Source organism: Achromobacter sp. JCM 18799, from assembly GCF_055395645.1.
Window position 1 is genome coordinate 4,095,286 of record NZ_AP043866.1, and the last position, 56,962, is coordinate 4,152,247.

Here is a 56,962-nt window from a genome sequence, read left to right on the forward strand (position 1 = left end):
CAGCTGGAAGCCGCAGGCCAGGAAACCCAGGTTCAGCAACCAGAAGCCAGGTTGGGCAAAGGCTTCGCGTATGGCTGCGGACATGGACAGCCCCGCCTCGCCCGCGGACGCGCCCTGCTCCCGGCCGGGAGACTCCCGCAACGGCCAAGCCAAGGGCAGCAGCACGGCCAGCGCCAGCGCGAACGACAGCAAGGCCGCGACCCAGCCCCAGCCGCTGATCAGCCAATGCGCGGCCGGCACCATGGTGAACTGGCCCAGGCCGCCCACGGCGCCCGCCACGCCCAGCGCCCAGCTGCGGCGTTCGGGCGCCACCAGCCGGCTGAGCGCGCCATAGATCGCGGCGAACGCGGTGCCGGACAGCGCGATGCCTATGCATACTCCTGCAGTCCACAGAAACCCTGCGGGCGTAGCGGCATGCGCCATGCCCACCAGCCCCAGCGCATAGAACACCAGCCCGCCCGCGATCACCTTGGCCGAACCGTAGCGGTCGGCAATCATGCCGGTAAAGGGCTGGGCCACGCCCCAGGTCAGGTTCTGCACCGCCAGCGCCATGGCGAAGGTCTCGCGGCTCCAGCCCCGGTCCATCGTGACGGGCAGCAGGAACAGGCCCTGCACGTGGCGCACGCCCAGCGCCAGGCCCATGATGACGCCGCCAGCCAGGACCAGCAGCAACAGCTGAGAAGCATCCAGTGAAGACTTGCGCAGGACGGGCATGGCGGACCTCGGCAGTGGAACGTCGCCTGCGTGCAAGCAGGCACCGGCGTCCATTACAGGGCCGCCGGGCGCACGCATCAACCGATTATTTTTTGTCCGCTGCATGCATGGCGGGAATGCCATCGCAGTCCTGAAACCCGCGCTTTCCGGGCAGCGGCAGCGGTGTTGTTAACGGTTTGTTTTCTACAGTTACATTTGCCGTGCAATTGCAGGCTGACGCTGGTTACAGTGCTGCCTTTCCCATCATTCTTGGCAGGCATACGACCATGTGGCACGCCCAGCCCGGCCTTTACGCTTGCGCGGTTGCAGCCCGCGCCGCTGCACGATGAAGACCCCGCTCGCCCTCAAACCGCTGGCGCTGGCCGTGGCGCTGGCCGCCCTGCCCGCCGTCCCCGGCGCGGCGCAAGCCAGGTCCAATTGGATCGACCAGTGTGCCCCTGGCTACAACGAATACAACGGCGCCAACCTGGAATGCCAGCAGGCCTTCCATGAAGGCCTGGCCGCGGTGCTGACCGGGTCGGCCGATGACGACGCCGGACGCTGGGGCTATCTCGACAAGCGAGGCCGCATGGCCATCGCGCCGTCCTTCCGGGAGGCCAAGTCCTTTCAGAACGGCCTGGCCGCCGTGAACCAGGATGGGCTATGGGGCTATATCGATACGCAAGGGCAATGGGCGATCAAGCCGCGCTTTTCCGAGGCGACGGGCTTTAACGCCGAGGGCACCGCGCTGGCCGAGGAAGACGGGCACGACGTGCTGATCGACCGCAAGGGCAACATCGTCAAGACCTTCGAGCTGGGCACGCGTTCCTGGGGCTTCCAACGGGGGCAGAAGCTGGCATCGATGGAGATGCCCATGCCGCCGCGCCTGTTCAACACTGTAACCGGCAAGGCGACGGCGCTGCCCGCCGGCGTCATGGCGCTGGCTGCGCCCAGCGGCGGCTACCTGCCTGCCCAGTTGCGCGATTCGCGCTACAGCGGCTGGTGGGGCCTGCTGGACGAGCAGGCCCGCTGGGCGATCGCACCGGACGTGTTGCGCGCCCGCGAACCCGCGCTGCGCGACGGCGACGTGCTGGCGGTGAACCGCGACGCGGGCTGGACGTTCGTCGATCCGCGCGGCAAGACCATCCACAAGCAGCGCTACGAGCACGTGCAGCTGGCGGGGCCGGGGCTGTGGCTGGTCAAGCAGAAAGGCGCGGGCAAAGCGCTGCTGTTGAACGGCAAGCTCGGCGTCCAGCATGCATTCAAGGGCAATTACATCGGCCTGGATGAACGCGAGGGCTGGCGCGTCATGATCGATGACGACGCCGTACTGCTGATCGACCCCGCCGGCAACTTCCGCAAGATAGACGCGCGCAATGGCCGCGTGCAGCTGAGCAACGGGCAGGCCTGGGTGACGGCATCCCTGCCTCCGCGCGCCGTGGATATGGCGGTCGATGCTGCCGCGGCAGCCGATGCCGCAGCAGCCGGCGCCGCCGCGGTCGCTGATGATGGCCCCGGCGAGGCGGTAGAGGCCTCGGCCGACGCCGCAGTTGCCGCGCAGGAAGCGGTCGCCGCAGCAGCCGCCGCCTCGGAAGCCGAGACCGTGGCCGTCGACGTCGCCACGCCTGCCGCAATGGACGTAGCAGCCGCTGCAGTGGACGCCTCCGCAGCCGCCATGCAAGCGACGAGCGCGGATGCCGCTCCCGACACCGGCGGCGGCCTGCTGCAGATCTATACGCGCGAAGGCAAGCCGCTGCTGGACGCAGACACCCTCGCTCGCCTGCAGGATTACGACATCAGGCCTTTTTCCGCCCGCGAGTCCGCCCACGGCCGGGCCAGCGCGGACAGCCTGCCGCTGGCCCTGTTGCGGCCGCTGGACTATACGCAGCCTCTCGGCATCCTGACGGCCAAGGGCAAGATCGTGACCAACCCGGACTGGGAGGACATGTCCAGCTACGACGTGTCCATGCCCTTGCCCGTGCGCGCCGCCAACGGCAAATATGGCGCTATCGATGCCGACGGCAACTGGTCGGTGCCGCCCCGCTACAGCGTCATCCATCCGTTCCGCGGCGGCTACGCGCAGGCGGCCTCGGGACGCAGCCGCAGTGACGGCGACCAGCTGATCGACGCCCGCGGCAAGGCCGTCGCGGTCCCGGCCGAGGTGCTGGACGGCGCCAGGTACTTCGACGGCGAACTGATCCAGTACCGCGCGCCGGACGAAAACCGCGAGAACCGCTGGGGCATCTGGAACGTCGCCAAGGGCGCGCCCGCCGTCAAGCCCGTGTACGAAAGCATGGAGAAGTTCGAAGACGACTGGGCCAAGGTCCAGCAGCAGGATCGCTGGGGCGTCATGAACCGCGAAGGAAAATGGGTCGTGCCCGCCACGCAGGAGAGCTCGTACAAGCTCGAGTATCTGGGCAACGGCCTCATGCTGGTCGAGGACAACGCTTCCGGACAGCGCGCCCGCAGCTCTTTCGATACCACCTACCGCTTGGTGAACCTGCGTACCGGCAAGTCCAGCGAGCCCGTGACCGGCAAGCCGGAGCGCCTGAAGGACGGACGCTACCTGGGCGCGCTGGCGAGCGGAGGAACCATGGTGTTCGACGCACAGGGCGGCGCCACGCGCGTCTCCGACGGCCGGGCCAAGCGCACGGAGCTGTACCAGCACTGGCTCTACATCGAACATGACGACCGCGAGGGCGCCATCGACGCGCGCGGCAACATGAAGGTCCCGGCCATCTATGGCGAGTTCAATCCCTTCTTCGCGCAGCCCGAGGGACTGGCGCGCGCCTACACCGGCTCCAGCTACCGCGTGATCGACCAGGACGGCAAGACCGTGCTGGGTAAGCTGGGCGACGGCTCGCCGCTGGCAACCATGCAGCGCATCGTGTTCCACGACTCGGAAAATTCCGTCAGCATCATGACGGACCTGCAAGGCCGCGAGATCACGCGCATCGACGGCACCTACAGCGTGGAAGACCGCAGCGCCAACGAAGGCGTGGCGCCCTATCGCAGCCGCTCGGGCAATGGCAGGCATGGCTTCATCGATGCCAGCGGCAAGCGCATCGTGGGACCGCACTTCGACACGCTGGGCCCGCTGAACAACGGCCTGGCGGTGGCGCGCCGCCTGCAGTATTCCGGCACGCTATATGGCTACATCGACCTGACGGGACGCTATGCGATTCCGCCCGTCTTTACCTGGGCCGGCAACTTCAGCGAGGAACGCGCGCTGGTCCGCAGCAACCATCAGGGCCGGAACACGCAGTACATCGACACCAAGGGCGTGCCCATCGCCACGTTCACCGAGGTATGCGACACGGTAACCATCCTGGACGACCAGGGCAGGATTACCTGGCCGCAGCAGAAAATGGATTGCCCCGTGGCCGACAAGTTCGAACTCGCCCCCGACAACGCCAAAGCGAAACAACCATGAAGTCACGCGCGATACGCACCACCCGCCTTGCCTGCGCCCTGGCCGCGCTGGGCGCGTCCCTGTCGGCGCATGCGCAATACTCGTACTGCATCGATGAGAAGCCGTATAGCGTCGCGGCCGACGACGATATCAGTCCCTACGCCAACGGCTGCATCCGCACGCTGGCGGACCAGCGCGCCGCAGTGCTGCTGCCGTCCGCGCTGGTGAACATCGACCGCGTGCCGCGCGATCATTCGCTGCGCCGCCATGCCTGGGGCTTCCTGGACCAGAACGGCCGGCTGGCGATTTCGCCCATCTTCGAGGCGGTGGGCGATTTCCGTCACGGCCTGGCCGCGGTGAAATGGAAAGGCAAGTGGGGCTTCATCGACGCCAAAGGCCGGATGGCGGTGCCGCCGCGCTACGACGCCGTGCAGGACTATGCCGAGATCGGCCTGACCGTGGCCGTGCTGGACGGCCGCTATCTCTTGATCGACCGCAAGGGCCAGCCGGTGGGCGAACCGATGGACGAAGGGGTGCAGTCCTTGCACGTGGGCGCGGGCGTGCCGGCGCTGGCGACGGTGGAGTACAAGCCGGAATACCGCTCCAGCACCGGCGAACGCCGCTACAGCGACGCCGATGTCAGCATCTTCAAGTCCTATGGCAACGGCCTGTATATCGCCATCAACAAGGAAGGCCGGTACGGCCTGGTGGACCGGGACTGGAAATGGGTGATCGAGCCCAACTATCAGGACATCTCGGTGCCGGGCGAAGACGGCTCGATGGCCGTCGCCTATGGCGACGGCGATGCGCTGCTGCTGGACCGCGACGGCAAGCCCGTGGGCGCGGACCAGGGCTACCGCAGCCTGAGGCCCGTGACCAAGGCATTCTGGAGCGCCGAGCTCGGCCGCAATTCCTATGTCGTGCTGGACAGCGGCGGCAAGCCCGTCGTCACGCTCAAGTCCGCCGAGGCGCAGGAATCACAGCGCCACGGCGATGCCATCGTCTACCCCTCGGGCGGCAAGCAGATGGCGCTGGTTCCGGGGCGCGCGGAGCCGCTGACGCTGGGCGCGGGCCTGTTCGTGGCCGAGGACCAGAACGGCTACGTGCTGTTCTCGAACGAGGAACGCGTGCCGGTTGGCCTGTTGACGCCGACGGGCAACTGGCTGCACGGCGAAACGGCTCCCGCCTGGCTCAAGGACACCGGCAGGATGGTGGTCAGCCAGGGCAAGCTGTGGCTGTTCAAGCAGGAAGGCGAACTGCTCAACGTGCTGAACGATGAAGGCCGCCTGCTGCTCAAGCCCGAAACCGTGGAAGCCGCCAAGAGCCGCTCGCTCAAGGAGCTGCCGCTGGACATACCCGGCAGCGCACTGGGCCTGCTGGCCCAGGACCACTGCCAATGCACCGAGGACGGCGCCGGCCTGCTGTTGGCCGACGGCGGCATTGCCTCCGACTCGGCCTGGCGCAGCATCATCCCGCTGGACGGATCCGACGAGGATTACGACACGCAGGCGGATGCGGAAGCCGCAGGACTCAAGGCGGAGCAGTTGCGCTACGCCGCCCAGACCGCCGCGGGCCTGCTGCTGCTCGATGCCATGGGCAAGCCCATGGATCTGCCCGCGCAGCAGCACATCGGGCCGTTCCGCCATGGCTATGCGCCGGCCTACGCCGATGGCGTGAGCCGCATGCTGGACCGCAACGGCAAGACCTACGACCTGCCCCGCGATTTCTTCGAGGCGCAGATCGTCGCCCCCGGCGTGGTCCGCTACCTCAAGACCGCGGCCGAGGGCTCGCCCTGGGGCCTGTACGACTTCGTCGCCGGCAAGGAAATCGCCGCGCCCGCGTTCCAGGACATCGGCCTTTTCCTGGACGGCCAGGCGGTCGCCTCGCTGGGCCAGGACCGCGTCGGGGTGATCGACCTGCAAGGCAAGTGGATCGTGCCGCCCAGCCATCACAGCGCCGAACGCATCGCCGCCAAGATCTGGAAGCTGCGCCAGGCCGGCCCGCAGCAGGAAGAGTACGAACGTCCCGCCGCCGTCTTCAACGCCAAAGGCCGCGCACTGACCGCCTTCCGGCCCAAGCTCTCGGTCGGCGTGGACAGCGACGGCGCCATTGCGGCCAGCGACGACAAGCACCGCTGGACCATTGCGCCTGACGGCTCGGAAGCGGTCGACATGGAAGACGCGGACTACGTGCGCATGGGCGACTGGACGGTGCTGCGCCGCCAGCCGCGCCAGGGCTATCTGGACAGTCAAGGACAATGGCAGATCGCACCGCTGTCCGCCACTGCCGGCACCTTCCGCGGCGAGCCCGCCCGCGCCCTGCTGACGGGCGAAGACGGTCCGCGCCTGATCGACGACCAAGGCAAGACCGTGACCGCGCTGCCCGCCGGCGAATGGCGCTGGCCGCAGGGCTCCGACATGCTGCTGCGGCATTACTACGCGGGCAACCGGGAGATGACCGACTACACCGGCCTGGACGGCAAGAAGCGGCTCTCCGTCGAGGGGCTTGCGTCAGCCTATTCCGAAGGCCGCGCGGTAACACGCGTGTCCAACCGCGGCATGCGCGCGCTGGACGGCAAGGGCGCCCTGGCCGGTCCCGCGTTCGACGCGCTGGGCCCGCTGCGCGAGGGCCTGGCGCCGGTCGGCATCGATAGCGGCTACGGTTACGTGGACGCGCAGGGCAAGCTCGCGATCGCCGCGGATTACCGGGCGGTCGCGCCGTTCAGCAACGGCCGCGCGGTGGTGTCCACGGTGGAGCAGTCGATGATCATCGACGCCTCCGGCAAGCAGGTGGCGCGGGTGGAAATGGTATGCGGCATGCGCACGCTGTATGGTTCGCACAACCAGCGGCTGTGGCCGCTGAGCCTGCCCAGCCGCTGCACCCGCTAGCGCCGCGCGCCTACTGCGCGTCCAGCGCCAGGTAGCGGCGCGTCTGCACGATCTCTTCCCGCTCCTTGAAGCTGGTGAGTTGATCGGCCAGCGCGCTGCTGTCGCCCGTCTGCTTGATCGCCGCCAGCGTGGCCTGCATGGCGTGGATGGCGGCGCGCTGCAGGTCCGACGGAATGATCGCCAGGCGGTAGCCCATGGCCGCCAGGTCGGCCAGCGGCGTGAGCGGCGTCTTGCCGCCGTAGAACATGTTGATGAGCTTTAGGCCCGGCAGGCGTTCGGCGATGGCGCGGATCTGCTCCAGCGTCTCGGGCGCTTCCACGAAGATCATGTCCGCGCCCGCCTTCAGGTAGCGTTCGGCGCGCGACAGCGCGGCCTCGAAGCCTTCGACGGCGATGGCGTCGGTGCGGGCGATCACCAGCGCATCGGGGTCGCTCAGGGTCTGCCGCGCGATGTGCACCTTGCGGCACATTTCCTCGGCGGGAACCAGGCTCTTGTCGTCCAGGTGGCCGCAGCGCTTGGGAAAGGACTGGTCTTCGATATGGAAGGCCGCCACGCCGGCGCGCTCCATGATGCGCACCGTGCGCTCCACGTTGGCCGAGCCGCCGAAGCCGGTATCGGCATCGGCCACCACCGGCAAGCCGCTGGCGTCCACGATCTTTTCCACGCGGTCCATGACCTCGGTAAAGCTGAGCAGGCCGATGTCCGGATAGCCGGCCGCGCGGGCGATGGCGCCGCCGCTGGCGTAGACAGCGGAAAAACCCGCGGCGGCCACCAGACGCGCGGACATGCCGTCATAAGCGCCGGGCGCCACGACGATGTCGCGGGCCAGGTGCTGGCGCAACAGGGTGCTGGGTTTGATGGGGGCATTCATGCGGATTCCTTTGCGGGTGTCGTCGATGTATGCATGATCGGCGCGTCGCAATAGAATGTCCAATATATGGAAAATTGATAATCAATACTTTAAAAGTACAGATATGGAACTGCGCCATCTGCGTTACTTCGTCGCCACCGCCGAGGCCCAGCACTTCACCCGCGCCGCGGAACAGCTGGGCATGGCGCAGCCGCCGCTGTCGCAGCAGATCCGCCAGCTGGAGCAGGAAGTCGGCACGCCGCTGTTCGATCGCACCGGCCGCGGCGTCGCGCTGAACGATGCCGGACGCGCCTTCCTGGTCTGCGCGCAGGATATCCTGCAACGCGCCGAGGCCGCCGTGCGTACGGCGCAGCGGGCCGCGCGCGGCGAAGTCGGCGAACTGACATTGGGATTCACGGAGTCCGCGTCCTTCAGCGGCGTGGTGACGGAACTGATACGGCAGTACCGGCAGCGCTATCCGGACGTGGAAATGACGCTGTCGCAGGGCGATAGCGAAACGCTGGTGGCGCGGCTGCGCAGCGGCGCGATCGACGCGGCCTTCGTGCGGCCGCCCTTCGCGCTGGACGGCGGCCTGGCGTTCACGCAACTGGCGCAGGAACCGCTGGTGGTGGCGCTGCCGCTGGGCCATGCATTGGCGCGGCGCAAGCGGCTGGCGCCCGCCGATCTGGAGCAGGAACGCTTCATCCTGTATTCGCGCAAATCCGGCTATGGACTCAGCGCCGACATCATGGCGGCCTGCCGCCAACATGGGCTGAATCCGCAGATCGGCCAGCGCGCGCCGCAACTGTCGTCAGCGGTGAACCTGGTGGCGGCGGGCATGGGCGTGGCCATCGTGCCGGAATCGCTGCGCCATCTGCGTCCCGACGGCGTGGTGTACCGCCCCTTCGCGCTGGACTGGCCGCGCGCGGTGCTGGGCCTGGCGGTGCGCGAACAGGGCGCGGGCGGGCGCGTGCGCAATCTGCTGGCGTTGGCTGGCGGCTGAAGGTCTTTATCCCCTTGCCAGCCTACGCATCGATTCAGCCTTCGTGCGATTCGTGCACGGCCACGGCGCCGCGTTTCCAGTAGCTGGCGGCGCGGATGCGGCTCTTGTCGACGCCGTGCTGCGCCACCATGATTTCCCGCACCGCCTTGGCCGCGGCCGATTCCGCGGCCACCCAGGCATAGCCCTCACCCGGCGGCAGCGTCAGCTCGCGCGCGGCTTCCAGCAACAGGGTGCTGTAGCCCGGCGCGGTGCCGTTGCGATGCAGCCAGCGCACCGAAGCCTGCGCCGCGGTGGCCAGCGGGATTTCATTGGAGGCATCCGGCACTTCGATCAGCACCAGCGCCTGCGCGCTGGCCGGCAGCTCTTCCAGGCGGCGGGCGATGGCGGGCAAGGCGGTTTCATCGCCGATCAGCACATGCCAGTCGAAGCCCGTCGGCACGACGAAGGAGCCGCGCGGCCCGCCTATGCCCAGTTGCTGGCCGGGTTCGGCCTGTTCAGCCCAGGTGGACGCGGGGCCGTCGCCGTGCAGCACGAAATCGATGACGAGTTCCTTGCGCGCCGCGTCGAAAAAGCGCGGCGTGTAGTCGCGGGCGGCGGGCTTGGGCGCGCCTTCGGGGAACTTGATGCCGTCCGGAGTCACGGCCGGCAGCGCCGGCGGCAAGGACGGATCGGCGGGAAAGAACAGCTTCACGTGGTCGTCGAACGAGGCGGACACGAAGTCCTGCAGCTCGTCGCCGGTGAAGGTGACGCGGGCCATCAGGCCGGCGACGCGTTCGACGCTGGCCACGGTCAGCGTGCGCATCTTCAGGTTGTGGCGGACGCGTTCGACATTCAGGTCGTTGCGGGTCATGGATACTCCAGGAATAAGGTCTTCAGGAACAGGCCTGGCCATTGATGTCCTCAGTGGCGCGGGCCAGGATGGCCGCGATGCGCCGCTGCTCCGCGGGCGAGGCGTCGGTGCGGTCCAGCAGCGCGCGCTTGAGCGCCTGGCGCGCGGCCACGAATTCGGGCAGCCAGCCGGTGGCGGTGTCTTCGCCTTCGGGGCCCACGTTGCGCGGCTGGCCGCTCCAGGCCTGGCGCATCCAGTCCATCTTGCGCGCCACGTGCTTGAGCTTGTTGAACATCAGCGCCAGGCGTTCGCGGTTGCCGTCCAGATGCGCGCGGCCCGGCTCCGCCAGGTGATAGCGCTTCTTCGCGCCCTCTTGCTCGACGGTGGCGTAGCCCAGCTCTTCCAGATAGGTCAGCGCGGGATACACCATGCCGGGGCTCGGCGTGTAGAAGCCGTTGCTGAGCGCGCCCAGCGCCTTGATCAGCTCGTAGCCGTGGCTGGGGTTCTTTTCCAGCAGGCCCAGCAGCATCAGTTGCAGGTCGTCGGCGCTGACTTTGCGGCTGCGGGTCCAGCCGCGGCCGTCATCGCCGAAACCGCCGCCGAAGCCGCCGCCTTCGCCGCGCTCGTCGGCCGGACCGGAGAACCAGTCGCCGCCCGCGCCGGCATGGCGCTGATGGTGGCCATGGCCCTCGCCGTGATGGCGGTGGTGCGCATGAGGATGATGGGAATGGGAATGACCGTGGCGGCCCTGCGGCTTCTGGCGGGCTCGGCGCACGAATGCGGTAAGGAATTGGGCATCACGCATGGTTTACCTCCGGTGTCTATCGTACGAGTTATATCTTACGACATATATCTTACGATATACCTGCGATAGTCCAGCCGTCAAGCGCGACGTTCGATCACCCCAGCCGCGATCCCTCCCACAATGAGCGCCATGCCCGCCAGCAGCGAGGCGCTGACCGGCTCATCCAGGAACACGGCCGCGCATAGCAGACCGAACACGGGCACGCCCAACAGTCCGATGGCAGTCACGCCCGCGGGCAATGCACGATTTACATTCACGGCAGCCCAGTGCGCCACCGCGATGCCGAACACGCCGGCATACCCCAGCAACCACGCCAGGTCCGCGCTCCACTCCACTCGCGGCGGGCCTTCGGCGGCATAGGCCACGGCCGACAGCACAACCGAAGCCAACAGGGCTTGCCATAGCGCGAGTTCGAACGGCGGCGTGACCCAGCGGTGCGCACGCACGTAGACGATGTTGGCCGCCCAGCACAGCGCCGCCAGCAGGATCAGGCCATTGCCCAGCAAGGCATCGCGATTGGTCCAGTCGAAGGCCAGCGGATTGAAGATGACGGCCAGGCCCAAGAGGCCCAGCGCCAATCCGGCTTGCCGCGCGCGGCCCACGGATTCACCCAGAAAGAGCCAGGCTCCGGGGATCACCCACAGCGGCGTGGTGTAGGCCAGCACGGCCGAGCGGCCCGCCGGCACGTACAGCATGCCCAGGCTGACCAGCGCGGCGAAGGCGCCCATATGCAGCAGCCCCACGCTGAAGATTACGGGAAGGTCGGCCTTGACCGGCCGCGCCACGCGGCGCAGCGCGAGTCCCAGCGCCAGCAATGCGGCCGTGCCAGCGATGCTGCGCGCGGCCGCCGCCCAGATGGGCGTCATGTGCTGCAACAGCAGTTTGTTGACGATCCAGGTAAAGCCCCAGGCCAGCACCACCACGCCCAACAGCAGCAAGGCGTGACGGCGGGAAAGCGTGGCGGTGGACATGGACGGAGGATGCGTCCGCCAGGACGCAGGAATGCGGCGAAGACCCGACTATAGGAGCCGCGCGCGGCCGCGCCGTAGACCCACGGCGCGCCTATTCGCTGGTGCCACGCGCGGCCTTGGCACGCCGCGTCGCCGCGGCTCGCAGCCAGCGTTCGAAATCCGCCGCCTTCGCTTCATCCGGCGCGGGCGCGTAGACCACCAGCCGCAAGTGCCGGCTCTCGTCCACCGACAAGGTCGAATGCTCGAACGCCAGCGCGCCCAGGGCCGGCAGGCTCAGGCTGCGCAGCCCCATGCAGGAGCCGTGCACATCGTGTTCGCGCCACCAGGTCTTGAAGTCGGGCGACACGCGCTCCAGTTCGTCCACCAGCTCCCCGACGTCTGGCGCCTGGCCGGCGCTGGCGAAATCCCGCCGGAACGTGGACAGCATGGCGGGCGCTTGCGCCGGCCAGTCCACGAACAGTTCGCGCATCGCCGGATCCGCGAACAACATCCACAGCAGATTCCTGCGCCCCGGCGCCTGCGCGGAAAAATTGAACACGCGGTCCGCGGCCGCGTTCCACACCACCACATCCCAACGCAGATTGAGCACGTAGGCGGGGCGCGCGGGCAGGTCGTCCATCAGGCGGCGTACCTGCGCGGGCACCGTGCACCAGGTGCGGCCCGGTTCCGACGGCGGGCGCTGATGCGCCAGCAGGTAGAGGTGGCGGCGCTCGGCCGCGTCCAGCTTCAACACGCGCGCCAGGTTTTCCAGGAAGCCCGCCGACACGCTGATGTTGCGGCCCTGTTCGAACCAGGTGTACCAGGCCAGGCCCACGCCGGCCAGCGCGGCGACTTCCTCGCGGCGCAAGCCCGGCGTGCGCCGGCGGCCGCCGGCGGGCAGCCCCAGTTCGGCGGGACTGAGCCGTTCGCGGCGCAGCCGCAGGAACTCGGACAGATCGGCGCGGGTGCGCTCCAGGCGCTTCGGGGCTACGGTTGCGGTCATGAGTCTATTGCACCCAGTAATAGCATAAGCAGCTAAATTGTATAAGGCTAAAAGCCTCTCCAGAATAGCGTCCATTCAGATTCCGATGGCGCTTTCCATGTCTTCCTCCACACTCCCCTGCCCTGGTTTGCACGCCGCGCGGCAGCAGCCCGTCCTGAGCCGCCTGGGCCTGGCCGTGCTGCTGTCGGGCGGCTTCATCACGATCTTCGACCTGTTCGTGGTGAACGTCGCCATCCCCAGCATGCAGTCCACCCTGTCCGCCAGCTTCGCGCAGATCAGCTTCATCATCGCCGCCTACGAACTGGCCTATGGCGTGCTGCTGATCGCGGGCAGCCGGCTGGGCGACCGCCACGGCCGGCGGCGCCTGTTCATGCTGGGCATGGCGGCATTCGCGCTGGCCTCGGCGCTATGCGGCGTCGCGCCCACCGCGGACACATTGATCGCCGCGCGCGTGCTGCAAGGCGCCGCGGCGGCCATGCTGTTTCCGCAGGTCTATGCGCTGATCCGCGTCAGCTACCAGGGCCGCGAACGGCAGCGGGCGTTTGGCCTGCTGGGCATGACGTTGGGGCTGGCGGCCATCGCGGGGCAAGTGCTGGGCGGCGGGATCGTGCACGCCGACCTGTTCGGCCTGGCATGGCGCAGCATCTTCCTGCTCAACGTGCCCGTGGGCCTGCTGGCGTGGCGCCTGGCCCGCCATATCCCGGAATCGCGCGAGCCTTCGGGCGCGCGCATGGACTGGCCCGGCGCGGCGCTGGCGGGAACCGGGCTGACCTTGCTGTTGCTGGCGCTGATCGAAGGCCCCTCGCGGCACTGGCCTGCGTGGACCGTGGCTTGCGGCGCGGCTGCGGTCGTCGCGCTGGCATTGTTCGCGCGCATGCAGCGCCGCATCGCGGCCCGTGGCGGCGCGCCCCTGGTCGACATGGCCTTGCTGGCGCAGCCGCGCTTCGCGGCGGGCTGCCTGCTGGTGCTGCTGGTGTTCTCCACCGCCAGCGCCATGTTCCTTTGCTACGCGCTGCTGATGCAGACGGGCTTCGGGCTGGACGCGCTGACGGCCGGCCTGATCTTCGCGCCAGCCAGCGTGGGCTTCATCGCCGGGTCGATGGCCGCGCCGCGGCTGGTGGCGCGCTTCGGCACGCGCGCCATCGCGCTGGCTGCGCTGCTGTACGGCGGCGCCACCGCGGCCTTGATGCTGCAAGTGGGCGCGGCCGGCGCCAGCCTCGCGCCGTGGTCGCTGCTACCCGCGCTGGTATGGCTGGGCGCGGCCCAGGGCGCGGTCAATACGCCGCTGGTGAACCTGGCACTGGGCTTCGTCGAGGACCGCCAGGCCGGCATGGCGGCGGGCGTGGTGTCGACCTTGCAGCAGGTGGGCGCGGCGCTGGGCGTGTCGGCGGCGGGCATGCTGTACGCCGGCGCGCTGGACGCGCATGCCGCTGCGGGCGCGGCCGAGCGCCATGCGCGCGCCTTCGCCGACGCCATGCAGTTCAATGTGGCGGCGATCCTGGCGGCGACGGCCTTGCTATTGTGGCTAGGCCGCCAGCAAGACAACAGCTAGTTGCAGCGCAGTTCCATCTGCTGGTAGCTGTCCGAACGCGCGCCCTTTTCCAGGACAGGAAGTTCGTAATCCATGCGGCAACTGTCGCCAGGCTGCTCGCCCCACTTGACGGTCAACTGGCCGCTGTCCTGCAGTCCGCGGGCCAGGACGCGGCTGGCCTGCCCGACCAGACCGACCTCGATGCCGTGCTCGTCGACCACGCTGGCGCCGAACGGCAGCGGTTTGGCGTCTGCCCGCACAACCTGCAGCATGGCCGAGCGCCCCGAGACCGTGGCGTACTTGAGCATCGCCACCGCGCCGGCGCGCGGCGCCACCTGCTGGCTGGTGACCTGCAGTTCCACGTCGGTGGACAGACCCTTGGGATCGATCTCCACCGCGTTCATGCGATACGGCGTCAGATGCGGCACCACGGCGTAGCCGCGGCTATCGACCCGCACGCCGGAGGCATTGAGCAGGCGCGCGCCTTCGGCGTCGGGCGCTTCGACGATGCCGAAGGTTTCCGACAGCGGCTGTGACAGCGTGACGCCGCCCGGGTGGACCACGACCGCGCCGCGCAGGCCAACCGAAGTTTGCGAGTAACCCGTGCCTGCACCCGCGCTGGCCATGAATTCAGCGACTGGCGCACGGTAAAGCACGCTGGTGCTGCCGCCCGTGACCGACTTGCCCGAACCACCGGAGGCGTGATCAGCGGTCACGCTGTACGACAGCTGATTGTCCTCGCCGGTGGATCCGGACAGCGTGCTTTGCATCTGCACGCGGCCGTTGGAATCGCGCCCGACATTGGTGGACAGGCTAAGCGGATTAGTCTTGCCCAAGGGAATACTGAGAGAGGCGTAGACTGCGGTGCCCATCTGCTGGCGGCTGTCGCGCTGACGCTGGAGGGTGATGTTATAGCCTATGCTCTTGTAGGTATTGGCATAGGCGACGCTATAGTTCACATCCCTGCCTTCGCGGTTCCAATGGTCCACGGCGGAGCCGGTCAGGTTGATGCTGCCGCGCCGTGCACCCAACTGTTGACTCAGGACGAGCGAGGCCCGATTGCGCTCTCGCACGATGCTCCCGGAATAGCGGTATTGGCCGTAGCCGTACAGTGCGGACATGGCTTCGTTCAGCCCGTAGAAGCCGCCGGTGGAATAGCGGTACGCCGCGAGGGAAAAGTTGGTGCCGGTATCGGGCAAGGTCTTGGCATAGCTGGCGCGCAAGCTGGTGCCGGTATACGTAGCGCCGTCCAACGACAGACGCGACTGGGTGGCGTCCAGGCCAAGGGCGCCCACGGACGTGTTGAGGGTGCCGCCCAGCAACGCCGAGGTATAGTTCTTCGCCACCGTGGCTCCGGCGTAGCCCGTCACCAGGTTGGACAGGCCCCGCTGATAGGTAGCCTGCATGAACTGCGGGCTCGTGGACAGCATCTTGTTGCGCACCACTCCGCCCACCACGCTGTAGCGGCTCACGCCCGGACGCAGCGACATGGGCACGGCCGCGTAGGGCACCGAGAACGTGCGCACGCTGCCGTCGGCTTCCTGCACGGACACGTCCAGGTCGCCGCCGTAGCCGGTGGCGTACAGGTCAGTGATTTCAAACGCGCCTGGCGCCACCGTGGTTTCATAGATGATGACCGAGTTCTGGCGGATGGTGATCCGCGCGTTGCTGTTGGCCACGCCGCGCACCACAGGCGCATAGCCGCGCAGCGAATCGGGCAGCATGCGATCGTCGCTGGCCAGGCGCACGCCCCTGAAGGCTGTGGAGTCGAACAGTTCGCCGCTGGTATAGGCTTCGCCCAGGGTCAGCTGGGACGACAGCGAGACAATCTCGCGCTGCGCATAGGTCGAAATATTCTGATACTGGCGCTGGCCCTGGGAATCAAAGGAGTAGGAGCCGTTGTGGCGCAGGCGCCAGTCGCCGAGGTTGACACCGGCTCTCAAGCCCAGATAGCCCTGGCGCTGCGAGCCGCTCATCGCGCTGTTGCGGTAGTTGTACAGGTTGAAGTCGTAGTCGAGCATGGCCGCGTTGACGCCCGAGTCCCACAGTTCCGGACTGACGTAACCGCGGGCATAACGGCTCATGACGGCCTGGGGAATGCTCAGATCCAGGCGCTGGTCGCCGAAATCGAAGTCACTGCCCGCCTCCGCGGCGATTTCATCCAGGCGCAGGCTGGCGCCTTGCGCCAGCTTCTCGGTCGACGCGGGGGACAGCTTGCTCAGGTCTACGCCAATACGCTGCAACAGCTGATGGTCGAAGGCAGGCTGCGCTGGCGCGTCCCCGCCGACTGGCGTGAACGGCACTTCCGTGCGGCCGATATAGTTCTGGTTGATGAACAGGTCCACCATGTAGCTGCCCGGCGCGACCGCGTTCCCGCGGGCGTAGCGGGAAACATCCGTGCGCTGCCCCGGGCCGCCCATCAGGAAGGCGTCCTCGAACTCGACCGTCGCAACTTTGATCCCCGGCGTCGTGGCCTCGGCGGCATAGGCGTCCAGGCCGTGCGAAGCCAGGGCAACCAGCAACGCCGCGCACAAGGGCGTCAAACGCAGGCGGGCACGGTCTCGCGTGTGCTGGAGCTGGGAAAGAGAGTTTTTCATAGCGGCGATGGGAGGAATGGACTGGGCGAAAACGCAGGGCAAAACCCTCCCCGAGGATGCCGTTGCCGGCATCCTTCAAGATGGGGTTTGCTTATGAAAGGCAGGCCGCGCTCGCGCGGCCGGTAGACTTAGCGCGCGGAGCCCGGCATCAAGGGCAGCGAACCTTCGACATTCGCGCCCCAATCGTTGATGCTGTTGAACTTGACCTGTGCGCCCGCGGCCGGCGCCGAGGTCATCCCCGCGATGGGGAAGAGCGCCGATTCGCCCGGCTTGACGTAGCCGGCGCCGGCATCGAAGGACTGGCCGCCCGACTGCAGGTTCACCTTGCCCAGGTTCACTACGTAGGGCGTGGGATTGCTGGCCTTCAAGGCGTAGCCCTTGCCGGCCGCGGCGGGAGCCATCTCCCAACGCAGTTGCGCGGGCGCCTCATCGGCCTGGCCCGGCAGGCCTTGCGGGCGGTACATCACCTTGATGCGCGTGCGGAAAGCGATCTGCAGACGGTTGGCGTCCTCGCCGGCCTGGGCCTTGGGCGGAACTTCCAGCACGTTGAGCCAGTACAGGCTTTCCTTGTCCTTCGCCATCGCCTCCTTGGTGTGGATCAGGCGCAGCGTCTGCCCCTTGCCCGGGTCCACGCGGAAGATGGCGGGGGTCAACATGAAGGGAACCTTCAGCGTCTCCGGCGAATCAGTGATGTTGCCATCGTCCAGCCAGGCCTGTACAAGAGCCGGGGCGCCGCCATCGTTGCTCAGCTTGATGGTGACTTCACGCTCTTGCGCCGGATAGACCACGCGCGTGTTGGAGATAACAATGCTGGCCTGCGCCTGGATTGCGAAACAGCCCGCGGCAAGCGCTGCGGCGGCCATCAGGGTGCGGCGTAGTGATTTCATGATGAGGCCCTTGGTGGTGGATGCTGTGTGAATGATCTGTTTCCTTCCAAGCCGTCTCGAGGAGCGGGGTGAAACGGCTTGCAGGGAAACACGCGCCTCGGCGGCCTCCGGGAGGCGGCCGCCGAGTCAGCGCATTACTCGTAGGCGATCGAGTACTGCACGCGCGAGTTCGCGGCACCGGCGGTGGCGCCACCCAGCGAGTGGTACTCGACGAAGTAGTTCAGGTCGGCCTTGCCGCCGGCGAGCATCACCGACTGCGAATTCTGCTGGCCATGGGCCGCGCCTGCCTTGATTTCGCCGAACGAGTTGCTCAACAGGCCGAGTTCGACCTTGGTGGCGCCGCCGCCGTCAACGATCAAACGGCCCGTTTCCTGCGAAACGGTGGGGCCGCCTTCGAAGTGCACGGAAACCGGCTGGTCCGTGGTGCAGTTGGTCAGCGCGATCTTGAACGGCGTGCGGCCGGCGGTGGCGCCCGCGGTTTCCAGCGTCTTGGCCGACACGGTGGGCAGCGCCACGGTGAAGTTCTCGCCGCCGTTGCCGCCGTTGATGGTGCAGGTGTTGGCGGTGATGTTGCCGGTGAATTCGATGGTGCCGTCAGCGGCGTGGGCGCTGGCGAAGGTGGCGAAGCCGGCAATGGCCAGGGCGGCGGTCAGGAGGGTCTTTTTCATGATGAGTCTTTTGAGTTGGGGGTTTTGAGGTGAGGAGAAATCGCCGTTTCGGGCAGTTCCTTGCTGCGTACACTCCGGATGCCGGGCCGTTGGGGACTGGCCTTTTTCAGTTCGCGTACTCAACAACTGCATCGTAGATTTCGCCGCTTTGGCCGCCCATCGGGCTAGTCCGCTCCTATCCGCGCAAGGCATAGGACTAGGCCCATTCTGTAAATGCGGCCCCGCCAGCCCCGGGAAAGGCGTCCGCGATCAGTCCCGCCTGAAGCAAGACGCGGAAGAAAAAAAGGGTCACTGACCGTCCAGGCGCGAGTCCGGACCTAGGTAAGGATCAATTCATGAGTGGCCGCACCCGGCGCAACGGCGGGTGGGAAGATGGCGCCGCGGCTGCGGCCCAGGATAGGCAGGGCAGCGCCGCTGAACGCGGCGCTGCCCAATTACGTCAGGCTGCCTTGGTAAGCAGCGGCACGCCAGGCTGGCTGGCCGAGCGCGTGCCCGGCAGCGGGTGACAGGACTGCGGATGGTAGGTGTGCACCAGCGACAGCTTCACGCGATCGCTGGCGTTGCCCTGGGCGGCGTGCAGGGTGCGGCAATGGAAGAACACCACGTCGCCCGCCTGCAGTTCCGGACACACCGCGCGGGCGATCCATTCGGCATTCTGGGGCGCGTCGTCGCGGAAGAACTTCTGCTGGTCGAACTGTTCCGGCGCCAAGGCGGCGGCGTGCGAACCCGGGATGAAGGACAGGCCGCCGTTGGCGCGGGTTTCCGGACCCAGCGCCAGCCAGGTGGAGACCAGGTCCGTGTCGGAAAACGACCAGTAGCGGATGTCCTGGTGCCAGCCCGTCAGGCTGCCATAGGCGGGATGCTTGGTCATCACGCAGTTGTGGTGCACGGTGGACAACACCGGCGTTTCGCCGAAGTAGCGCCCCAGCCACTGGCCGATGCGCGCATCGGTGGCCCATTGCGCGAACAAGGGATCGCGGCCGTAGGCGCCGAGCAGGCGGCGCACTGTCAGCCCGCCCTCGGCGGCGCGCGACTCGGGCGCGCCGGGATAGCGCAGGTCGGCTTCGTATTCGATGGGCGCGACGTGGTCGCACAAATGGCGTTCGGCGAGGGCGCGCAGCGCCGCTACCTGTTCCGGGCTGGCGAACTGGCGCGCCACCACGAAGCCCTGCTCGCGCAGGACGGCTATCTGATCATCAGGCAACAACATGGCATTCAAGCAGCAGGGGGTTGGGCGGGAGGATTGATGCGGGCGGCATCGCGTTCCTGCACCTCATGGTGCACCCATTCGCGCCACACCGCCACCAGCAGGGCCATCAGCACGGGGCCGACGAACAGCCCGACGATGCCCATCGTCTTTACGCCCCCCACCAGCCCGAAGAAGGTCGGCAGGAAAGGCAGCTTGACCGGTCCGCCCACCAGGCGCGGGCGCAGGGTCTTGTCGACGATGAAGAGTTCCACGCTGCCCCAGACCATCAGGGCGATGCCCGCCACCAGATGGCCCGAGCCCACCAGGTACAGCGACACCAGGGTGAACGACAGCGGCGCGCCGCCCGGTATCAGCGCCATGAAGCCGGTGACCACGCCCAGCAGCACGGGCGACGGCACGCCCGCGACCCAGTAGGCGATGCCCAGCACCACGCCTTCGCCCAGGGCGATCAGGCCCATGCCGGTGACGGTGGAATTGATGGTGGCCGGCACCACGCGCGAAAAGCGCTGCCAGCGCGCCGGCAGGATGCGTTCGCCCAGCACGTCCAGCTGGGCCACCATGCGGATGCCGTCCTTGTAGACGAAGAACAGCGTGATCAGCATGAACAGCACGGTCAGCAGCAGCTGGAACACGTTGCCCGTGGCCGCCAGGACCATGCGGTAGATATTGCCCAGATGCTCGCCGCTGACGGCCTCGACCAGGGCGCCCAACGCATGCGGCTGGCCGATATAGGATTCCCAGTACTGGCCCAGGCGCTCGCCCACCACGGGCATGGATGTGATCCAGTTGGGCACGGCCACGCCATGGCGGTTGGCGGCGATGGCCCAGGCGAAGAAAGTGCTGGCTTCCTTGATGGCGTAGGACAGCGCGAACGACATCGGCACGATCAGCACGACGATCACCACCAGCAGCGCCAGCGAGGCGGCCAGCGCGCTGCGACCGCCGCAACGGGTGAGCAGGCGCTGGTACAAGGGCCAGCTGGCCAGGCCGATGATGAGTGCGGCAAGCGCGGGGACCAGGAAACCGCTGAGGAAGTACACCCCCGCCAACAGCACGAGCAACAAAAGCCAACGGGCGATCAGATAAGCGGGTAGTACAGGCTGCATGGAGCGGATCGACAGTAAGGACGTTGTAGGCTTTGACTGTCGGACTATACAGACGTTTCGTGGAATTCGAGGGACGCAAGGTCTGTATTTACTACGGGGTTTCCCGTGATTCTCCAGGCGGAGGGCGGATCCGCCCCCCACCCCATACGCTTACAAAGCGTATTCCGCGGCCTCTTCGCGCGCAGTACGGCGGCGCGGCGGCAGGTACTCCTCGAGCGCCGGCCTGGGGGCTGCGGACGTCTGGATGGTCGCCTGGCCGGTCTGGCGCGCGTACACGCCGCAGCTGGCGGCGGCGGGGTCGGTCTCGTCGCGGCCGCTCAGCAGCGGGCAGCTGGCGAACAATTCGGCGGCCCAGTCGGTGAAGGCGCGCACCTTGGGCGACAGCTGGCGGCTTTGCGGATACAGCACCGAAATCGCGGTGGCGCTGGGCTTCCATTGCGGCAGCACTTCGATGAGCTCGCCCGATTGCAGATGCGGCAGCGCCATGTAACGCGGGGTCTGGATCAGGCCGAAGCCCTTCAGTCCGCAATCCAGGTAGGCGCCGGACTCGTTCACCGACACCACGCCCTTCATTTCGACTTCCTGGTGCTTGCCGTCGACGCGGAAGTCCCAGGCGCAATTGCGTCCGGTGCGGCTGGAGAAATAGTGCACGGCGTGGTGGTCGCGCAGTTCGTCGATGCTCTGCGGCAGGCCATGGCGCGCCACATAGGTGGGCGAGGCGCAGGTCACGCTCTGCAGGGTGCCGATGCGGCGCGCGACCAGGCTGGAATCCTCGAGGTCGCCGGCGCGGATCACGCAATCCACGGCCTCCTGCACCATGTCGACCGGGCGGTCGCCCAAGCCCAGCACCAGCTCCACGTCGGGGTATTTGTCGTGGAAATCACACAATGAAGGGATCAGGATCAGCCGCCCGATGCAGGTGGGCGCATCGATGCGCAGCCTGCCCTTCAGGCGCAGGGCCGCTTCCTGGAAGCAGGCCTCGGTTTCCTCAACGTCGGCCAGGATGCGCACGCAGTGCTGGTAATAGCCGGCGCCGTCAGGCGTGAGGCCGATACGGCGCGTGGTGCGGTTGAGCAGGCGCACGCCCAACAGGCGTTCGAGGTTCTGGATGATGGTGGTGACGGTGGTGCGCGGAAGCGAGAGGCTGTCGGCCGCCCGGGTGAAGCTATTGGCGTCCACGACGCGCACAAACACCTGCATAGCCTGAAAACGGTCCATGGCGACGGTGTCCTTTGGGGAAATAGTCGGTGTGGACGGAGCATAACCCGATTTCGATGCTGATTAGTCGATCCTTACGACTAGTGTTGCCGAAACATCAGGGTTTATCCGACCCCCTAAACCGCTCAGAATGCAAACCATCTTGAAGTGCCCTTGCCGCCAGGCGCCATCAAAGGGCATGCCTATCCTCAGATTCCGGCAAAGCAAAGACCCGCCCCGATCAGGCGCCTTTGCCTGGGATGCGCAGCAGCATTTCATGCTGCACCGCAGCATTTCCGCCAGATCCTGAAGACAGGCCTGCCCCAGGCCGCCGCAGCCGCCTCCCGCCCCCAGGCTCATCCAGGCAAGCGCGCTTTCGCCCCATCATCTCTCAAGGAAACACCATGGTTTCGCGCAATCGTATTGCTGTGCTCGCCGTCTTTGCCGCCATCATCGCCGCCGGCGGCGGTTATGCCCTGTTCCGCGCTCCCGCTGGCGCCAATGCCGCACAGGCGCAGACCGCCCCCTCGGCGCCCCCGGTCGAAGTGGCCGAGGTGCTGAACAAGACCATCGTGGACTGGCAGCGCTACTCCGGCCGCCTGGAAGCCATCGACCGCGTCGACATCCGCCCCCTGGTGTCGGGCACCCTGACCGCCGTGCACTTCCAGGACGGCAGCATCGTCAAGAAGGGCGACGTGCTCTTCACCATCGACCCGCGCCCCTACGCGGCCGAGGTGGACCGCGCCGCAGCCGCCCTGACCGCCGCGAAGGCCCGCGCCTCGTACACCGCCAGCGAACTGGCCCGCGGCCAGCGCCTGCTGACGGACAACGCCATCGCCCGCCGCGATTTCGAGGAAAAGCAGAACGCCGCCCGCGAAGCCGCCGCCAACCTGCAAGGCGCCCAGGCCGCGCTGGACTATGCCAAGCTGAACCTCGGCTACACCCGCATCGAAGCCCCCGTGGACGGCCGCGTGTCGCGCGCCGAGGTCACGGTAGGCAACGTGGTGGCGGCCGGCGCCGCATCGGTGCCGCTGACCCGGCTGGTGTCGGTGTCCAAGATGTACGCATCGTTCGACGTGGACGAACAAACCTTCCTGCGCTATGTGAACCCCGCGCGCGGCGGCCGCGCCGGCGCCGTGCCGGTGGAGCTGGGCCTGGCCAACGAGGAAGGCTATTCGCGCACCGGCGTCGTGCAGTCCGTGGACAACCGCCTGGACACCACCTCCGGCACGATCCGCGTGCGCGCCGAGTTCGACAACGCCGACGGCCAGTTGCTGCCCGGCCTGTACGCCCGTGTCCGCCTGGGCGGCAGCGAACCGCGCCAGGCCGTGCTGATCGACGAAAAGGCCATCGGCACCGACCAGGACAAGCGCTACGTGCTGGTGCTGGACGACAAGAACCATGCCGTCTATCGCCAGGTCAAGCTGGGCGCCAACCAGGAAGGCCTGCGCGTGGTCGATTCGGGCCTGGCCGCCGGCGAACGCATCGTCGTCAACGGCCTGCAGCGCATCCGTCCCGGCGATGCCGTGACCCCCACCGTCGTCCCCATGGTTGCGGCCCAACGCAACCCGGTCAAGACCGCCTCGGCCAATCTGAACTGAGCCGGCGCGTCTAACGAGAACGTCCATGAATATCTCGAAATTCTTCATCGACCGGCCGATCTTCGCCGGCGTGCTATCGGTCCTGGTGCTGCTGGCGGGCCTGCTGGCCATGTTCCAGCTGCCCATCTCCGAGTATCCGGAAGTGGTGCCGCCGTCCGTGGTCGTGCGTGCGCAGTATCCGGGCGCCAACCCCAAGGTCATCGCCGAAACCGTGGCCTCGCCGCTGGAGGAATCCATCAACGGCGTCGAGGACATGCTGTACATGCAGTCGCAGGCCAACAGCGACGGCAACCTGACCCTGACGGTCAACTTCAAGCTCGGCGTGGACCCGGACAAGGCTCAGCAACTGGTGCAGAACCGGGTGTCGCAAGCGCTGCCGCGCCTGCCGCCGGACGTGCAGCGCCTGGGCGTGACCACGGCCAAGAGCTCGCCCACGCTGACGCTGGTGGTGCACCTGATTTCGCCCAATGACCGCTACGACATCACCTACCTGCGCAACTACGCGATCCTGAACGTCAAGGACCGCCTCGCCCGCATCACCGGCGTGGGCGAAGTGACGGTGTGGGGCTCGGGCAACTATTCCATGCGCGTCTGGCTGGACCCGCAGAAAGTCGCCCAGCGCGGCATGACCGCCAGCGAAGTGGTCGCTGCCATCCGCGAACAGAACGTGCAGGTCGCCGCCGGCGTCATCGGCGCCTCCCCCACGCTGGGCGACGTGCCGCTGCAGCTGAACGTGAATGCCCGCGGCCGCCTGCAGACCGAAGAGGAATTCCGCGACATCATCCTGAAGACCTCGCCCGACGGCGCCGTGACGCACCTGTCGGACGTGGCCCGCGTGGAACTGGACGCGCAGGAATACGGCTTGCGTTCGCTGCTGGACAACAAGCAGGCGGTGGGCATGGGCATCATGCAGTCGCCGGGCGCCAACGCGCTGGACGTGTCCAGCCAGGTGCGCGCCGCCATGGCCGAGCTGTCGCAGGACTTCCCGCCGGGCGTGGAATACCGCATCGAATACGACCCCACTCAATTCGTGCGCGCCAGCATCAAGGCCGTGGTGACCACGCTGCTGGAAGCGATCGCCCTGGTGGTGCTGGTGGTGATCCTGTTCCTGCAGACCTGGCGCGCCTCCATCATCCCGCTGCTGGCGGTGCCCGTTTCCATCGTGGGTACCTTCGCCCTGCTGCTGATGTTCGGCTACTCCATCAACGCGCTGTCGCTGTTCGGCATGGTGCTGGCCATCGGCATCGTGGTGGACGACGCCATCGTGGTGGTGGAAAACGTGGAGCGCAACATCGCCGCGGGTTTGAGTCCGCGCGATGCGACCTATCGCGCCATGCGTGAAGTCAGCGGCCCCATCATCGCCATTGCGCTGACGCTGTGCGCGGTGTTCGTGCCGCTGGCCTTCATGACGGGCCTGACCGGCCAGTTCTACAAGCAGTTCGCCATGACCATCGCCATCTCGACGGTGATCTCGGCCTTCAACTCGCTGACCCTGTCGCCCGCGCTGTCGGCCATCCTGCTCAAGAGCCACCACGACAAGCCCGACTGGCTGACCCGTGGCATGAACCGCGTCTTCGGCCGCTTCTTCAACTGGTTCAACAACATGTTCGGCCGCGCGTCCGAGTCCTATGGCACGGGCGTGACCCGCGTGATCCGCCGCAAGGCCAGCGCCATGGGCGTGTACGCCGTGCTGGTGGCCGCCACCGTCGGCGTCTCCTACCTGGTGCCCGGCGGCTTCGTGCCCGCGCAGGACAAGCAGTACCTGATCGCCTTCACGCAGCTGCCCAACGGCGCCTCGCTGGACCGCACCGACTCGGTGATCCGCCGCATGAGCGACATCGCCCTGAAGGAACCCGGCGTGCAGAGCACCATCGCGTTCCCCGGCCTGTCCATCAATGGCTTCACCAACAGCTCCAGCGCCGGCATCGTGTTCGTCATGCTCAAGCCCTTCGAAGAGCGCAAGAACGCCGCGCTGTCGGGCGACGCCATCGCGGGCTCGCTCAACCAGAAGTTCGCGGCCATCCAGGACTCGTTCATCGCCGTGTTCCCGCCCCCGCCCGTGATGGGCCTGGGCACGCTGGGCGGTTTCAAGTTCCAGATCGAAGACCGCAGCGCGGCAGGCTACGCCGAGCTGGACAAGGCCAAGCAAGCGTTCCTGGAAAAGGCCCGCCAGACGCCGGAACTGGGCCCCGCCTTCTCCAGCTACGAGATCAACGTGCCGCAGCTGGACGTGGACCTGGACCGCGTCAAGGCCAAGCAGCTGGGCGTGCCGGTGACGGAAGTCTTCGACACCATGCAGATCTACCTGGGCTCGATGTACGTCAACGACTTCAACCGTTTCGGCCGCGTCTTCCAGGTGCGGGCGCAAGCCGACGCGCAATTCCGCGCGCACGCCGACGACATCCTGCAACTGAAGACCCGCAACGTCGCCGGTGAAATGGTGCCGCTGTCCTCGCTCGTCACCGTCAACCAGACCTTCGGCCCGGAAATGGTGGTGCGCTACAACGGCTACACCGCCGCCGACATCAACGGCGGTCCGGCGCCCGGCTACTCGTCCGACCAGGCCCAGGCCGCGGCCGAACGCGTCGCCGCCGAAACCCTGCCGCGCGGCATGAAGATGGAATGGACCGACCTGACCTACCAGCAGATCCTGGCGGGCAACGCCGGCCTGTGGGTGTTCCCGATCAGCGTGCTGCTGGTGTTCCTGGTGCTGGCGGCGCTGTACGAAAGCCTGACCCTGCCGCTGGCCGTGATCCTCATCGTGCCGATGAGCATCCTGGCCGCGCTGACGGGCGTCTACCTGACCGGCAACGACAACAACATCTTCACGCAGATCGGCCTGATGGTGCTGGTGGGCCTGTCGGCGAAGAACGCGATCCTGATCGTGGAATTCGCCCGCGAACTGGAAATGAACGGCCGCAGTCCCCTGGACGCCGCCATCGAGGCCAGCCGCCTGCGTCTGCGCCCCATCCTGATGACGTCCATCGCGTTCATCATGGGCGTGGTGCCGCTGGTGCTGTCCTCGGGCGCGGGTTCTGAAATGCGCCAGGCCATGGGCATCGCCGTGTTCTTCGGCATGCTGGGCGTGACCCTGTTCGGCCTGTTCCTGACCCCCGTGTTCTACGTGCTGCTGCGCACGCTGGGCGGCAAGACCCTGCACTCCGCCGCACCGCACGAGGCTCCCGTGTGCGTACCGCACCTGGACCCGAACGCGCCGCCGGCCCCGCAACATCACGCCTGAGCCGGACCACCAGAGTAGCTAGACAGCGCCTTCCGCCCCGCAGGCGGGAGGCGCCCACAAGAGAATAGTCATCATGATCAAAAGACTGACCCGCGGTTCCGCCCTGCTTGCCGTCCTGCTCGTGCTGGCCGGCTGCGCGGTGGGCCCCACCTACGAACGCCCCTCGGCCGCGGTGCCCGCGGCCTTCAAGGAAGCCGCCCTGCCCGCTTCCGAGGCCGGCACCTGGAAAACCGCCGAGCCGTCCGAAGACGCGCTGCGCGGCGCCTGGTGGAAGGTATTCGGCGACGAAGGCCTGAACCAGCTGCAGGAAGAAGCCCAGAAGGCCAACCAGAACCTGCAGGCCGCCGCCGCCCGCCTGACCCAGTCGCGCGCGCTGCAACGCGAAGCCCGCGCCGGCTTCTTCCCCAACCTGGACGCCGCCTTCGGCCCCAACCGCCAGCGCCCCTCGGCCGTGTCGCAGGGCTTGCCCGACGGCACCCCGACCAGCCCCGTGACCACCTGGCGCGCCCAAGGCGCCGTGTCCTACGAAGCGGACCTGTTCGGCCGCGTCGCCTCCACCTACGACGCCGCCAGCGCCGATGCCCAGCAAAGCGAAGCCCTGTACCGTTCCGTGCTGCTGGCCCTGCAGGCCGACGTCGCCACCACCTACTTCCTGGTGCGCGAACAGGACGCCGAATCGCAGCTCTACCGCCAGACGGTCAAGCTGCGCACCGACACCCTGCAACTGATCCAGCGCCGCTACGACGCCGGCGACATCAGCGAACTCGACCTGGCCCGCGCCAAGGCCGAACTGGCCAGCGCGCAATCCGAAGCCCTGGGCATCGACCGCCGCCGCGCCGCCTCCGAACACGCCCTGGCCGTACTGCTGGGCCGCGCCCCGTCGGACTTCGCCATGCCCGAGCAGCCCATCCAGAAGGTCGCGCTGTCGATCCCCGCCGGCCTGCCCTCGAGCCTGCTGGAACGTCGCCCCGACATCGCCGCAGCCGAACGCGCCATGGCCGCCGCCAACGCCCGCGTCGGCGCGGCCAAGTCCGCCTTCTTCCCGCGCCTGGACATCACCGGCGCCTTCGGCTACGAATCCTCGGACCTGGGCAACCTGTTCCAGTGGTCCAGCCGCACCTTCCTGCTGGGCCCCCTGGTCGGCGCCGCGCTGTCCATGCCGATCTTCGACGGCGGCCGCCGCCAGGCCGGCCTGGACCGCGCCCGCGCCGTCTACGAGGAAGACGTGGCCGTCTACCGCCAGACCATCCTGAACGCGTTCCGCGAAGTGGAAGACAACCTGGCCAACCTGCGCATCCTGGCCGACCAGACCAAGGCGCAAGACGCCGCCGTCGACGCCGCCGCCCGCGCCGCCAAGCTCTCGCACACGCAGTACCGCGAAGGCTCCATCAGCTACCTGGACGTCATCGAAGCCGACCGCAGCGTCCTGCTGCAGCAACGCGTCGCGGTGCAACTGAGTGGGGAACAAGCGCGTTCCGCAGTAGGCCTGATCCGCGCCATCGGCGGCGGCTGGGAGAATCCGGTGCCGCCGGAAACGGTGGCATCGAAGTAAGAAGCGGGCGCACCGCGGGCACCACCTGGAAGCACGGCACCAGCTTGCAGCGCTCGCGACAGCGACAGCGACAGCGACAGCGACAGCGACCGCAGCCGCAGCCGCAAGACCAAGCGTAAGCCCCAGATCGGCCGCCCGCGCGGCCGATCTGGGGCGGGCCCCGCAAGACCTTCCGCCAACCGCCACCGGCGCCAAGAACGCCAAGCAAACCACCCGCCCCAGCGCCCGTAAAATTTCAACCGACCGAGCCAGTCGCGTCGGGGGCCGGCGGGGCGCGGGGCGTCGATAAGCCCGACGGAATCCGAAGGAACCGCCGCAGGCGGTGACGAGGATGAGGATGGGGTAGTCCGGAGCGAACGCTCCGGACCGCAATCGTTGCCCCGCGCCCCGCCGGCCCCCGACGCGGCTGGCGTCTTAAGAACCAACGGAAGCCACAGAAGCCACAGAAGCAGCAGCAGCAGCAGCCAAAAAACCTACGGCCGCCCCCGCAACCACTCCTCAAGATCAGCAGCCGGCAACGGCGGCGAAAACAAAAACCCCTGCCCCGCCGCACACCCCTGCTCGATCAAGAACCGCCGCTGTTCTTCATTCTCAACGCCTTCAGCCACCACAGGCAGGCTCAGGCTCTCGCCGATACGAATCACCGCGCTGGTCAACGCCCTAGCCGCGTCATCGCTCTCCAGCCCCTGCACGAAACTGCGATCCAGCTTCAGTTCATCCACGATCAGTCGCCGCAAATGCCCCAGGCTGGAATAGCCAGTCCCGAAATCGTCCATCGACAGCCGCACGCCCAAGCGGTGCAGCTCCGCAATCGTCCGCAACGTACCCGCCGTCGCGTCCAGCACCACGCCTTCTGTGATCTCCAGCATCAGATCCGCCGCCGCCAGCCCAAACTCGGCCAGCGTCGCCTCGATCAACCGCGGCAGATTCAAATTGTGGAAATTCGTCGCCGACAGGTTCACCGACACCGACGGCACCCGCAGGCCCTTCGCCCGCCAGACCGCCAGCTGCGAACAAGCCTCGTGCACCGCCCAGTCGCCCAGGTCGCCGATCAACCCGCATTCCTCGGCCAGCGGCACAAAGCGCGCCGGCGAAATATCGCCCAGCGTCGGATGACGCCAGCGCGCCAGCGCCTCGACGCCGTATAGCTGGCCGTTCTTCAGCCCCACCTGCGGCTGATAATGCAACCGCAAGGCCTTCGCCTCCAGCGCGTCGCGCAAGGCCGCCTCCAGCGCCAGGCGCTCCTGCGCCTGCCGGTTCATCTCGGCGCTGAAGAAAGAGATGCGGTTGCGCCCCGCCGTCTTGGCCTGGTACATCGCCATGTCGGCATGGCGCAGCAGCGTATCCATGTCGCGCCCGTTCTCCGGGAACACGCTGATGCCGATGCTGACCGAAGGATTCAGCGTGATGCCGCCCACCGAGAATGGCTGAGCCAGGGCGACCAGCACATGCTCCGCCGCGGTCGTCAGGCGACCGTGTTCGAAGTCCGGCATCAGCATCACGAACTCATCGCCTGACAGGCGGCCCACGATGTCGGTCGCGCGCGCCAGGCGGCGCAAGCGTTGCGCCACGTCGCGCAGCAACGCGTCGCCTATGGGATGGCCCAGCGTGTCGTTGACCTGCTTGAAGCGATCCAGGTCCAGGAACAGGACGGCGACACGCTTGCGCTCGGGTTCGGCGCGCGCGATGGCCTGCTCGGCCTGCGCCAGCAGCAGGTTGCGATTCGGCAGACCGGTCAGTTCGTCGTAGAACGCCAACTGGCGGATCCGGGCGCGAGCCTCCTCGCGCTCCAGCGCCAGCGCGCACAGGTACACGCACACGTCCACCAGCCGGTGGTGGAAATCATCGGGCAGACGCCGCTCGCGGAAATAAAAACCGAAGGTGCCTATGACCCGACCGTCGCTGGACTTGATCGGCGACGACCAGCAGGCCTTCACGTCGTCCGGCAGCGGCAGGTGGCGATAATCGTCCCACAGCGGATCGGTGGAGATGTCCGGCACGATCACCGGCCGGCCCAGGAAGGCGGAGGTGCCGCAAGCGCCCGCCTGCGGCCCGATGGCCACGCCGTCCAAGGCGTCGGTATAGGCTTGCGGCAGGCTGGGCGCGGCCAGCGGCCGCAGCAGCCCGGCGTCATCCACCCGCAGGACGCTGGCCGCGACTTCGGGCGCCAGGCGTTCGACCTCGCGGCACACCATGTTCATGACCTCGACCACCGAGGCCTCGTTGACCATGGCTTGCAGCACGCGGCGCTGCAGGACTTCGTGCACCTTGGTGGGCGTGATATCCGTCAGCACGTCCACGATATTGACCAGCGCGCCGCGTTCGTCGAACACGGAGTTGGCCATCACCGACACCCACAGCGGGCGGCCGGCGCGGTCGTAGACCAGCACGTCCTTGTGGTAGCCCTCGCGGCAGGCGATGCGGCGGCCCAGCTCTTCGCGCGTGCCGCCGTCCGGCCGGCCGCCGGCCAGCAGTTCGCCCAGCTCCTGGTTCACGGCGTCGCCGCGGGCAAAGCCCAGCATGCGCTGGAAGCCGTCGTTCACGTAGAGGATGCGGCCGTCCTTGCCCGACACCGCGACGGCGTTGCCGGTTTCGTTGATGCCCAGCAACAGGAGGCGGATCTCTTCCTGGCGATCGGCGTCCGCGATGGACTTGCGGGAGATGACGGATATGCGGACGACCTCGCCGGCTTCACCGGCGATGGGCATGTAGGTGGCTTCGATCCAGACAAAGCCGCCATCCTTCTTGCGGTAGCGGCAGGTGCCGGTGAAGTGCTTGCCGCCCAGCAGCCTGGCCCAGACCTGCTCGCCGCCGACGATGCCCTTGCCTTCGTCCATGCTGTCGCACAGCATGTCATGGCGCAGCGCCAGGGCCTCTTCGCGGGCGTAGCCCACCAAGGCGAGAAAATTCGCGTTGGCGTTCAACAAGGAGCCGGCCGAGTTGAAATCGAACAGCAACAGCGCCCTATCCATGGACGCCAGGTATGTGCCCGGATGCCATGCGGCGCCTTGCGGGCGCTCGTCGGTAACGCCTGGATAAGAATCAAGCATATGGGGCTCCATGCCGGATAACAGCTGATCCGGTTTCATCTGCGCTTCGGAAACCCGAGTTCGACGCGGTCGCGTCCGTCCTGCTTGGCCAGGTACAGGGCCTGATCCGCGCGGCTAAGCGTTTCAGAGAAGGTTTCTCCCAACTGGTGGTATGCCATGCCTATGCTGACCGTCAATCTCAACACGCCATCCCCCACCGTGATCGCCAGGGCGCGCACCGCGCCTACCAGCCGGTCCATGACGCGCTGGGCGTCCTCGGGCTGGGTGCTGGGCAGCAGCACCAGGAATTCCTCGCCGCCCCAGCGGCCGCACAGATCGTATTCACGCAAGTTGTTGCCCAGCGCACCGGCCAGTTCCACCAGCGCGCGGTCGCCTGTTTCATGGCCATAGCGGTCGTTGACCGACTTGAAGTGATCCACGTCCAACATCGCCACGACGAAAGTCGAACCGCCACGGGACACACGCAGGACCTCCTGCTTGATCATTTCCATCAAGGCGCGCCGATTCAAAAGGCCGGTCAGGGGATCGCGATTGGAGGTTTCCTGCAATGCGGAGTTCAGGTCCCGCATCATGTTCTGGTAATGGTCCGAGATGCGCGCGATGCGGGTCAGGCGGCGCAATTGCCGGTCGAAACGGTCGCACAGGCCCAGCTCGCGCTCGTGCGCCATGCTCTGGTAGGCGTCCGACAGTTGGGTCACGCGCTCGATGCGCGCCATCTGCTCGGCCGTATGCCGCCAGAGCGCGTCCAGCGCTTCATGCAACGGATGGCCCTGATAGGCCGGGTCCGCCAGCAATTCGGCGATGCGCTTGTCCAGCTGGGCGGCGTCGGATTTCATTGGCGGCCGACAACCGAAAAGGGAAACGTGCAGTCTTCCTTGAATTCCTCGGCCAGTTCGCCGACGCGCTCATTGCGCATGTCGTAGAACCAGGTGACGCTGACCTCGCGGCCCTTGTTGTGGGCAGCCTCCAGCAGATCGAAGATGTCCATGACGGACTTGATGCTGCTGGTGTTCAGGTAAAGCAGTTCCAGTTCCAGCTTCAGGGGTACGGCGCTGCTCAGCAGATAGGCTTCGACCCATTCGATGACGGGACCGAACAGCTCGAAGGAATTCTCGGGATAGGAGTCGCCGCGCATCGCCAGCACGCCCGCTGCGGTGTCGGCGGTGATGGCGGGCGTGGACTGGGTCCCGGGAATGTTCAAATCGTTCATTAGTTGCTCCAAATATATTCTTGGCCGGGCACGCCTTCAGATCACGACGCTCAGGCTGAAGAAAGCCTGTCCGGGCGCCGTGGCGGGCGTCAGGCTGGCCTCCAGCGGCGCCCCGGCGCGGCGGGCGATATCGATCAACCCCAGGCCGGCGCCCGAGGCGACGCCCTGGGCGCGCGGCTTATGCAGCTGCGCCTTGTACTCGGCCTTCAGCGCCGCCTTGTCCAGCGCGGCCAATTCCTGGATACGGGCGACCAGCGCCTCGCCGTCCTCCGCCTTGACCAGATTGCCTGCGGACACCACATAGCGGCTTTCATCGCGGCGACCGATCACCACGGTGGCCGAGGCGTCCAGGTCGTCATGCAGCGCGGCGTACTGGCGGATGTTCTGGATCATCTCGATGTAGACGGAGAAAACGTCCATGGCCTCGGCCGGGCGCGCGTGCTCCGCGTTCAGATAGTTCTTGAGCGCATTGCCGATTTCCTCGATCAGGCTGCGGGAAGTCGGTCCGTTGAAGCACAACAGAGTGCGATTCTGGTTGAACCGTTCGCCCAATGCGTAAAGATCGGAGGCATTCATGGGGGTAACCGCCCTGATAACGTTTATTCGAAACGGAACGACAGCAAGGTGATGTCATCACGCTGCGGCCGACCGCCTTGGTACTCTGCCAGCGCCTGGGTAAAGGCGGCCGCCTGTTCGGTTAACGGCCGGCGCGCGTGCGTCTTGAGCATTTCCGCAAACCGCGTATTGCCGAAGCCAAAGCCGTGCTCGCCTCCCGCCTGGTCCAGGAACCCGTCCGTGACCAGGTAGTAGGTCCAGCCGGGTTCCATCCGCAGTTCGATGTTTTCGTAGATCTCGGTGCGCTTGTCTCCCAGCGCCCGCTTGCCGCCGGGCACCTCGCGCAGTTCCTCGCCGTTGCTCGTGTACAGGCTGATCTTGGCGCCCGCATAGCGCAGCCGACCGGCCTGGCGGTCAATATAAACCAGGGCCGCATCGGTATTCGTAGCCAGCGCACGGGGCAATTGCGCGTCCGCAAGCATGGCGCGGATGGCGCTGTCGGTGCGGGTCAGGATGGCCGCCGGGTCGGCCGGGCCGGCCTCGGCGATCGCCAGGTCGATGGCCGCGCGGGCCAGCATGGTCATCAGCGCGCCGGGCACGCCGTGGCCGGCGCAATCCATGATGCCCAGCAGGCAGTTGGCGCCGTCGGAGCGGAATACGTAGAAGTCGCCGCCCACCACGTCGCGCGGTTTCCACAGCACGAAATGGTGCGCGCCCAGGGACTGGGTCAGCTGGCGGTCCGGCAGGATGGCGCGCTGGATCAGGCTGGCGTAATCGATGGAATCGTCGATCTTCTTGTGCGCGGCGGCCATGGCGCGATTGGCGTCCTCGAGTTCGGAGGTGCGCTCGCGCACCTTGGTTTCGAGTTCGGCGGTGTGCTGGCGCACCTTGTCCGCCATCACGCCGAAGGCGCGGCTGAGATCGCCGATTTCGTCCTGGCCGCCCGGAGGCAGGCGCACGTCGTAGCTGCCGTCGGCGATGGCCCGCGCCGACTGCTGCAGGCGGCGCAAGGGGCGCAGCATCAGGCGTTCGATGGCGTAGCCGAAGCACAGCAGCATGGCCGCGAACAGCACCACCAGACCGATCGCCGCGGGCCAGAGCCAATCCGTGTCCAGCACCCGGGCCGCGCCCAGGTCCACCACCGTCAGCACGTGCCAGTGCAGTTCCGGCATGTAGGCCACCGAAACCAGCTGGCGGATGCCGTCCATCTTGACCCAGGCGGACTGCACCGACTGCGGGTCGGTCCGCGCCGCCTTCATGGCCGCGGCCAGCTCGGCGCGGCCTTCGCCGCCGTCCAGCAGGTTGAATACCGTGCCGCGGGCAACACCGCCCGCGCCAGAGTTGTAGGCGATGAGCGAGGCGTCCATGTGCGCCTGGATCGCGCCTTCCTCGTCGACGATGATGGGCGTGACCCCGGGCTGGCCGCTGTTGACGAAATCACGCAGGAACCCGCCTACGTCCAGACCGGAACCAGTCAAGCCGATGACCCGGTCGCCGTCGCGCACCTGGACGTTGATCCAGACCTTGGTGGTCTTGAGCTTCAGGTCCGGGTTGACGTTGATGTTGTATTTGGCGGGCGACGCCAGCGTCAGGTAGAACCAGGCGTCGTCGGCAGCGCCTTAGCTCAGCGTGTAGCGCGGTGTCTCGGACAGGGGCTGGTCGTCGTTGAAGTAATAATTGCCCGAGGCGGCGCTGGCGATGAAGTAGGCGCGTCCCAGCAGATCGCGGCGGTAGCCGTCGGCTTCGCGGAAGAACAGCTCGCGCGCGGCCGGATCGCTTTCGTGCCGCAGCCAGCGGCGCGTGACCTCGCTATCCGCCAGCCGCAGCGACAGGGCCAGTTCGCGGGACACCGGCGCCAGGATGCGCTGGCGGTTCAATTGCGTGAAGTTGTCGGAGAAAGCCCGTCCGAAGTGCTCCCTGACCCCGTCCAGCACCTGCCAGCCGATCAGGGCTGCCGGCGCCAGGGCGACCAGGCACGCCAGCAACAGCGCCATCAACGATTTTCTGCGCAAACCCCATTTCGCCATGCAAAGTCTTCCTTACTGCCTGATAAGACGTAACGTGCGTGAAGGGGACGCATGGGTAGGCTTTCGTTGTGTAACGATGTTTCGCCGCGCGCTTGCCCCGCTAGTCCAGCCATGAGCCTGTTGCTGGCGTACCCGCGAGGCACGTCCGGCGCGACAAGTGTAGAGAACAGTGGTTCCAATTGAAACAGGAGCAAACGCTTGTAAGACGCTCGGGCGTCCTAAGTTGCACTGTTGCAATGTAAATGTCGATTTATTGCTTTTTATGTCACGACTGCCGGCATTTGCCTGTTTACATTGCAGCTTTCTTGCTACACGCCCAGATAGCGTTCCCAAAGGCCGCGATCGGCGTCCAGCGCCTGCGAGTCTCCGGTCCACACCACCTTGCCGCGTTCCAGGATCACATGGCGGTCGGCCAGGCTCAGCAGCCGTTCGACGTATTTGTCGATGACCAGGATGGTCTGGCCGGCCTGGCGCAGGCGCGCCAGGCAATTCCAGATTTCCTCGCGGATCTTGGGCGCCAGGCCTTCGGTGGCCTCATCCAGGATCAGCAACCGCGGATTGGTGACCAGCGCCCGGCCAATGGCCAGCATCTGCTGTTCGCCGCCCGAGAGCTGGTTGCCCATGTTGCGGGCGCGTTCGTGCAGACGGGGGAAGAGTTCGAAGACGCGCTCCGGCGTCCAGGGTTCGCCGATGTCCGGATTGCGCGCAGCGACGAAGGCCGTCAGGTGCTCGCGCACCGTCAGGTTCGGGAAGCACTGCCGCCCTTCCGGCACGATGGCCATGCCGACCCGCGCGATGCGGTCCGGACTCCAGCCGCTGATGTCCTGGCCCGCGAACTGGATCTTGCCACCGCGCAGGGGCAACTGGCCGAACAAGGTGCGCAGCAGCGTGGTCTTGCCCATGCCATTGCGGCCCAGCAAGGTCACGACCTGGCCCGCGCCGATCTGCAGGTCCACGCCAAACAGCACCTGGCTGGCGCCATAGCCGCTCTTGGCGGATTCGATGGTCAGCATCACGCGGTCTCCTCGTCGCCCAGGTAGGCTTGCCGCACTTCCGGGTTGGCGCGGATTTCGTCAGGGGTGCCGGTCGCGATGACGCGGCCGTAGACCAGCACCGACAGGCGGTCGGCCAGGCGGAACACCGCCTGCATGTCGTGTTCGACCAGCAGCATGGCGGCGCGGCCGCGCATGGATTCGATCAGTTCGGTCAGGCGCACGGTTTCATCCGGCCCCATGCCCGCCATGGGTTCGTCCAGCAGCAGCACGGCAGGCCGTGCGGCCAGGGCCAGCGCGAACTCGACCTTGCGCTGTTCGCCGTGCGGCAAGGTGCCGGCCGGGCGTTCCAGCAGGCTGGCGTCGATCGCGCATTCCCGCGCCAGCTCGCGCGCCTGCTCGTACAGGGCAGATTCGGCGGCGCGCGGCTTCCAGAAGCGGAAGCTGCTGCCGGCGTGCGCCTGCACCGCCAGCACCAGGTTGTCGAGCACCGAGGATTGTTTGAAGATGTTGGTGATCTGGTACGACCGCGATAGCCCGGCCGCGACGCGCTGGTGGGCATTCATGCTGGTGACGTCGCGTCCACCCACCGTCAGCTTGCCCGAGTCCGCCGTCAACGTGCCGGACAGCAGATGGATCAGCGTGGACTTGCCCGCGCCATTGGGGCCGATCAGGGCGTGGATCTCGCCCGGGTTCAGGGACAGCGACACATTGTCGGTGGCGACCAGCGCGCCAAAGCGGCGCACCAGTCCCGTGGCCTGCAGGGCTGGCGTTACAACTGCGTTCATGATCCCGCCTTGCCGGATTGGGTGGCAGCGGCGCGGCCGCTGAACAGGGGGCCGAACAGCCCCACCAGGCCGCGCGGCGCGCCGAACACCACGCACAACAGCAGCACGCCCAGGGGCAGATGCCAATATTCGGTCCACAGGCGCAGCACTTCCTCCAGGGTCAGCATGACCACGGCGCCGGCTACGCCGCCATAGCGCAGGCCGATGCCGCCCACCAGCACCATGATCAGCAGGTTGGCCGACTGGGTCCAGTGCATCAGGCTGGGCGAGATGAAGAGGTTGTGGTTGGCCAGCAGCGCGCCGGCCAGGCCGGCCACCGCGCCGCTCAGCGTGAAGGCCATCAGCTTGATGCGATAGACCGGATAGCCCATGGATTCCATGCGCGATTCGTTCTCGCGTATGCCTTGCAGGGCGGTGCCGAAGCGCGAGGTCACCACGCGGCCGAACACCCACATGATCAGCGCGAACAGCGCCAGCACCAGGTAATAGAAGCTGACGTCATTGGCCAGGTCCAGGCCCGGCAGGCTGGAATAGCCCGGCAGGTTCAGCCCGTCCTCGCCGCCGTACTGGCGCAGCGAGATGAAGATGTAGAACAGCATCTGCGCGAAGGCCAGCGTGATCATGATGAAATACACGCCGCGGGTGCGCAGCGAAATCGCCCCCGTGATGCAGGCCAGCACCGCCGCCAACAGCATGGCCACCGGCCAGACGATCAAGGCGGACGTCACGCCCGACATGGCCAGGATGCCGACCGCGTAGGCGCCCGCGCCGAAGAAGGCGGCATGCCCCAGCGCCACCATGCCGCCGTAACCCAGGATCAGATTCAGGCTGGTCGCGGCCAGCGCATAGATCAGCACGCGCCGTACGAAGGAAATATAGAAGTCCAGGCCCAGCGCCGGCGCGACCAGCGGGAACACCGCCAGCGCGGCCAGCAGGACCACGGTCCAGATCATGGATTTCATGCTCAACCCCGCGCCGGAAACAAGCCGGAGGGCCGGAACACCAGCACTGCCGCCATCAATACGTAAATGGCGATGGCGGCCAGCGTCGGCCCGACGCTGGAAGCCACGGCCGGAGAAAAGACCTGGCGCAGCAGCATGGGCAGGAAGGCCCGCCCCGCCGTGTCCACCATGCCCACCAGCAGCGCGCCGACAAAGGCGCCGCGAATCGATCCGATGCCGCCGATCACGATGCACACCAGCACCAGGATCAGGATTTCCTCGCCCATGCCCACCTGCACCGAAGTGATGGGGCCGAGCAAGGCGCCAGCCACGGCGGCCAGCATCGCGCCCAGCACGAACACGCCCAGGAACAGCAGCGGCACGCGCACGCCCATCAAGGTGGCCATCTGGCGGTTGGACGCCCCCGCCCGCACCAGCACGCCCGCGCGGGTGCGCGTCACGAACCAGTACAGGCCCGCGGCGGCGGCCACGCCGAACACGATGATCATCAGGCGGTAGGCGGGATAGAGCAGGTCGGGCAGCAGCCGGACCGGGCCGGACAGCGCGGCCGGCATGTTCAGCATGACCGGGGCAGGCCCCCAGATCATCTTGACCAGGTCATTGGCGATGAGGATGACGGCGTAGGTGCCCAACACCTGGGCCAGGTGGTCGCGCAGCGCCAGGCGGCGGATCAGCGTAAGTTCCAGCACCACGCCGACGATGCCGGTGGCGACGGCCGCCACCAGGACGGCGGCGGTGAATGAACCTGTGCGCTGCATGGTTTCGGCGGCGACATAGGCGCCGGCCATGTAGAGCGAGCCGTGAGCCAGATTCATGATGTCCATGATGCCGAACACCAGGGTCAGCCCGGCCGCGATCAGAAACAACATCAACCCAAACTGCAGACCGTTCAGCAATTGCTCGACGATCAGCGTAAACGTCATGAACACTTCCCCCTGCCGCGAATTGCCAATGGCCTGGTTCGCGGCCTAATCATTAAAGCCATCTGATTGCGCACCGCGTCCGCGCACCAAGCACGACGCATGCTGCGGTGCCACCCGATCCAGATGCCGCGGATCCGGCTCCGCCGGTCCGCAGGCATGCCCCCTTGAGGGGGAAGCGCGCAGCGCTTCGGGGGTGGGTCTTTCCCTCTACAACTTGCACTCGCCGACGTAGACGTCCTGGTACTTGTCGAACACCTTGCCCACCAGCTTGTTGGTGATGCGGCCGCTGCCGTCCTTGTCGACGACGCGCAGATAGTAGGACTGGATGGGATAGTGGTTCTTGCCGTAGGTGAAGCTGCCGCGCACCGAGGGGTAGTCGGCCTTTTCCAGCGCGCGCACGATGGCTTCGCGGTCGGAGGCCTTGCCGCCGGCCTGCTTGACGGCGGCGTCCATGGCCATGATCACGTCGTAGGCCTGGGCGGCGTACACCGAGGGGTAGCGGCCGTTGTATTCCTTGCGGAAGGCGTCGACGAAGGCCTTGTTCTGCGGCACGTCCAGGTCATGCGCCCACTGCGCCGTGTTGTACATGCCCAGCATGGGTTCGCCCACGGCCTGGATCACGTCCTCGTCGGCCGAGAAGCCCGGGCCGATCAGCTTGACGCTCTGCGACAGGCCGGTCGAGACGAACTGCTTGACGAAGTTGATGCCCATGCCGCCCGGCAGGAAGATATAGACGGCGTCCGGCTTGGCGGCGCGGATCTGCGCCAATTCGGCGGCGTAGTCGATCTGGCCGAGCTTGGTGTAGACCTCGTCGCCCGGGGCGGTCTTGTAGCCGCGCTTGAAGCCGTTGAGCGCATCCTTGCCGGCCGGATAGTCCGGGGCCATGATGAACATCTTCTTGAAGCCGCGATCCGCCGCGACCTTGCCGGCCGCTTCGTGGAAGGCGTCGTTCTGGTAGGACGTGCCGAACCAGTACGCATTGCATTGCGCGCCGGCGAACTGGCTGGGGCCGGGGTTGTTCGACAGGTACGGCACCTTGGCCGCGAACAGCGCGGGGCCCACGGCCAGCGCCACGTTCGAGCCGATGGGGCCGGTGAAGAAATCGACCTTGTCGCGCTGGATGTAGCGCGTCACCAGTTGGCGGGCCTGGTCGGGGTTGCCGCCCATGTCGGTCTGCACGAATTCGGCGGGCTGTCCGCCCAGCTTGCTGCCCAGTTGCTTGATGGCCAGGTTGAAACCGTCGCGGGCTTCGGCGCCCAAGGCGGAGAACGGGCCGGAGATGTCGTTGGCGATGCCGACCTTGATGGTGTCGGCGCCGGCCAGTGCCGGCACCAGGGCGGCGGCGGCCAGAAGGGAAGTGATCAAACGCATGGTGGTGTGCTCCGTGCGCGAGCCCGCGCAGAGGGTGTTCTTTTTTGAAATCGCGATTCGAAAAACTTCGTGCAGCACAGCCAAGGCTGGCGTGCTTCATAGTTTAGGTTTAAAGTATTCGGCAAAACAAGTCTAGGGTTTTTACCAAAGGGTTTTTACTAATAAGCTACCGCCATGGTTACCCTCCACCCAAACTATGAACACGCCGTGCCGGCTACCCGGCGCGACGTTCGCGCGACAGTACCCGACATCCCGCCGATACTCAAGAAGCGCGCCGCCGGCCACGCCGCGGCCCGCCTGACGATCCTCGATCGACAGCATCTGGCGCCCGCCCCTCATTCCCGGTAATTTCCATAGCCATGACCGATACCCCCGACCTGGAATCCCGCGCCGCGCCCGACGATCACCATGCGCTGCGCCTGTGGCTGCGCATGCTGACCTGCGCCAATCTCGTCGAGAGCGAGATCCGCAGCCGCCTGCGCAATGAATTCGACACGACCTTGCCGCGCTTTGACCTGATGGCGCAATTGCAGCGCGCGCCCAAGGGCATGAAGATGGGCGAACTGTCGCGCCACATGATGGTCACCAACGGCAATATCACCGGCATCACCGACCAGCTCGAAAAAGAAGGCCTGGTGGTGCGCACCAAGGTCGAATCCGATCGCCGCAGCTCGCTCATCAAACTTACGCCGCTGGGCAAGAAGAGCTTCGCCCGCATGGCCCGCGCCCATGAATCCTGGGTCAAGTCCATGTTCGGCGACCTGCCCGAAAGCACCCGCAACGCGCTGTTCCAGGCCCTGGGCGAACTCAAGCTGCAAGTGGTGGCAACCCGCTCCGAATCCGCCAAGAACTGAACGCCCGCAGGCGCCCATGTCCGCCTGCGGATTGGCGCATAATTGCCGCCATGATTCCGGTTTCTCTCCCTGGCGGTAATTTCTACGTGCTGATGGCAGCTTCGCTGGCCTGCCTGGCTACGCTGTTGACCTGGCTGGCCGTGCTGGCCACCACCCCCAGCGCCCGGGAATGGCTTGGCGGCCACCGGCGCGGCGGCGCCATCCTGATGGCCTTGCTTGCCATCGTCGGCACCATCTTTCCCTATCAGCAGTTCAGCCTGTGGTTCTCGGCCCGGCAAAGCGCCCAGGCCGACGCCGACCGCAAGACCGTGCTGGCCCAGTCCACCCAGCTGGCGGGCGTGGAGATGCCGGCCGGAACCGTGCTCAGCCTGGCCAAGCCGGGCGATCTGGCATCGTTCGATCTCGCCGTCTTCCCCGAAACCCACCCCGCCTCCATCCAGGGGGTCGCGGCCACGCGCATGTTCCGCTACCCGGCCAGCAGCAAGCAGGCCGAGACCCTGTCGGTGGAGATCGCCCGCGACCAGGCGCAGGACGGCTGGCTGTGCGCGCATGGGCACCGCCTTGAATTCGTGCTGCACGACGGCCGTCCTCGCTTTGCCAGCTGCCATCTGGCCATCGGCAATACCCTGAACCAGCAACCCGTGCCGCCCGGCGCCTGGCTCAAGGTCGTCAATGGCGGCAGCGCCGCCGGTGCGCCGCGCTGGCTGCTGCGCACCGAAGGCAGCGAGGCGCTGGAGGTGGCCCGCATGCCCATGCTCAAGGTGGACATGCAGCTGGACAGCCAGCGCCGCATGCTGGATTTCGAAGGCTTGCTGGCCCGCGAAACCGTACTGGGCGACATGACCTACCAGCCCGGCACCCGGGTGCTGGCCGCCAACGCCCGCCTGCCGGGCGCCCAGCCCGGCGATATGCTGTTCTCGCCCTCGCGCGGGCGTTCGGCGCGCCGCGCGGGCGGCGAGGACGTGCCAGCGGGCAAGTCGGTGCTGCAGGCCCCGGACGGCGCCGTGCGCAGCGTGCTGGGCAACCGCGAGGCCGGCGTGCTGGACGTCGCGGCCATGCGGATCGGCCCCTGACCGGACGCTGTCCCATTCCGGTGGGATAATACGAAGCTTTCCCCCGCGCGCCGCCTCGCCTGGCGGCGATTCCGTCCTGCTCATACATGAGACGAAGTCATGGCCGTTAATCTGCAGATCCCCTCCGAGTCCGAAATTTTTCCTGTTGCCGGCGTTGAAATCGGCGTTACCGAGGCCGGCATCCGCAAAGCCAACCGACGCGACCTGACCGTGTTCCGTTTCGCACAGGGCACCAGCGTGGCCGGCGTGTTCACGCGCAACCGCTTCTGCGCCGCGCCGGTGCAGGTTTGCCAGGCCCACCTGGCCGCCGGCGGCCCGATCAGCGCGCTGGTCATCAACACGGGCAACGCCAATGCCGGCACCGGCGTAGAAGGCCTGCAGAAGGCCAAGGACACCTGCGCCGCGCTGGGCAAGCTGCTGGGCGTGCCCGCGGCCGAAGTCCTGCCCTTCTCCACCGGCGTCATCCTGGAGCCGCTGCCGCTGGACCGCCTGGTGGCCGGCCTGCCCGCCGCCATCGCCGACCTGGGCGCCGACCACTGGTTCAGCGCCGCCCACGGCATCATGACGACCGACACCCTGCCGAAGATTTCTTCGGCCAAGGTGCAGATCGACGGCAAGACCGTCACCTTCACCGGCATCAGCAAGGGCGCCGGCATGATCCGGCCCAACATGGCCACCATGCTGAGCTTCCTGGCCACTGACGCCGGCATCGCCCAGCCGCTGCTGTCCAAGCTGGCCGGCGAAATCGCCGACGCCTCGTTCAACCGCATCACGGTCGACGGCGACACCTCCACCAACGACTCCTTCATCATCGCCGCCACCGGCAAGTCGGGCGTCGAAGTGAATGCCGAATCCGATCCGGCCTACGCCGCCGTGCGCGCAGCCCTGACGGCCGCCGCGCTGGAACTGGCCACCAAGATCGTGCGCGACGCCGAAGGCGCCACCAAGTTCATGACCATCCGCGTCGAAGAGGCCGGCACCACCGAGGAAGCGCTGAAGGTGGCGTACGCCGTGGCCCACTCGCCGCTGGTCAAGACCGCTTTCTTCGCCTCGGACCCCAACCTGGGCCGCATCCTGGCCGCGGTGGGCTACGCCGGCATCGACGACCTGGACGTGTCCAACATCCGCCTGTGGCTGGACGACGTGCTGGTGGCCAAGGACGGCGGCCGCAACCCCGCCTACCAGGAAGCCGACGGCCAGCGCGTGATGAAGCAGGCCGAGATCCAGGTGCGCATCGCCCTGGGCCGCGGCCAGGTCAGCGACACCGTCTACACCTGCGACTTCTCGCACGAGTACGTGTCCATCAACGCCGACTACCGCTCCTGATCCGAAACTTCCGGGACTTCAGACGTGACCGCAACCGAGTTCTCCACCCTTATCCAGCGCGCCGAGCGCGTGCTGGCGCAGCTGGAAGCCTGGCTTCCGCCCGCAACGCCCGAAATCGACTGGACCGCCCATGCCTACCGCTGGCGCAAGCGCGGCGCGCGCGGCTGGCTGGACGCCGTGCGCCACGTGGCGCGCATCGACATGGCGGACCTGCAGCACATCGAGCGCCAGAAGGGCATCATCGACCGCAACACGCTGCAGTTCCTGGAAAAGAAACCGGCCAACAACGTGCTCATGACCGGCGCCCGCGGCACCGGCAAGAGCTCGCTGGTCAAGGCCATGCTGGCCGCCTATGGCGAGCGCGGACTGCGCCTGATCGAAGTCGACAAGTCCGACCTCGGCGACCTGGCCGACATCGTCGAACTGGTCGCCTCCCGTCCCGAACGCTTTATTGTGTTCTGCGACGACCTGTCGTTCGAGGAAGGCGAGGCCGGCTACAAGGCGCTGAAGTCGGTGCTGGACGGCTCGGTCTCGGCCTCGGGCGACAACGTGCTGATCTATGCAACGTCCAACCGGCGCCACCTGATGCCGGAGTACATGAGCGAGAACCTGGCGGCCAAGCATCAGCCCGACGGCGAGATCCACCCGGGCGAAACCGTCGAGGAAAAGATCTCGCTGTCCGAGCGCTTCGGCCTGTGGCTGTCGTTCTATCCCTTCAAGCAGGACGACTACCTGGACATCGTCTACCACTGGCTGCGCGAACTGGGTTGCCCGGAAGCGCAGATCGAACCCTCGCGCACCGAGGCGCTGCAATGGACCATCGAGCGCGGCTCGCGTTCGGGCCGCGTGGCGTACCAGTTCGCGCGCGACTGGGCGGCCCGTCATGTCTGAAAAGATCGTCGACGTCGCCGCCGGCCTGATCCTGCGTCCGGACGGCATGCTGCTGCTGGGACAGCGCCCCGAAGGCAAACCCTGGGCGGGCTGGTGGGAGCTGCCCGGCGGCAAGCTCGAACCCGGCGAAACCGTGCTGGAAGCCCTGGCGCGCGAACTGCAGGAAGAAATCGGCATCCGCGTCACGCAGTCGCGCCCCTGGGTCACCTACGTGCACGCCTACCCCCACACCACGGTGCGCCTGGCGTTCTGCCACGTCACCGGCTGGGAAGGCGAACCGCGCAGCCTGGAAAACCAGCGCCTGGAATGGGTCAACCCCGCGCAGGCCGCGTCGGTGGGCGATCTGTTGCCCGCCACCCTGCCCCCGCTGCGCTGGCTGCAGTTACCCACGTCCTACGGCATCAGCTCCGTGGGTTCGCGAGCCGGCGTGGCCGCCTTCCTTGGCCGGCTGGAAGCGGCGCTGGCGCGCGGCGTCAAGCTGGTGCAGTTGCGCGAACCGCAATGGCCGGACGGCGCGGCCTCCCCGTCGTTGCATGAAGTGCTGCAACAGGTGCAGAAGCGCTGCCGCGCCGCGGGCGCCCGGGTGCTGGTCAACAGCGTCCATCCCGCCGCCTGGTGGCGCGAGGCCGACGGCGTGCACCTGCGCGCGGCCGATGCGGCCAAGCTGACGGCGCGTCCCGAACTCCCCGCGGGCGCGCTGGTCGGCGTATCCGCGCACGACAACGCCCAGGTCGTCCATGCGCGCGAACTTGGCGCCGATTTCGCGGTGCTGGGCCCCGTGCTGGACACGCCCAGCCATCCCGGTGCGCCGACGCTCGGGTGGGAAGGCTTCGTGGCAGGCAACCGCGACGCCGGCATCCCGGTGTTCGCGCTGGGAGGCCAGTCCACCCAGACCGTATCGCAAGCGCTGCGCCATGGCGCGCACGGCATTGCAGGGATACGCGGCCTGATCTGAGCCGCGGCGGCTTTGCTGAAAGCCGCCACCTGCCGGCGGCGCGGGAGCATCCAGCGGCTCCCGCTGGGGCAGCCTCCGGCCCTCACAGGATTGACGCTACTCCGCGACTCCTTCCGGAACGCCAGCGTGCGCCCTGCGCCGCGACACGCTTTCCCACGCCGCCACCAGAATCATGATCAACGTGGTCAAACCGCCCACCATGAGGTTGTCGGTCACGAAAGCCACGGGCGCCAGCACCGCCAGCAGCGCCAGCCCCACGACGTGCGACAGCGGAAAACGGCCGTAGACCACTGTCTTGTAGATGCCGTTGCCTGCCAGGTATAGCGCCGGCCCGCCGATCAGCGCGGCAGCCGCCGGCATGGCGATACGCCCGTCCGGATGCAATATGACCAGCTCGTTGGCCACGGCGGACACGATCACGCCGGCGATCAGGATGACGTGCACATAATGGAACCAGGCGCCGATGCGGCCCGGATCGTCGCTATGCACGATGGCCTCGCTGCCATCGCGGCTGCTGGTGTCGAAGTACACCCACCACATGGCGGCCGTGCCCAGGAAGGCCGCCAGCAACGCGATCAGCGCGGGTGCGTCCCAGCGCTCCAGGCCAGCCAGCGTGGCGCCGGTGATGAGCAGGGTTTCGCCCAGCGCCACGATGACGAACAGTTGGCAGCGCTCGGCCAGGTGGCCGCCCTCGATCGTCCATTCGCTGGTCGCGGAACGCCCCAGGCCGGGAAAGCGGAAGCCGATCATGGGCGACAGATACTCGCAGGCCACCGCCAGCGCCCACAGCGCCAGCCGCGCGCCGTCCTGCGAGAGTCCGCCGGCGATCCACAGGACCGCCGACACGCACAGCCAGGCCAGCATGCGGCGGAAGTTGGGCGCCAGCGGATGCGCAGGCCCCAGGTGCAGCACGATGAACAGCGTGCGCCCCACCTGGATCAGCGCGTAGCTGACGGCGAACACCAGCCCGGTGGCGCCGAACGCGCCCGGCAGGGCGGCGCCAAAGACCAGGCCGGCCAGCATCACGGCGAACAACATGACGCGCATGGGCACGGCGTCGGGATCGAACCAGTTGGTGACCCAGCAGGTGTATTGCCAGCCGAGCCAGACGGCGAACCACAGCACCAGGGAGTGGAGCGCGCCCATCAAGGTCAGATCATGCAGCAGGCTGTGGGATATCTGGGTGACCGCGAAGACGTACACCAGGTCGAAGAACAGCTCGACGTAGGTGACGCGGGCTTCGTGTCCGTCGCGGCGGCGCAGCAGGTTGGCGCTTGCAAGAAAGGTCATGGCGTGGGCCTCGCCTGGGGATGGTGGCGCAGCCAGATTAGCGCAAGGCTGGTGGTGCCGGACCGTCAAAAAATGCAAAGCCTGGCGGGCGTGGCGGCGGCGCCACGCGCCGGATCTGTGCAGCCTGACCGCCGCTCGCAACAGCACGGAAGCCGGCCCAAGCCGAACAAGGCTGGCAGCGATTTGCGGTAAGCCGTCATAGGCGGGAGACACGTAGCGCGCTATAAAAAACGGGCGTCATACACCAGTCGAGAAGAGCGCCATGAAATCAGAATCCATCTATAAAACACCCCATCGCCGCCCAGCAGACCGACGCAAAACCGCCGCCCGGCCAGGCAGTCCGGCACTGGGGTACGTCGTCGCCATCACCCAACGGCCAACGCCGGCGCCGGTGCCCGCCGACAGGTCCTGGGACGCCTGGTTCGCAGGCGAGTCCGTCACGGCCGACTTTCTCAACGACCGCGATCAACCCGTGGCCAGGGCAGGAGGCCGCTCATGCCGCTGAAGTTCGTGCTGGACACGAACACCTGCATCTTTGCCATCAAGAACAAGCCAGACGCAGTGCAGCAGGCATTCAACCGGCGGCAGGGCCAGCTATGTATCAGCGCGATCACCGCCATGGAGCTCGCCTATGGCGCGGAAAAGTCCGCCGCCCCCACGCGCAATGACGCCGTTGTCGACGATTTCCTGCAGCGCCTGGAAGTGCTCGACTATGACCATGACGCGGCAGCAGATTCGGGTCAGCTTCGCGCGGAACTGGCGCGCGCCGGAACCCCTATTGGCCCCTACGACGCCATGATCGCCGGCCACACCCGCTCGCGCGGCCTGGTACTTGTTACCAACAACACGCGTGAATTTTCCCGCGAGCCCGGATTGCAGCTGGACGATTGGACGCTGAAACACTGAAACTGGGCCCCGTCGCCCCGCTGTCGTGCCCGTGTCGTGCCCCTGTCGTATCGCTGCGCCGCCCTATCGGCTACCTTGGTGATTCCGAACCAATGGGAATCGAACCATGCTGATTCAAAAGCTACGCCTCAAGCGCGGATGGTCCCAGCAGCAGCTGGCCCAGGCCAGCGGCCTGAGCGCGCGGACCATCCAGCGCATCGAAGCGGGCCAACCCGCGAGTGTGGAGACGCTCAAGTCCATTGCCTCGGTTTTCGAAGTCGATTTTTCCACCCTGAATACGGAGGAAACAGCAATGGATACGACAATGACAGCCGCCGAGGAGGCGGAACGGGAAGCCTTCGCCCACGTGCGCGCCTTGCGCGGCTTCTATGTGGCCTGCCTGCGCTACGCGCTGATCGCGGCGGCGCTGTACGCGATCAATCTGCTGACCTCGCCCCAGCGCATGTGGTCATACTAGGTGATGCTGGGCCTGGGACTGGCCCTGGCGGCGCGCGCCATCCGGGTCTACGCGCCGTACCGGCTGTTCGGTCCCCAATGGGAAAGGCGGCAGGTCGAAAAGCGGCTGGGACGGCCGCTTTGACCCGAAGTCAATCGATCTTGTAATCCATCCACGACGCAACCATCTCGCGCAGCCCGCCGCCGTCATCGAAGGCTTCGCGCCCGCCCTCGGCCTTGTTGCGGCCCAGCTCCAGGATGTACATGTAGTCGGACACCTCGGCGCAGCGGCGCACGTTCTGGTCCACCAGCACCACCGTCATGCCCTCGTCGGCAAAGCCGCGGATCAGCGTGTAGATCTCCTTGGAGATCTTGGGCGCCAGCATGGCGGTGGGCTCGTCCAGCAGGATGACGGACGGCTCGATCAACAAGGCCCGTCCGAACTCCACGAAGCGCTGCTGTCCGCCGCTCATGCTGGAGACGGGGTCGTCGCGCTTCTGCGCCAGGATCGGGAAGCGGTCGTAGACGGAATCGATGCGCTGGCGCACCCGCGCCTTGTCCTTGCGGAACGGCCAGCAGCCCAGCAGCAGGTTGTCGTGCACCGACAGTTCGCCGAACAGGCTGCGGTGCTGCGGCACGAAAGCCACGCCGTTGCTGGCGCGCTCGTGCGAGGGTTGCGCGCTGATGTCCGCGCCGCGCAGCGTAATGCGGCCGGTGCGCGGCGGCAGGAAACCGAACATGGTCTTCAGCACCGTGGACTTGCCGGCGCCGTTGGGGCCGATGACGCCCGTCACCTTGCCTGCGCGCGCCTGGATGTTGACGTGGTTCAGGATGGTGATGTCGCCGTGGTAGGCCACGGTCACGTCTTCCAGCGCGAGTATCGACGTGCTCATGTCAGGCTCCCAGATAGGCTTCGACCACACGGGGGTCGGCGCGCACTTGCTCGGCGTTGCCCTGGCTCAGGATGGCGCCTTCGTTCATGACGATGATGTGATGAGACAGCTGGTAGATCGAGGTCAGGTCGTGCGACACCAGCACCACCGAGCAGTCGTGCTCGCCCGGCAGTTCGCGGATGACCGAGATCAGCAGCTGCGCCAGCGCCGGGTTGACGCCCGCGAAGGGCTCGTCCAGCAGCACCACCTTGGGCCGTGCCACCATGATGCGCGCCAGCTCCACCAGTTTCTGCTGTCCGCCGGACAGCTCCTCGGCGTAGTTGTGGCGCAGACGATGCAGCTCCACCTTGTGCAGCCAGTACTCGGATTGGGCGTAGCGCTCGTCGGCGCTGCGGCCGGTCTGCTGCTGCGCCACTTCCAGATTGTCCAGCAGGGTCAGCTGGCGGAAGATGCGCGGCACCTGGAAGGTGCGGCCCACGCCCAGCCGGGCGACCTCGTGGATCTGCTTGCCGGCGATGTTCTGGCCGTCGAGCTCGATGCGGCCCTCGTCCGGCGTGTAGATGCCGTTGATGCAGTTGAGCATGGTGGTCTTGCCCGACCCGTTCATGCCGATGACGCCCAGGATCGAGCCGCGCGGCACGTCCAGGTCCACGCCCTGCAAGGCCACCAGCCCGCCGAAGCGCTTCTTGAGATTGCTGACTTTCAACATGTGTCCGGCTCCTGTTAGCGCAACGCCTGGCGGCCGAAGAGTCCGCTGGGCCGGATGAAGATGGTGGCGACCATGAGCGTGAAGCCGCAGATGGTGGCGATGGAGGGATTGAAGAACACCACCGACACCTGCTCCGTGACGCCGAACAGCAGCGCGCCGACCAGCGCGCCCACCGGGTGGCCCAGGCCGCCCAGGACGATGACGATGAAGCCGATCAGCGTGTAGTCGTTGCCCATGAACGGCGAGAACGCCGGGAACACCATCGCCACCAGCACGCCGCTGGCGGCGGCCAGGCCGATGCCCAGCCCGAAGGCCACGGCCGACAGGCGTTCGGCGTTGATCCCCACGATGCGCACCGCGTCGCGGTTCATGATGATGGCGCGCAGTGCCTTGCCCAGCTGGCTGCGGTACAGGAACACCGTCAGCGCGCCGATGATGGCCAGCGCAATCACCAGCGCCAAGAGGCGCACGGTCGGGATCAGCACCGGCCCGAACTTCAGGAACACGGGTTCGATCTCATAGGGCAGCGAGCGCGCGTCGGCGTCGAACACCAGCAGCATGATGGCGCCCAGCATGATGGACACGCCGAACATCAGCAGCAGCGAACTGATCTCGGGATCGTCCGCCTTGGACAGCCGCGGAATCAGTACGAAATAAAGCAGATAGCCCGCCAGGAAGAACGCGGCGAAGGCCAGCGGCAGCGCCACCAGCGGGTTGATGCCGGCGTACTCCATCAGATAGAAGGCGAAGTACGCGCCCAGCACCAGGAACTCGCCGTGCGCGAAGTTGACCACGCGCAGCACGCCGAAGATCACGTTCAGCCCCACGCCGATCAGGCCATAGATGGCGCCCAGGATCAGGCCGTTGATCAGCCCTTGGATAATCAGTCCGGTCATGGCGGTTCCTCAGGCGATGTAGCGGCGCAGTTGCGGCTTGCGTTTGATCAGGCTGCCGACGATGCCGCGCGGCAGGAACAGCATCAGCAGCACGATGATCAGGCCCAGCAGCAGCAGGTTAACCACCGGGAATTTCTGCCAGATCATGTGGTCGATGCCCAGGAGCGCCAGCGTGCCGACGACCGGCCCGAGGATGGTGCCGAAGCCGCCCGCCATCGCGTAGATGATGCTCTTGGCGGTGATCAGCACGTGGAAGGCGTACTCCGGATCCACCACGTTCGTGTACCAGGCCTCGATGCCGCCAGCCAGCGCCGGGAACAGCGCGGCCAGCAGCCAGGCCTTAAGGCGGGTGTTGGGCACGTGGATGCCGACGCAGGCGGCCGCGCCGTCATCGTCGCGGATGGCCTTGAGCGCGCGGCCCAGGCTGGACACCGACAGCCAGGTGACGGTGGCCAGGGTCGCGCCCATCACCGCCAGCATGGCGTAATAGCTATGCGTGGGATTGTTGGCGTTGGACAGGATGATGCCCATGCTGCCGCCGGTGAAGGACTGCGGCAGGTTGGAGATCACCAGCTTGACGATGGTGGCCAGCGCCAGGCTCACGATGCCGAAGTACACCCCGCGCAACCTCAGCGTGGGCGCCAGCAGCAGCGCGATCGCCACGCCCACGCCGCCCGCCGCCAGCAGCGACGGCAGGATGGGCCAGCCCAGGATCTTGTAGCAGATGCCGGTGGCGTACGAGCCCACGCCATAGAACACCACGTAGCCGAACGGCAGATAGCCGGTGAAGCCGACGCAGATGTTCATGGCGCTGGCCATGGTGATCCACAACATCAGGTAGAACGCGAACGAGATGTTCGACGTGGCCATCGGAATCAAAGCCAGGCCCGCGGCCAGGCCGGCAAAGACGATGATGGCGATGCGGGTGCGCAACCGCACTGCGCGCTGATCCTGCGCGCGATGCGAGGCGGCGCCCGCCGCCAGGACGGGACTGCTGCTCATATGTCTTCCTCCGGGCCGTTTCCGGGTTGGACGGCCGCTTTATTTGGAGGCGATTATGAACAGTTCAAACCATAACTGCAAGTTAAGGACTAACCCTTATTTTCGACCGGAAAGGCCTCGGCAAGCACCTCGCGCAGCTCGTTGATGAACTCCAGCGCGATGGCCGAGGGCTCGCGATTGCTGGCATAGACGGCCGAGATATTCAGAGGAATGCGCTCGGCCAGCGGCACGATGACCACGTCCGGCATGGTGTTCTGCATGACGGTGAATTCATCCACGATGGCGATGCCCACCCCGGCATTGACCAGGGCGCAGGCCAGCTGACTCCAGGGCACGTCGGCACACATGCGGCACGGCAGGCCCGCCTGCTCGAAGGCGCCCAGCACCAGCATGCCAAAGGGCATGCGCGTGCCCACCACGATATGCGGATGCGGCGACAGATCGGCCAGGCTTACCTCGGCACGAGCCGCCAGCGGATGCGCCTTGGGTATGGCGGCCACCATCTTTCCCACGTGCAGCGGCTGGGACGTCAGGAAGGGATGATCCGCCTGCATCACCACCAACCCCAGCTCGGCCTCGCCCTGCAATACGTCGGTGATCAGCGTGGGCAGCGCCGTCGTGTTCAACCGCAACAGCAGCTCCGGATGCCGCTGCTGGAAGCGCGCCACGGCGCGCGGCACCAGGAACTGGGCCAGGCTGGGAATGGACGCCAGCCGCAACACCCCGGTGCCGTGCTCCGCCAGCGCGTCGGCCAGGTCGTTGACGCGCTGCATCATGCGCTGTGTTTTCTCGATTTCCTCAAACAGGCTCTGCACTTGCGAGGTCGGCCTGAGCTTGCCGCGGACCCGCTCGAAGAGCGTGACACCCATGGCTTTTTCCGTATGCGCCAGCATCCGGCTGACGGCCGGCTGGGAAATATTCAGCAGCCGGGCGGCGCCGCTGATGGACCCGGCCATGACGATGGCCCACAGCATTTCGGTCTGTCGGTAATTCAATTTATTCAAGGCGTGCGCTCCATGCCTATTTGTTATACGCTATCTCGCATGTTGAGCAAACATTGCCCAACATATGGCCTGTGTCCGATGGTCCGCCACGGAACGCGGGGCCGCATACCAAAAACGATAGGAGACCTCCCATGCACGCTAGACCCTGGCTGTCCCGCTTACCGGCGCTGGCCCTTGCCGTCGCCGCCCTGACCCCTGCCCTGGGCGCCGCCCAGACCTCGGACAAGATCCGCGTCGGCATGACGGTATCGTCGACCGGCAGTTTCGCGCTCGCCTCGCAATCGGGCGTGCGCGGCGTCGAACTGTGGGTCGACGACGTCAACCGCCGCGGCGGCATCGAAGTCAAAGGCAAGAAATACCCCGTCGAGCTGGTCAAGCTGGACGACCGCAGCGACAAGCAGATGGTGACCCGCGTTTACGAACGCCTGATTGTCGATGAAAAAGTGGATCTGGTGTTCGCGCCCTTCGGCTCCACGCTGACCGCCGCGGCCGCCACGGTGACCGAGCGCCTGGGCAAGTACCTGATGGTCTGGTCCGCCGCCAGCGACGACCTGTACAAGCAGGGCTTCAAGAACATGGTGTCCGGCACGCAGATGCCGGTGTCGGCGATGCTGCGCGCCAACATGGAGCTGGCCGCCAACCAGGGCGTGAAGAAGGTCGCCATACTGTATTCGGACGAGCCGTTCCCGGCAGGCCTGGCCGAAGGCGGCAAGGAACAGGCCGCCAAGAATGGCATGCAGGTCGTGCTGTTCGAGAAGTACCCCAAGGGTCAGAAGGACTTCAGCACCATTCTGCAGAAGGCCCGCGCGGCCGGCGCCGAAGCGCTGGTGCCGACCTCGTACGAGGGCGACCTGATCAGCATGACGCGCCAGATGAAGCAGCTGGACATCAACTTCCCGTATGTCTTCATGGTGTATGCGTCGACCCCGCAATTCCAGGCCATCGGCGCGGATTCCAACTACATCTACAGCCACACCAACTACCACCCCGCGATCAACTGGAAGGTCAACGCCGGCATGACGCGCGAGCAGTTCGCCGCCGCCTATGACCAGCGCTTCCCCAAGGCCGAGTTCCCGCCCGATTTCCAGACCGCGCTGGCCTATGGCGCGGGCGCGTTGACCGAGGAGATCGTCAAGCAAGCCGGCAGCACCGACGCCGCCGCGCTGAAGAAGGCCTCGCTGGACCTGTCCGGCAAGCTCACCGTCATGGCCGGTCCCTACGCCATCGACGAAACGGGCAAGCAGCTCTTGATGCCCTTCCCCGTGGTGCAGCTGCTGCCGGGCAAGGGCATGGTCCCGGTCTGGCCCGCCGACGTGGCCACGCAAAAGCCGGTATACCCGGCCCCCGACTGGAACAAGCGCTGATCGCGCAGGCAGGAAGGCGGCGCGCGGCGACCCGCGCGCCGCGCTGACATCACCCGAGGAAAACATGTCTGACATTGCATTTGCCACGCTCGGCGAACTTGCGCAGGGCCTGGCCGACGGCCGCTACAGCTCGGTAGAGCTGGCGCGGCACTACCTGGACCGCATCGACCGCGCCAATCCGGCGCTGGGCGCCTACGTCAGCGTCGACCACGCGGGCGCGCTGCGCCTGGCCGAAGCCGCCGACGCGCGCCGCCGCGCGGGCTACGGCCTGCTCGGTCCGCTGGACGGCCTGCCCGTGGCCGTCAAGGATCTGTGCGACATCGAAGGCCAGATCACCACGGCCGGCTCGCAAGCCTGGCGCGAGCGCCGCAGCGCAACCACCGCCACGGCCGTGACCCGCCTGATCGATGCCGGCATGGTGGTGCTGGGCAAGACCCACATGGTGGAGTTCGCCTTTGGCGGCTGGGGCACCAACCCCGTCATGGGCACGCCGCGCAATCCCTGGGATCTGACGCGCGCACGCATTCCCGGCGGCTCCTCCAGCGGTTCCGGCGTGGCCGTGGCTGCGGGCCTGGCGCCGGCCGCGCTGGGCTCGGACACCGGCGGCTCGGTGCGGATTCCCGCTGCATTGAACGGCATCACCGGCCTGAAAACCACGCGTGGCCTCATCAGCCTGTACGGCGCGGTGGCGTTGTCGCACACGCTGGATTCCATCGGCCCGCTCACCCGCGACACCCGCGACTCGCTGCTGCTGACCGAAGCCATGTCCGGTCCGGACCCGCGCGACCCCGTGACGCGGGGCATACCCGCCTACCGCTACCGCGATCCACGCGCGGGCGCGAAGCCGCTGGCCGGCACCCGCATCGCCGTCATGCCGCAGGCGCAGTACCCCATCGCCATCGACGCGGCGGTGCAAGCTGCGCTGGACGACACGCGGCGCGCGCTGGCCGACCTGGGCGCGGAATGTGTGGAAGCCCCCTTCCCCTTCGATTTCCACGACATGATGTTGCGCAACGGCCTGATCATCGCCGCTGAAGCCTACGCCCAGCACCGCGACTACATCGAGGACGACAGCCTGCCGCTGGGCCGCTATGTGCGCGCCCGCGTGCTGGGCGGCAAGCACACCAGCGCCGCCGACTACGTGCTGGCGCTGCAGGCCCATGCGCGCGCCTGCGCGGCCTGGCAGGACTGGATGCGCGACTACGACGCGGTCCTCGCGCCCTGCCTGCCGTTTGCCGCCTGCCCGCTGGAAGACGTGGACGAGGCCGCGACGCCGCTGGCCGCCTTCACCCGTCCGGGCAACTACGTCAACGCCTCGGGCCTGGCCCTGCCCGCGGGCTTTTCCGCTGACGGCATGCCCATCGGCGTGCAGCTGCTGGGCAAGCCCAACGGCGAAGACGCGCTGGGCCGCATCGGCATGGTCTTCCAGGCGGCCACCGACTGGCACCTGCGGCGTCCGGACCTGTCGGCGATCCAGTTGTAAACCCCGCGCCGCAGTTCTCGCGCCAGCAAGGCCGGCCCGTCATGGCCGGCCTTTTTCATGCCCTCAGCCCAGGCTGCAGGCTGGCCGCAACAGCGCCTCCAGCCAATCCGCGAACACCTGCACCCGCCGCGACGGCTGACGCCGCTGCGGATAAAGCAAGGTCATCGGCATGGGCGCGGGCCGATGCTCCGGCATGACTTCGACCAATTCCCCCGCGGCGATCTGTGGCTGCACGTCGTAGGCAGGGATCTGGATCAGCCCCAGTCCCGCGACGCAGCTGGCGATATAGGCTTCGGCACTGTTGACCGTGACCCGCCCGCGCAACGGCGCGGTCCGGGACGCACCGCCGTCCAGCCATTCCCAGGGCGCCAGCCGGCCGGTCGACGGCGAGGCGTAGTTCACGCAAGCATGCCCCGCCGCAAGATCGTCCGGCGTGCGCGGCACGCCATGGCGCGCCAGATAGGCGGGGCTGGCGACATTGATCAGGCGCAGCATGCCTATGGGCCTGGCCACCAGGCCCGAGTCCGGCAGCACGCCGACCCGCAGCACGCAGTCCACCCCCTCTTCGATCAGGTTTACGGCACGATCCGTCACGCCCAGCGTGACGTCGATCTGCGGATAGGCTTCCAGGAAAGACGGCAACGCCGGCGCCACGATCAGGCGGCCCACGCGTCCGGGCACGTCCACGCGCAGCATGCCGCTGGGGCCCACCGAACTGTGGCGAAACAGGTTTTCGGCCTCTTCCATGTCGGCCACCAGGCGCAGGCAGCGCTCATAGAAAGCCGCGCCCTCCTGCGTGGGCGCCACTTGCCGCGTGGTGCGGTTCAGCAGCCGCGCGCCCAGCCGGCCCTCCAATTCCTGCACGGCGGCGGACACCGTGGAGCGCGGCAGGCCCAGCGTATCCGCCGCACGAGAGAAATTCGCGCACTCGACGACACGAGCGTAAACCCGGAACAGGTCTATGCGGTCCATGGGGCGGTTGGCTCCTGCGAGGGCGGGCCTCACTGTTCGTAATTTCTGGATAGAGATGCCAGAAATAGTAGTTTTATGCGGATTTTGTGGAATATATCATCGTCTGCACTAGGGCTCGCATCCGGCGGCCCGATAGCGGAGAGGACCATGGCAGACCACGGAATCAAAGGCAAAACCGTCATCATCGCGGGCGGCGCGAAAAACCTGGGCGGACTGATCGCGCGCGATCTGGCGCAGCAAGGCGCGCGCGCGGTGGCGGTGCATTACAACAGCGCGGCCACCAAGGCCGATGCGGACGCGACGGTCGCCGCCATCAAAGCGGCGGGCGCGCAGGCCATTGCCTTGCAGGCCGACCTGAGCTCGGCCGGCGCGATGGAAAAGTTGTTCGCCGACGCGGTGGCCGCGGTGGGCCGGCCGGACATTGCGATCAATACCGTCGGCAAAGTGCTGAAGAAGCCCTTCACCGAAATCACGGAAGCGGAATACGACGAGATGGCCGCGGTGAACTCGAAGTCCGCCTTCTTCTTCCTGAAGGAAGCCGGCCGCCACGTCAATGACAACGGCAAGATCTGCACGCTGGTCACATCGCTGCTGGGCGCATTCACGCCCTTCTACGCGGCCTACGCCGGCACCAAGGCGCCGGTGGAGCACTACACCCGCGCCGCCTCCAAGGAGTTCGGCGCGCGCGGCATTTCGGTGACGGCGGTAGGCCCCGGCCCCATGGACACGCCGTTCTTCTATCCGGCGGAAGGCGCCGACGCGGTGGCGTACCATAAGACCGCAGCCGCCTTGTCGCCATTCTCGAAAACCGGGCTTACCGACATCGAGGACGTCGTCCCCTTCATCCGCTTCCTGGTGTCGGACGGCTGGTGGATCACCGGCCAGACGGTGTTGATCAACGGCGGCTACACCACCAAATAGGAGGGACGCCATGCACGTACTGTTGACCATCGTCGGAGGCCTGCTGCTGCTGGCCGTGTTCGCGCTGTTCGGCAAGCAATGGGGCGG

At 66.9% G+C, this 56,962-nt stretch carries 49 protein-coding genes (2 of these 49 running past the window's edge); 19 read left to right on the forward strand and 30 right to left on the reverse strand.

Annotation, left to right across the window (positions count from 1 at the left end; genetic code table 11):
* Positions 1-714: the 5' portion of an MFS transporter gene (locus ACZ5YA_RS19310; RefSeq protein WP_464091094.1), read on the reverse strand. It extends 528 nt beyond the left edge of the window; 714 of the gene's 1,242 nt are visible here — the first part of the coding sequence; its start codon is at positions 712-714; its stop codon lies beyond the left edge, outside the window.
* Positions 715-1,039: 325 nt separating this feature from the next.
* Here ACZ5YA_RS19310 and ACZ5YA_RS19315 point away from each other — a divergent pair, with 325 nt between their 5' ends.
* Both ACZ5YA_RS19315 and ACZ5YA_RS19320 read left to right on the forward strand, forming a co-directional pair.
* Complete coding sequence (locus ACZ5YA_RS19315; protein WP_464091095.1) at positions 1,040-4,126, forward strand: WG repeat-containing protein; 3,087 nt, start codon at positions 1,040-1,042, stop codon at positions 4,124-4,126.
* On the forward strand, positions 4,123-6,993 hold the full coding sequence (locus ACZ5YA_RS19320) for a WG repeat-containing protein (RefSeq protein ID WP_464091096.1): 2,871 nt from the start codon (positions 4,123-4,125) through the stop codon (positions 6,991-6,993). The genes ACZ5YA_RS19315 and ACZ5YA_RS19320 overlap by 4 nt, the downstream gene beginning before the upstream one ends.
* 10 nt (positions 6,994-7,003) lie before the next feature.
* On the opposite strand, the gene ACZ5YA_RS19325 is transcribed toward ACZ5YA_RS19320, so the two are convergent.
* The gene (locus tag ACZ5YA_RS19325) at positions 7,004-7,864 is read right to left on the reverse strand and encodes an isocitrate lyase/PEP mutase family protein (RefSeq protein ID WP_118931461.1); all 861 of its coding nucleotides are present in this window, start codon (positions 7,862-7,864) and stop codon (positions 7,004-7,006) included.
* Positions 7,865-7,967: 103 nt separating this feature from the next.
* Here ACZ5YA_RS19325 and ACZ5YA_RS19330 point away from each other — a divergent pair, with 103 nt between their 5' ends.
* Positions 7,968-8,846: a LysR family transcriptional regulator gene (locus ACZ5YA_RS19330; RefSeq protein WP_464091097.1), complete on the forward strand. Its 879-nt coding sequence runs from the start codon at positions 7,968-7,970 to the stop codon at positions 8,844-8,846.
* A 34-nt stretch (positions 8,847-8,880) separates the two neighbouring features.
* Here ACZ5YA_RS19330 and ACZ5YA_RS19335 read toward each other — a convergent pair whose 3' ends face one another.
* The 4 genes from ACZ5YA_RS19335 to ACZ5YA_RS19350 form a co-directional block, all read right to left on the reverse strand.
* Complete coding sequence (locus ACZ5YA_RS19335) at positions 8,881-9,696, reverse strand: siderophore-interacting protein (protein WP_118931460.1); 816 nt, start codon at positions 9,694-9,696, stop codon at positions 8,881-8,883.
* 22 nt (positions 9,697-9,718) lie between these two features.
* On the reverse strand, positions 9,719-10,480 hold the full coding sequence (locus ACZ5YA_RS19340) for a PadR family transcriptional regulator (RefSeq protein ID WP_223283274.1): 762 nt from the start codon (positions 10,478-10,480) through the stop codon (positions 9,719-9,721).
* A gap of 77 nt (positions 10,481-10,557) precedes the next feature.
* Positions 10,558-11,451, reverse strand: coding sequence for a DMT family transporter (locus ACZ5YA_RS19345; RefSeq protein ID WP_464091098.1), 894 nt, complete (start codon positions 11,449-11,451; stop codon positions 10,558-10,560).
* 91 nt (positions 11,452-11,542) lie between these two features.
* Positions 11,543-12,433: a helix-turn-helix transcriptional regulator gene (locus ACZ5YA_RS19350; protein WP_464091099.1), complete on the reverse strand. Its 891-nt coding sequence runs from the start codon at positions 12,431-12,433 to the stop codon at positions 11,543-11,545.
* A 97-nt stretch (positions 12,434-12,530) separates the two neighbouring features.
* Between ACZ5YA_RS19350 and ACZ5YA_RS19355 the strand changes: the two genes are divergently transcribed.
* Positions 12,531-13,985 carry an MFS transporter gene (locus tag ACZ5YA_RS19355; protein ID WP_464091100.1) on the forward strand — a complete coding sequence of 485 codons (1,455 nt, stop codon included), beginning with the start codon at positions 12,531-12,533 and terminating at the stop codon, positions 13,983-13,985.
* On the opposite strand, the gene ACZ5YA_RS19360 is transcribed toward ACZ5YA_RS19355, so the two are convergent.
* The 6 genes from ACZ5YA_RS19360 to ACZ5YA_RS19385 all read right to left on the reverse strand — a co-directional run bounded on the left by ACZ5YA_RS19360 (position 13,982) and on the right by ACZ5YA_RS19385 (position 21,650).
* Positions 13,982-16,561, reverse strand: a complete 2,580-nt coding sequence (locus ACZ5YA_RS19360) for a fimbria/pilus outer membrane usher protein (RefSeq protein WP_464091101.1) — start codon at positions 16,559-16,561, stop codon at positions 13,982-13,984. The genes ACZ5YA_RS19355 and ACZ5YA_RS19360 overlap by 4 nt on opposite strands.
* Positions 16,562-16,689: 128 nt before the next feature.
* Positions 16,690-17,448, reverse strand: coding sequence for a fimbrial biogenesis chaperone (locus ACZ5YA_RS19365; protein WP_464091102.1), 759 nt, complete (start codon positions 17,446-17,448; stop codon positions 16,690-16,692).
* Between the two features lie 134 nt (positions 17,449-17,582).
* Entirely contained in the window at positions 17,583-18,116 is a 534-nt protein-coding gene (locus ACZ5YA_RS19370) for a fimbrial protein (protein WP_464091103.1), read from the reverse strand.
* A gap of 439 nt (positions 18,117-18,555) precedes the next feature.
* Positions 18,556-19,326 carry a phytanoyl-CoA dioxygenase family protein gene (locus ACZ5YA_RS19375; protein WP_464091104.1) on the reverse strand — a complete coding sequence of 257 codons (771 nt, stop codon included), beginning with the start codon at positions 19,324-19,326 and terminating at the stop codon, positions 18,556-18,558.
* A 5-nt stretch (positions 19,327-19,331) separates the two neighbouring features.
* The gene (locus ACZ5YA_RS19380; protein ID WP_118931453.1) at positions 19,332-20,432 is read right to left on the reverse strand and encodes an AI-2E family transporter; all 1,101 of its coding nucleotides are present in this window, start codon (positions 20,430-20,432) and stop codon (positions 19,332-19,334) included.
* A 150-nt stretch (positions 20,433-20,582) separates the two neighbouring features.
* Positions 20,583-21,650: a LysR family transcriptional regulator gene (locus tag ACZ5YA_RS19385; protein WP_059373977.1), complete on the reverse strand. Its 1,068-nt coding sequence runs from the start codon at positions 21,648-21,650 to the stop codon at positions 20,583-20,585.
* 383 nt (positions 21,651-22,033) lie between these two features.
* Here ACZ5YA_RS19385 and ACZ5YA_RS19390 point away from each other — a divergent pair, with 383 nt between their 5' ends.
* From ACZ5YA_RS19390 to ACZ5YA_RS19400, 3 genes are all read left to right on the forward strand, one after another.
* Positions 22,034-23,230, forward strand: coding sequence for an efflux RND transporter periplasmic adaptor subunit (locus ACZ5YA_RS19390; RefSeq protein ID WP_251878833.1), 1,197 nt, complete (start codon positions 22,034-22,036; stop codon positions 23,228-23,230).
* Positions 23,231-23,255: 25 nt separating this feature from the next.
* Positions 23,256-26,471 (forward strand): efflux RND transporter permease subunit, encoded by a 3,216-nt coding sequence (locus tag ACZ5YA_RS19395; RefSeq protein WP_059373979.1) that lies wholly within the window; start codon positions 23,256-23,258, stop codon positions 26,469-26,471.
* A 73-nt stretch (positions 26,472-26,544) separates the two neighbouring features.
* Positions 26,545-28,023, forward strand: a complete 1,479-nt coding sequence (locus ACZ5YA_RS19400; protein ID WP_280015977.1) for an efflux transporter outer membrane subunit — start codon at positions 26,545-26,547, stop codon at positions 28,021-28,023.
* Positions 28,024-28,496: 473 nt separating this feature from the next.
* On the opposite strand, the gene ACZ5YA_RS19405 is transcribed toward ACZ5YA_RS19400, so the two are convergent.
* The 11 genes from ACZ5YA_RS19405 to ACZ5YA_RS19455 all read right to left on the reverse strand — a co-directional run bounded on the left by ACZ5YA_RS19405 (position 28,497) and on the right by ACZ5YA_RS19455 (position 39,901).
* Complete coding sequence (locus ACZ5YA_RS19405) at positions 28,497-31,073, reverse strand: sensor domain-containing protein (protein WP_464091105.1); 2,577 nt, start codon at positions 31,071-31,073, stop codon at positions 28,497-28,499.
* A 35-nt stretch (positions 31,074-31,108) separates the two neighbouring features.
* On the reverse strand, positions 31,109-31,909 hold the full coding sequence (gene siaD / locus ACZ5YA_RS19410; protein WP_059373982.1) for a biofilm regulation diguanylate cyclase SiaD: 801 nt from the start codon (positions 31,907-31,909) through the stop codon (positions 31,109-31,111).
* The gene (gene siaC / locus ACZ5YA_RS19415; protein WP_059373983.1) at positions 31,906-32,283 is read right to left on the reverse strand and encodes a biofilm regulation phosphoprotein SiaC; all 378 of its coding nucleotides are present in this window, start codon (positions 32,281-32,283) and stop codon (positions 31,906-31,908) included. The genes siaD and siaC overlap by 4 nt, the downstream gene beginning before the upstream one ends.
* Before the next feature lie 36 nt (positions 32,284-32,319).
* Entirely contained in the window at positions 32,320-32,859 is a 540-nt protein-coding gene (gene siaB / locus ACZ5YA_RS19420; protein ID WP_059373984.1) for a biofilm regulation protein kinase SiaB, read from the reverse strand.
* A gap of 23 nt (positions 32,860-32,882) precedes the next feature.
* Positions 32,883-34,430: a biofilm regulation protein phosphatase SiaA gene (gene siaA, locus ACZ5YA_RS19425; RefSeq protein ID WP_464092862.1), complete on the reverse strand. Its 1,548-nt coding sequence runs from the start codon at positions 34,428-34,430 to the stop codon at positions 32,883-32,885.
* A gap of 27 nt (positions 34,431-34,457) precedes the next feature.
* Entirely contained in the window at positions 34,458-34,832 is a 375-nt protein-coding gene (locus ACZ5YA_RS19430) for a hypothetical protein (protein WP_464091106.1), read from the reverse strand.
* 341 nt (positions 34,833-35,173) lie between these two features.
* A complete protein-coding gene (locus ACZ5YA_RS19435) occupies positions 35,174-35,878 on the reverse strand; it encodes an ABC transporter ATP-binding protein (protein WP_059373986.1) in 705 nt (234 codons plus the stop codon).
* Positions 35,878-36,645: an ABC transporter ATP-binding protein gene (locus ACZ5YA_RS19440; RefSeq protein ID WP_464091107.1), complete on the reverse strand. Its 768-nt coding sequence runs from the start codon at positions 36,643-36,645 to the stop codon at positions 35,878-35,880. Before ACZ5YA_RS19440 ends, ACZ5YA_RS19435 begins: the two co-directional genes overlap by 1 nt.
* Complete coding sequence (locus tag ACZ5YA_RS19445) at positions 36,642-37,607, reverse strand: branched-chain amino acid ABC transporter permease (RefSeq protein WP_118931450.1); 966 nt, start codon at positions 37,605-37,607, stop codon at positions 36,642-36,644. Before ACZ5YA_RS19445 ends, ACZ5YA_RS19440 begins: the two co-directional genes overlap by 4 nt.
* Positions 37,608-37,609: 2 nt before the next feature.
* Positions 37,610-38,530 (reverse strand): branched-chain amino acid ABC transporter permease, encoded by a 921-nt coding sequence (locus ACZ5YA_RS19450; RefSeq protein ID WP_013391329.1) that lies wholly within the window; start codon positions 38,528-38,530, stop codon positions 37,610-37,612.
* Between the two features lie 207 nt (positions 38,531-38,737).
* The gene (locus ACZ5YA_RS19455) at positions 38,738-39,901 is read right to left on the reverse strand and encodes an ABC transporter substrate-binding protein (protein WP_118931449.1); all 1,164 of its coding nucleotides are present in this window, start codon (positions 39,899-39,901) and stop codon (positions 38,738-38,740) included.
* Between the two features lie 359 nt (positions 39,902-40,260).
* Between ACZ5YA_RS19455 and ACZ5YA_RS19460 the strand changes: the two genes are divergently transcribed.
* The 5 genes from ACZ5YA_RS19460 to ACZ5YA_RS19480 all read left to right on the forward strand — a co-directional run bounded on the left by ACZ5YA_RS19460 (position 40,261) and on the right by ACZ5YA_RS19480 (position 45,000).
* The gene (locus ACZ5YA_RS19460) at positions 40,261-40,755 is read left to right on the forward strand and encodes a MarR family winged helix-turn-helix transcriptional regulator (protein ID WP_059373990.1); all 495 of its coding nucleotides are present in this window, start codon (positions 40,261-40,263) and stop codon (positions 40,753-40,755) included.
* A 50-nt stretch (positions 40,756-40,805) separates the two neighbouring features.
* Entirely contained in the window at positions 40,806-41,828 is a 1,023-nt protein-coding gene (locus ACZ5YA_RS19465; protein ID WP_419341428.1) for a hypothetical protein, read from the forward strand.
* 99 nt (positions 41,829-41,927) lie between these two features.
* A complete protein-coding gene (gene argJ, locus ACZ5YA_RS19470) occupies positions 41,928-43,154 on the forward strand; it encodes a bifunctional glutamate N-acetyltransferase/amino-acid acetyltransferase ArgJ (RefSeq protein ID WP_464091108.1) in 1,227 nt (408 codons plus the stop codon).
* A 24-nt stretch (positions 43,155-43,178) separates the two neighbouring features.
* Positions 43,179-44,045 carry an ATP-binding protein gene (locus ACZ5YA_RS19475; RefSeq protein WP_059373992.1) on the forward strand — a complete coding sequence of 289 codons (867 nt, stop codon included), beginning with the start codon at positions 43,179-43,181 and terminating at the stop codon, positions 44,043-44,045.
* Entirely contained in the window at positions 44,038-45,000 is a 963-nt protein-coding gene (locus ACZ5YA_RS19480; protein ID WP_251878819.1) for a Nudix family hydrolase, read from the forward strand. Before ACZ5YA_RS19475 ends, ACZ5YA_RS19480 begins: the two co-directional genes overlap by 8 nt.
* Positions 45,001-45,096: 96 nt before the next feature.
* On the opposite strand, the gene ACZ5YA_RS19485 is transcribed toward ACZ5YA_RS19480, so the two are convergent.
* The gene (locus tag ACZ5YA_RS19485) at positions 45,097-46,290 is read right to left on the reverse strand and encodes a low temperature requirement protein A (protein WP_464091109.1); all 1,194 of its coding nucleotides are present in this window, start codon (positions 46,288-46,290) and stop codon (positions 45,097-45,099) included.
* A gap of 495 nt (positions 46,291-46,785) precedes the next feature.
* On the opposite strand from ACZ5YA_RS19485, the gene vapC reads away from it, so the two are divergent.
* The 3 genes from vapC to ACZ5YA_RS19500 all read left to right on the forward strand — a co-directional run bounded on the left by vapC (position 46,786) and on the right by ACZ5YA_RS19500 (position 47,776).
* Positions 46,786-47,196, forward strand: coding sequence for a type II toxin-antitoxin system tRNA(fMet)-specific endonuclease VapC (gene vapC / locus ACZ5YA_RS19490; protein WP_280016709.1), 411 nt, complete (start codon positions 46,786-46,788; stop codon positions 47,194-47,196).
* A gap of 106 nt (positions 47,197-47,302) precedes the next feature.
* Positions 47,303-47,653 (forward strand): helix-turn-helix domain-containing protein, encoded by a 351-nt coding sequence (locus tag ACZ5YA_RS19495; RefSeq protein ID WP_464091110.1) that lies wholly within the window; start codon positions 47,303-47,305, stop codon positions 47,651-47,653.
* Between the two features lie 3 nt (positions 47,654-47,656).
* Positions 47,657-47,776, forward strand: coding sequence for a 2TM domain-containing protein (locus tag ACZ5YA_RS19500; protein ID WP_464092863.1), 120 nt, complete (start codon positions 47,657-47,659; stop codon positions 47,774-47,776).
* Positions 47,777-47,783: 7 nt separating this feature from the next.
* On the opposite strand, the gene ACZ5YA_RS19505 is transcribed toward ACZ5YA_RS19500, so the two are convergent.
* The 5 genes from ACZ5YA_RS19505 to ACZ5YA_RS19525 form a co-directional block, all read right to left on the reverse strand.
* Positions 47,784-48,524, reverse strand: coding sequence for a branched-chain amino acid ABC transporter ATP-binding protein (locus tag ACZ5YA_RS19505; protein ID WP_054459254.1), 741 nt, complete (start codon positions 48,522-48,524; stop codon positions 47,784-47,786).
* 1 nt (position 48,525) lies between these two features.
* Positions 48,526-49,233: an ABC transporter ATP-binding protein gene (locus ACZ5YA_RS19510; RefSeq protein WP_054459256.1), complete on the reverse strand. Its 708-nt coding sequence runs from the start codon at positions 49,231-49,233 to the stop codon at positions 48,526-48,528.
* A 14-nt stretch (positions 49,234-49,247) separates the two neighbouring features.
* Entirely contained in the window at positions 49,248-50,129 is an 882-nt protein-coding gene (locus ACZ5YA_RS19515) for a branched-chain amino acid ABC transporter permease (protein WP_059373997.1), read from the reverse strand.
* A gap of 9 nt (positions 50,130-50,138) precedes the next feature.
* The gene (locus ACZ5YA_RS19520; protein ID WP_059373998.1) at positions 50,139-51,131 is read right to left on the reverse strand and encodes a branched-chain amino acid ABC transporter permease; all 993 of its coding nucleotides are present in this window, start codon (positions 51,129-51,131) and stop codon (positions 50,139-50,141) included.
* An 89-nt stretch (positions 51,132-51,220) separates the two neighbouring features.
* A complete protein-coding gene (locus tag ACZ5YA_RS19525; protein ID WP_118931443.1) occupies positions 51,221-52,105 on the reverse strand; it encodes a LysR family transcriptional regulator in 885 nt (294 codons plus the stop codon).
* A 161-nt stretch (positions 52,106-52,266) separates the two neighbouring features.
* Here ACZ5YA_RS19525 and ACZ5YA_RS19530 point away from each other — a divergent pair, with 161 nt between their 5' ends.
* Together ACZ5YA_RS19530 and ACZ5YA_RS19535 are read left to right on the forward strand one after the other, a co-directional pair.
* On the forward strand, positions 52,267-53,499 hold the full coding sequence (locus tag ACZ5YA_RS19530) for an amino acid ABC transporter substrate-binding protein (RefSeq protein ID WP_088138198.1): 1,233 nt from the start codon (positions 52,267-52,269) through the stop codon (positions 53,497-53,499).
* Positions 53,500-53,563: 64 nt separating this feature from the next.
* The gene (locus ACZ5YA_RS19535; RefSeq protein WP_464091111.1) at positions 53,564-54,982 is read left to right on the forward strand and encodes an amidase; all 1,419 of its coding nucleotides are present in this window, start codon (positions 53,564-53,566) and stop codon (positions 54,980-54,982) included.
* A 63-nt stretch (positions 54,983-55,045) separates the two neighbouring features.
* Here ACZ5YA_RS19535 and ACZ5YA_RS19540 read toward each other — a convergent pair whose 3' ends face one another.
* Entirely contained in the window at positions 55,046-55,954 is a 909-nt protein-coding gene (locus ACZ5YA_RS19540; protein WP_464091112.1) for a LysR family transcriptional regulator, read from the reverse strand.
* A gap of 147 nt (positions 55,955-56,101) precedes the next feature.
* On the opposite strand from ACZ5YA_RS19540, the gene ACZ5YA_RS19545 reads away from it, so the two are divergent.
* Together ACZ5YA_RS19545 and ACZ5YA_RS19550 are read left to right on the forward strand one after the other, a co-directional pair.
* Complete coding sequence (locus ACZ5YA_RS19545; RefSeq protein WP_419341433.1) at positions 56,102-56,875, forward strand: SDR family oxidoreductase; 774 nt, start codon at positions 56,102-56,104, stop codon at positions 56,873-56,875.
* 10 nt (positions 56,876-56,885) lie between these two features.
* A protein-coding gene (locus tag ACZ5YA_RS19550) for a hypothetical protein (protein WP_088138194.1) crosses the window boundary here: on the forward strand, positions 56,886-56,962 show its start. The gene runs 193 nt beyond the window's last position; only the first 77 of its 270 coding nucleotides appear in the window; the start codon lies at positions 56,886-56,888; its stop codon lies off the right edge, out of view.

Coding starts and splice junctions, on each gene's coding strand:
- ACZ5YA_RS19500 (WP_464092863.1), top strand. CDS start 47,657: ATGCTGGGCCTGGGACTGGCCCTGGCGGCGCGCGCCATCCGGGTCTAC.
- ACZ5YA_RS19515 (WP_059373997.1), bottom strand. CDS start 50,129: ATGACCGGACTGATTATCCAAGGGCTGATCAACGGCCTGATCCTGGGC.
- ACZ5YA_RS19485 (WP_464091109.1), bottom strand. CDS start 46,290: ATGACCTTTCTTGCAAGCGCCAACCTGCTGCGCCGCCGCGACGGACAC.
- ACZ5YA_RS19355 (WP_464091100.1), top strand. CDS start 12,531: ATGTCTTCCTCCACACTCCCCTGCCCTGGTTTGCACGCCGCGCGGCAG.
- ACZ5YA_RS19375 (WP_464091104.1), bottom strand. CDS start 19,326: ATGTTGTTGCCTGATGATCAGATAGCCGTCCTGCGCGAGCAGGGCTTC.
- ACZ5YA_RS19360 (WP_464091101.1), bottom strand. CDS start 16,561: ATGAAAAACTCTCTTTCCCAGCTCCAGCACACGCGAGACCGTGCCCGC.
- ACZ5YA_RS19480 (WP_251878819.1), top strand. CDS start 44,038: ATGTCTGAAAAGATCGTCGACGTCGCCGCCGGCCTGATCCTGCGTCCG.
- ACZ5YA_RS19400 (WP_280015977.1), top strand. CDS start 26,545: ATGATCAAAAGACTGACCCGCGGTTCCGCCCTGCTTGCCGTCCTGCTC.
- ACZ5YA_RS19320 (WP_464091096.1), top strand. CDS start 4,123: ATGAAGTCACGCGCGATACGCACCACCCGCCTTGCCTGCGCCCTGGCC.
- ACZ5YA_RS19440 (WP_464091107.1), bottom strand. CDS start 36,645: ATGAACGCAGTTGTAACGCCAGCCCTGCAGGCCACGGGACTGGTGCGC.
- ACZ5YA_RS19465 (WP_419341428.1), top strand. CDS start 40,806: ATGATTCCGGTTTCTCTCCCTGGCGGTAATTTCTACGTGCTGATGGCA.
- ACZ5YA_RS19450 (WP_013391329.1), bottom strand. CDS start 38,530: ATGACGTTTACGCTGATCGTCGAGCAATTGCTGAACGGTCTGCAGTTT.
- siaD (WP_059373982.1), bottom strand. CDS start 31,909: ATGAAATCCGACGCCGCCCAGCTGGACAAGCGCATCGCCGAATTGCTG.
- ACZ5YA_RS19365 (WP_464091102.1), bottom strand. CDS start 17,448: ATGAAATCACTACGCCGCACCCTGATGGCCGCCGCAGCGCTTGCCGCG.
- ACZ5YA_RS19345 (WP_464091098.1), bottom strand. CDS start 11,451: ATGTCCACCGCCACGCTTTCCCGCCGTCACGCCTTGCTGCTGTTGGGC.
- ACZ5YA_RS19510 (WP_054459256.1), bottom strand. CDS start 49,233: ATGTTGAAAGTCAGCAATCTCAAGAAGCGCTTCGGCGGGCTGGTGGCC.
- ACZ5YA_RS19495 (WP_464091110.1), top strand. CDS start 47,303: ATGCTGATTCAAAAGCTACGCCTCAAGCGCGGATGGTCCCAGCAGCAG.
- argJ (WP_464091108.1), top strand. CDS start 41,928: ATGGCCGTTAATCTGCAGATCCCCTCCGAGTCCGAAATTTTTCCTGTT.
- ACZ5YA_RS19445 (WP_118931450.1), bottom strand. CDS start 37,607: ATGAAATCCATGATCTGGACCGTGGTCCTGCTGGCCGCGCTGGCGGTG.
- ACZ5YA_RS19315 (WP_464091095.1), top strand. CDS start 1,040: ATGAAGACCCCGCTCGCCCTCAAACCGCTGGCGCTGGCCGTGGCGCTG.
- ACZ5YA_RS19325 (WP_118931461.1), bottom strand. CDS start 7,864: ATGAATGCCCCCATCAAACCCAGCACCCTGTTGCGCCAGCACCTGGCC.
- ACZ5YA_RS19370 (WP_464091103.1), bottom strand. CDS start 18,116: ATGAAAAAGACCCTCCTGACCGCCGCCCTGGCCATTGCCGGCTTCGCC.
- ACZ5YA_RS19540 (WP_464091112.1), bottom strand. CDS start 55,954: ATGGACCGCATAGACCTGTTCCGGGTTTACGCTCGTGTCGTCGAGTGC.
- ACZ5YA_RS19380 (WP_118931453.1), bottom strand. CDS start 20,432: ATGCAGCCTGTACTACCCGCTTATCTGATCGCCCGTTGGCTTTTGTTG.
- ACZ5YA_RS19455 (WP_118931449.1), bottom strand. CDS start 39,901: ATGCGTTTGATCACTTCCCTTCTGGCCGCCGCCGCCCTGGTGCCGGCA.
- ACZ5YA_RS19330 (WP_464091097.1), top strand. CDS start 7,968: ATGGAACTGCGCCATCTGCGTTACTTCGTCGCCACCGCCGAGGCCCAG.
- ACZ5YA_RS19405 (WP_464091105.1), bottom strand. CDS start 31,073: ATGCTTGATTCTTATCCAGGCGTTACCGACGAGCGCCCGCAAGGCGCC.
- ACZ5YA_RS19520 (WP_059373998.1), bottom strand. CDS start 51,131: ATGAGCAGCAGTCCCGTCCTGGCGGCGGGCGCCGCCTCGCATCGCGCG.
- ACZ5YA_RS19430 (WP_464091106.1), bottom strand. CDS start 34,832: ATGGCGCTGTTGCTGGCGTGCCTGGTCGCCCTGGCGCCGGCAGCCCTG.
- ACZ5YA_RS19435 (WP_059373986.1), bottom strand. CDS start 35,878: ATGCTGACCATCGAATCCGCCAAGAGCGGCTATGGCGCCAGCCAGGTG.
- ACZ5YA_RS19535 (WP_464091111.1), top strand. CDS start 53,564: ATGTCTGACATTGCATTTGCCACGCTCGGCGAACTTGCGCAGGGCCTG.
- ACZ5YA_RS19525 (WP_118931443.1), bottom strand. CDS start 52,105: ATGCTGTGGGCCATCGTCATGGCCGGGTCCATCAGCGGCGCCGCCCGG.
- ACZ5YA_RS19340 (WP_223283274.1), bottom strand. CDS start 10,480: ATGCGTGATGCCCAATTCCTTACCGCATTCGTGCGCCGAGCCCGCCAG.
- siaB (WP_059373984.1), bottom strand. CDS start 32,859: ATGAATGCCTCCGATCTTTACGCATTGGGCGAACGGTTCAACCAGAAT.
- ACZ5YA_RS19385 (WP_059373977.1), bottom strand. CDS start 21,650: ATGGACCGTTTTCAGGCTATGCAGGTGTTTGTGCGCGTCGTGGACGCC.
- ACZ5YA_RS19460 (WP_059373990.1), top strand. CDS start 40,261: ATGACCGATACCCCCGACCTGGAATCCCGCGCCGCGCCCGACGATCAC.
- ACZ5YA_RS19390 (WP_251878833.1), top strand. CDS start 22,034: ATGGTTTCGCGCAATCGTATTGCTGTGCTCGCCGTCTTTGCCGCCATC.
- ACZ5YA_RS19395 (WP_059373979.1), top strand. CDS start 23,256: ATGAATATCTCGAAATTCTTCATCGACCGGCCGATCTTCGCCGGCGTG.
- ACZ5YA_RS19505 (WP_054459254.1), bottom strand. CDS start 48,524: ATGAGCACGTCGATACTCGCGCTGGAAGACGTGACCGTGGCCTACCAC.
- ACZ5YA_RS19335 (WP_118931460.1), bottom strand. CDS start 9,696: ATGACCCGCAACGACCTGAATGTCGAACGCGTCCGCCACAACCTGAAG.
- ACZ5YA_RS19530 (WP_088138198.1), top strand. CDS start 52,267: ATGCACGCTAGACCCTGGCTGTCCCGCTTACCGGCGCTGGCCCTTGCC.
- ACZ5YA_RS19350 (WP_464091099.1), bottom strand. CDS start 12,433: ATGACCGCAACCGTAGCCCCGAAGCGCCTGGAGCGCACCCGCGCCGAT.
- ACZ5YA_RS19545 (WP_419341433.1), top strand. CDS start 56,102: ATGGCAGACCACGGAATCAAAGGCAAAACCGTCATCATCGCGGGCGGC.
- siaC (WP_059373983.1), bottom strand. CDS start 32,283: ATGAACGATTTGAACATTCCCGGGACCCAGTCCACGCCCGCCATCACC.
- vapC (WP_280016709.1), top strand. CDS start 46,786: ATGCCGCTGAAGTTCGTGCTGGACACGAACACCTGCATCTTTGCCATC.